We start from the raw sequence: 57,108 nt of genomic DNA on the forward strand, positions 1-57,108 counted from the left end.
GACGGCGCCTAGTTGGGCGCCTGCGTCGGTGGGGGCGGCCATGCCCATCTTGGCGACGACGGCCATGCGGCCGGGGCGGCCCAGGTCGGCGTCGAGGGCGGCGATGTGTTCGGCGTGGCCGGCGGGCTTGGCGCCCGGGTAGGCGTGGTCGAGGTAGCGCTTCCACAGCGTGGTGCTGCGCAGGAGGCCGGTGCCCAGGAGGAGGAGCATGCCCTTGCGGTAGCGGGAGTCGGTGCGGAGCGCCTTCGCGTCGAGCTTCTGGGCGCGGGTGAAGGGGCCGATCTCGACGATACGGCTGACGAGCGTGGGCTCCAGGGCGGCGGCGATCGTGGCGGAGCCGCCGGCGAAGGAGTGGCCGACGACGACGGCCGGGCCGCCCAGGTGGCGGACCAGGGCGAGGAGGTCGGCGGCCGTGTCGGTGCGGGTGTACGACGGCCAGCCGGTGTTCGAGTCGCCGTGGCCGCGCAGGTCGACCGAGACGGCGCGGTAGCCGGAGTCGGCGAGCAGCGCGGCCATCCCGCGGAACACGCGCCGGTTGTCGCCCATGCCGTGGGCCAGGACGACCAGGGGGCCGTCGCCGACGGCGTCGTAGCCAAGGCGGCCGTCCGGGGTGTCCAGGAACTCGGTCATCGCGATCCTCGGGGTCTGCGGGCGGAGGCGGCCCCGAGACTACGGGGCGGCGGGCGCACGCAGGCTGCGACGCGCTAAGGGGCCACGAGTTCGCGTTCCAGGGGGGTGCGGAAGCGGGGGGTCACGCGTACGTCTCCGATCCACGCGGCCGTACGCTCCGCCTCGGCGGCGACCGCCGACTCCGCCTCGCGCCCGGCGTCCTCGAGGAGCCGCCACACCACCGAGCCGTCCGCGCGCTGCGCCCACCCGCCGATGACGCGGCCCTGCCACCACACCGTCGGGCCGACGTTGCCGGAGCGGTCGAACAGCGACGTGCGGAAGGACGGTTCGAGGTACCAGTCGCGCTGTTGCCAGCCCATGGGAGTGGGGTCGAGCGCGGGGAGCAGCGCGGCGCGCGGGGGCGTGGGCGCGCCCGCGGACTCGGCGGACAAGGGAGAGACGTCGTCGGGGAGGACATAGCCGGTGTCGCCGCCGTCCAGGGAAACCGCCGCGGCGCCTACGGTTTTCAGCGCTGACCGGACGTTGCCGAGCGTCCAGCCCGTCCACCACTTGATGTCGGCCTCGGTGCCCGGACCGAATGCGGCGAGCCACGCGCGTACGAGGTCGGCCCGGGCCTGGGGGACCGGCAGGTCCGGCTGCGGGGCGGCGGCCGCCCAGCGGTACTGGCTCGATGTCCACGTCCCGCGCGGGCGACCCCGGACGATCGATCCGTCCATCGACAACTTGCGCAGCACCCGCATGCTCGCGGTCTGTTCGGTCTCCCACTTGGTGCCGACCCCGTAGACGACGGCGGCGCGCAGGCGTGGTTCGAGCTCGGCCAGTTCGGCCCCGGTGGCGTCGGTCAGCGAGGCCAGGTGGGCGACGACGGAGGCCTCCACCTCGTCGAGCCACGCGGCGGCCACGGTCGCGCCCGGTTCCGTGCCGAAGCCCAGCTTGAGCATCTCGGTGCGTTCCTTCGCGGCGATCGCGGCCGTCGTGGAGGAGTGCACGATCGGGACCAGCGCGGCCGGGAGCACGAAGACGGTACGGCGCATCCCGAACATCCGGACGAGGGAGCGCTCGTCGTACAGCGCCTTCTCGATGTCGGACGCCGCCGCCGTGGAACGCGCGGCCACCGACAGGAACACCGTGGCGGGATCGGTCGAATGCAGCGCGACCAGCGCTCCCGCGACGGCGGTCGGGTCGACCGCGCGCGGCGGGTCGGCGAGCAGGTGGCGCCGGGCGAGCCGGGCGCGGCGCTCGGCGGTGTCGATGTGCCGCACGGGGGCGGGCGCGGCGGGGACGGAGGCCATGACGGCAGCTTCGCATGCCGCACTGACAGGCGGCGGGCAGAGCACCGGGCTCGGGCCTGAGTGCTCAGGAGCGGTCGGCGGTCCCAGGGCAGTCGGCGGTCCAGCAGCGGTCGGCGGTCAGGAGCGGCCGCCCGCGGTCTCGCCGTACGCCTGGAGCAGGTCGGGCAGCCGCAACGTGGTCAGCTCCTCGCGGTCCGGCTCCCCGGGGAGCACGACGAGGCGCAGGTCGCGGTACGCGCACGCCTTCTCGTACAGCGTGCGCACGAACCGCGCGTTGCCCAACTCGTCGATCCAGCCTTCCTCGCACACATGCGCCGTGATGCTGCGCAGTTCGGCCACGCAGTCCTCGTCCCACACGTCGCCGCACGAGGCCGCGAGGTGGTCGGCGATGCGCGCGAGGTCGGCCGCGCCGTAGCTGGGGAACTCGACGCGGGCCGTGAACCGCGAGGTGAGACCCGGGTTCGAGGTGAGCAGGCGGTCCATGCCCTCCGGGTAGCCGGCCAGCACGATGACCAGCCGGTCGCGGTCGTCCTCGGCGCGCTTGAGCAGCACCTGCACGGCCTCGTCGCCGTACGCGTCGCCCTTCGCGTAGCCGTTGCCGGCCAGCGCGTACGCCTCGTCGATGAACAGCACGCCGCCGAGTGCCGAATCGACCAGCTCGCCGGTCTTCACGGCGGTCTGCCCGAGGTACTCGCCGACCAGGTCGGCCCGCTGCGCCTCGACGAGGCGGTCGGTCTCCAGGAGGCCGAGCGCGTGGAAGACCCGGCCGAGCAGCCGCGCGACCGTCGTCTTGCCGGTGCCCGACGGCCCGGAGAAGACGAAGTGCCGCTTCGGGGCGACCGAGGGGAGGCCGCGCGCCTCGCGCAGCCGAGCCATCCGCATCTGCGCCGACAGCGCCCGGACCTGCTGCTTCACCGGTTCGAGGCCGACCATGCGCTCCAGTTCGTCGAGGGCCGCCGACAGGTCCTCGGCCGCGGCGGCCGCGGACGACGCCGAACGGCCTTGCCGACCGGGGCCGTCCGGTCCGTCGCCGGGTCCACCTGGTCCACCGGGACCGTCCGGTCCACCCGGTCCGCCGAGGCCGCGCCCGTCTGTCTGGACGGTCGCCACCTCCTCGGTGTCGGCGCCGTCTGCCCTGTCCACCCCTTCCGCACCCTCGATGCCACCCGCACCTTCCGTGCTGCCGACGCCGTCACGCGGAACATGAAGGTGGCCGGTGCCCGGCGGGCCGCTGCCCGCCGGCCCGTCGCCCCCCGCACCGCCGTTGCCGCCCGGGCCGCTGCCGCTGCCGTTGCCCATCGGTGCGGGGGAGTGCGGCACCGCCGGGGTCCCGCCGCTCGGTGTGGCGTCCGCGACGGCGGCGTCGACGAGCGCGGGCCCGTTGAGGCGCGCGGTGGCGTCGAAAAGGTACTGCGTGGGGGCGGCGTCGGCGCTTTCCGCGGCCAGTTCGGTCAGGCGTACAGCGGTGTCCATGAACGCGGGGTCGGCATGGTGCACGGCACGGTAGAGGGGGAGCGCGGCGGGGGCGCGGCCGGTTTCCTCGTACGCCCTCGCGAGCCAGTAGCGCAGTTCCTTGCGCTGCGGGTGCTCCGAACGGCAGCGTGCCAGGGCGGTGGCCAGGACGTGTTCGGCCTTGTCGTACAGCCCGAGCCGCACGCGGGCCATGCCGCCGAACAACCCGGCCTCGACACCGAGCAGCGGATCGTCCTCCAGCCCGGTGGTACGACGCAGCAGTTGCTGCCAGTCCTTGCCGAGGTACGCGCGGCAGGCCAGCAGAAAGCGAGTCGCCGGGTCGGTGTCCGGCGGCGGGCAGTGCGACAGCGCCTTGTCGAGTTCGGGCAGGTGCCGGCCGTCCAACCAGTGCGACGCGTGCGCCAGCGACAGGTCGCGCGGCGTCTCCAGCACCAGTTGCACCCACCACCCGAGCCAGTACCAGGAGTTGAGGGGACGGCCGAACTTGGCGCGCTGCTGCCCGAAGCGGTCCCGGTGCGTGTGCATCGCGACGACCGCTCCGGCGACGTCGACCTTGAGCGCGTGCAGCCCGAGCCACGCGTCGGCCATGCCCGGGTCCAGCTCGACGGCCGTGCGGAACTCCAGCTCGGCATGGCCGTATTCGCCCGAGACGTACGCGTCCATGCCGCGCAGCCAGGCCTGTTCCGCCGTGCTGCCGCAGCGCGGCGCCCGTTCGGTGTGCGCCATGTCGGCTCCCCTCCCGACCCCGACCGTGCCGAGCGCCCGGGCGGCGCCCGGGGCCGGTACGGATCGCCCCTGACCCGGACGTGTGACGTCCGCGTCGTCCCTGGTTCTCCCCGTGCTCGTTGCTCCCCTTGGGGTCTTGCCCCGCACCGCGTGCGAACAGTCCCCCAACTGCGGTGTCTCCGCCAGCCCGTGCCCGCCCGCGGGACCTTCCGGGCGGTCGGCCGGTCGGCGTGCCATCGATGTCCGGTGTTGCGGTGGTTCGATGGTATTGGCAGCGTACGGCGGGACGTGGGGCGCGACCGGGCGGCGGCCCTGACGGTCACCCAAGGTGCCCGGATCGCCACGCAACCGCTATCGCATGGTACCCACGAGGATGCCCGGGGACCTGCCTGTCGCGGGGGCACGGGTCGCAGGTTGACCGCCATCGGGTGAGCGTGCGCGCCGGGCGTACCCCGGTGGCGCGCTGCCTGCGCGCCCCCGAGAGAGCTGACGCGGGCGTGTTCGCGCCGATACGGTCGGTACATGGGCATCGGTGGCGACCCGGGATCCGCCTGGGCCGGGGGACAGCCCCCGGCCCGTTCCGGTGACGGCGAGAGTGCGGGCGCACCCGTACCGGCGCCGGGCACCGCGGGCCGGGAAAGCGCAAGCACGGGCAGACACATTCGGACCGGCGGCATGGCGGCCGGGAAGGCGGTCGGCAAGGCGGGCAACGCGACGGGCCTCGCGGCCGGTTCGGGAGCAGCGGCGGGGAAGGCGGGCACGGTGGCCAAGGTGGCCAAATCGGGAACGGTCGGGGCCTCGGGCGTGGTCAGCTCCACCCAGGCCGCGGGCACCGGCACGCGAGAGACGGTGCGGCCGCTCCCGGTGAAGCGCCGGGTACGCGGCGGCGCGGTGGCGGCGAGCGAGGGACGTACCGAACCGGCGGTGACCGTACCGGCACCTGACGAGTACTCAGAATGCCTGCCCGGTATGGACGATCAGGCCGGTCCCCCGGCGGACACCGACCGGGCCGCGGTGTCGGGTGCGGCAGCCGGATTGCCGACGCACACCGAAACCGAAGTCGGTGCGGGGACGGGCCCCGAGCGGGCCGCCGCCGCCCGCTCACCCGCCTCGTCCGAACGCAGCGCGCTCGACGATCACGACCGCGCCACAGGCCGGATCGCGGCCCAGCGCGGTTCGGGCAACGGACGATCCGCCACCCAGGCGGCCGGCGCGGAGCTCGGCCTCGCCCGCGTCTGGCTGCCCGCCGTCACCCAGGCCCTCGCGCTGGCGACGCGGCTTGCGGAGGCTGTCGCGGAGGCGGGCGACTCGGCCGGCGAACTCAAGTACCGGGCCGACCTGTTGCGCGACCTGCTCACCGGGCGGCTCGACGACCCGGACCGGCTGCCGCCGCACGGGCTCGCGACCCTGCTGAACCGCCACGTGACCGTCCTGGTCGCCGAGCCCGACCCGCTGCCCGACGACAACGCCGCGACCCTGCGGCGGCACCAGGACGCCCTCGCGGCGGCGTGGACCGCGGCCGTACGGGCCGCCGACCCCGACGCCGTCGTGTCCGGGTATCCCGGTGAGACCGTCGCGCTGATCTCCGTGCCGCAGGGCTCCGCAGCCCGCGACGGGACGGTGGCGATCGGCCGCGAGGCCGCCGCGCGGGTGCGGGCCGCGTGCGCGCGGATCCGGCGTACGTTCACCACCGGCATCAGCCGCCCGGTGCGCGGCATCGAGGCACTGCCTGCCGCGTACGAGCAGGCCCGCCGCGCGGTGGCGGCCGGACGCCGCCTGCAAGGCCCGGGTGCGGTCACCGACTTCGACCGCCTCGGGGTGTTCCGCCTGCTCTCGCTGCTGCCCGCCGACGGCGAACTGGAGCGCTTCGCCGCCGAGGTCCTCGGCGCGCTCGCCGAGCCGCAGGACGCCGAGACGGCCGAACTGCGCCGGACCCTCCAGGTGTTGCTGGAGACCAACCTGAACGTCGCCGAGACCTCGCGCAGGCTGTACGTGCACTACAACACGCTGCGCTACCGCATCGGGAAGTTGGAGCGCCTGGTCGGCCCGTTCACCCAGGACTCGCGCCTGCGTCTGGACCTGCTGATCGCCCTGGAGATCGTGCACCTGACGGACACCGCCCCGCCGCCGACCTGACCGGCCGGTCCGTGCCGGCCGTTCCGTACCCACCGGGGCTGCCGTACGCGCCACCAACGCACACCCGGTCGGCGGGTGGGCCCGACGCGGGCCGTGTGCTTGACTGTGTCAGGCATGATCGCGTCGGGTCGAGGCCGCTCCGGGCCGACCCAGTTCGGGAGGGGACACCGCAATGGCTGCGCTGTCGGGGATCAAGGTCGTCGAACTCGCGGGCATCGGCCCGGGGCCCTTCACGGGCATGATGCTCGCGGACGCCGGCGCGGAGATCATCCGCGTCGACCGGATCGGCACCGGAGCCATGCCGCACCTCGTGGTCGGACGTGGGCGCCTCGGCGGAATCGAGGTCGACCTCAAGCACCCCGAGGGCACCGAGACCGTGCTGCGCCTGATCGAGTCCGCCGACGTCCTGATCGAGGGCTTCCGCCCCGGCGTGACCGAGCGCCTCGGTCTGGGCCCCGACGTGTGCCTGGCCCGCAACCCGCGGCTCGTGTACGCCCGGATGACCGGCTGGGGCCAGAACGGCCCCCTCGCGCCGCGCGCCGGACACGACATCAACTACATCTCCATCTCGGGTGTCCTGCACTCGTTCGCGCGTGCGGGCGAGCGCCCCGTGCCCCCGCTCAACCTGGTCGGCGACTACGGCGGCGGCGCGATGTTCTGCGCGTTCGGCATCCTGGCCGGCGTCATCGAGGCGCAGCGGTCCGGGAAGGGCCAGGTCGTGGACGCCGCGATGACCGACGGCTCCGCGGTCCTGTCGGCGTTCATCCACGGCATGCGCGGGATCGGCGGCTGGGCCGACGAGCCGGGCACCAACCTGCTCGACACGGGCGCGCCCTTCTATGACGTGTACGTCACCGCCGACGACAAGTTCCTCGCGGTCGGCTGCATCGAACCGCAGTTCTACGCCCAGTTCCTGGCGGGGCTCGGCCTCGACGGCGAAGACCTCCCCGGGCAGATGGACCGTCCCGGCTGGCCCGCCCTCAAGGCCCGGTTCACCGAGGTGCTGCGCAGCCGCACGCGCGACGAGTGGACGGCCGTTTTCCAGGACACCGACGCGTGCGTCACGCCGGTGCTGAACTGGGACGAGGCGGCGGCGCACCCGCACAACAAGGCGCGCGGGACCTACGCCGCGACGGACGGCGGCGTGCAGCCCGAGGCCGCACCGCGCTTCTCGCGCACGCCCTCGAAGGCGGAGGGCGCCCCGGGTACCCTCACCCCGGGCCTGCTCGCCGGATGGGGGCTGGACCCGGCGCACGTCGCCAAGTTGCGCGAGGCCGGCGTCCTGAGCGGAATCGCCGACGACTGACCGTTTTCCCGGTCGAGGCTGCCGCGCGCTTCGCAGGCGGCGGCGTTTCGTACGCCCGTACATGAACTGCGCCACACGTGCCGTACGCGCGGCCGGAGACTTCCCAGTCCCGGCCGCGCCGCGCTTCCGGGACGGCGCCGGGCGTGCCCTCTCCCGCAGCCCAGCACCGGAAAATGTCTCGCCAGGTGTACCGTCCGGACGGTACAGTTCCACCCATGAAGCGGGACCTCCTCCTCGACGCCGCCGAGCAACTGCTCGCCGAGCAAGGCACCACGGCGCTGACACTCGCGGCCGTCGCCACGCGCGCGGGCGTCAGCAAGGGCGGGCTGCTTTACCACTTCCCGACTAAGGACGCACTGGTCAAGGCACTCGTCCAGCGGTTGATCGACGAGTTCGACGCCGCGGTGGACGAGCGGGCCGACGGCTCCCCGGGCGGCTACACCCGGGCGTACGTCGACGCGACGTTCGACATCGTGACCGACCGGGACCCGCACCGGGCCCGGCGCCGCTGGGCGGTCGTCGCGGCCGCGGCCACCGCGTCCGCGCTCGCCGACCCACTGCGCGAGGCCACCCGGCGCTGGCACCGCCGCGACGACGACACCGATGTGGTGACCGCGCGCATCGTGCGCCTCGCCGTGGACGGGTTGTGGGAAGCGACGGACTACGCCCCCTTGCTGTTCGACGCCGAGGAGTGCGAGCAGTTGCGCCGCCGCCTTGTGCGGCTGCTCGAAGACCCCGGCGACACGTCTGAGGTGGCCGTCACCGCAGCCACCTGAGGCGGTGCCTGCCCGGCAGTGGCCGTTCGGCGCGATGTCGGCCCCCGGCTCTGAGCTGGGACGGTCAGGACGTCAGGCCGACCGTTCGCCGCCGTGAACCCGCCCGCCGGCCGAATCGGTCCGCCTGATCCGCGTTCCGACGCTGCCGCCGCCGCCATCGCCACCGCCGCCACCCCTGCCGCGCTGCCGCGCATGGTGGTTCCGACCGCTTCGCGCACCTGCCCGTACGGTCGGCGCCTCGCGCGCACCCGCGTACTCCTGTTCTCCGCGCGTCCCACGCGCCCGCGACATCCCCCGGAAGGGGCCTCCCCATGGCAGCCGACCCGGCGTCCGACGCCGCTCTGCCCACGGACATATCCGAAATCAACCAGGGAATCGACCAGAACGTCGACCAAAGGACGCACCCCAAGGCCGACCGAGGAGGCAACCCGCCGACGGCGCCGGGTACCGGACCCGGCGCCGGGACCGAGCACCCCGACGACCCCGAAGGCGCCCGCGCGGTGCGCCGCGCCCGCCTCGGCATCGCCGGGACCTTCGCCCTGGCCGGCGGCCTGTGCGCCGTCTGGACCGTGCGGGTGCCCGCGCTGAAGGACAAGCTCGCCGTCTCGGACGGCCAACTCGGCCTGATCGTTCTGGCGTTCGGCATCGGCGGCGTCCTGACGATGGGGCTGATGGGCCGCCTGGTCGCGCGGTACGGCAGCCGCCGCCTGCTGCGCACCGCCGTCCCGCTGTGCACGCTTGCGGTCGCGGCCATCGGCCTGTCCCCGAACCTCCCGACGGTCATCGCCGCGGGGTTCGCCTTCGGCGTCGTGTTCGGCGTCACCGACGTCGCCATGAACACCCAGGCGTCACTGCTCGAACAGCGGTACGGCAGGTCCCTCATGGCCGGCATGCACGCGGGCTGGAGCCTGGGCGCGGTCACCGGCGGACTGCTCGGCGCCCTCGCCGCAAAGGCCGATCTCGGCTTCACCGCGTCTGTGGTGACCGCGGCCGCCGTGGGTGTGCCGGTGTCGCTGTGGCTGCGCGTCACGTACCTGCCCGATGCGCCGCCCGCCCGCGGACCGGCGGAGGAACACGCGCCCGGCGGGCTTACGGGCAGTTCACCCGACATGTCACCAGGCACGTCCTCCGGCACCTCGTACGACAAGCGCACCGGCCGGGTGCGCGTGACACTGCCGTTGGTCGTCTACATCGCGGGCGCGATCGCATTCTGCGGCTACATGATCGAAGGTGCCGTCGCCGACTGGAGCGGCCTCTACCTGCGTGACACCATCGGGTCCGCCGAGGCGGTCGCGGCTCTTGCGTACCCGCTGTTCGAGGCGGCGACGGCGCTCGGCCGGCTCACCGGCGACCGCATCACGAACCGCTTCGGCGCCAGGGCCGTGCTGACCGCGTCGGGTCTCGCGGCCGGCATCGGTCTCGGTCTGGCGGTGGCGGCGCACGGGACGGCGGCGGGACTTGCGGGTTTCTTCCTGGTCGGACTCGGCGCCTGCCTGATCGTGCCGCTCGCCTTCTCGGTCGGCGGCGCGCTCGGCGGCAGCGAACCGGCGACGGCGGGTGCGGCCATCGCCCGCATCGGCGCGATGGCGTACACCGGCCTGCTGCTCGGCCCTGTGGTGATCGGCTTCATCGCGGACGCGTCGACCCTGCGCATCGGACTCAGCACGACACTTGTGCTGGCCGTGGCGGTCGGCCTCGGCGCGCGGCTGCTGCCGGGCAAGCGCCACCTCGACGCGCACCCGCACCCGCACCCGCACCCGGCGGAGCCTGCGCATCCGGTCGGTCCCGCCCACCCGGCGGACGCGGGGAACTTGCCGGGATGATCCCAGAACTGCGTGCGTAATCGGCGGCTTTCGCCGATTACGAACGCCCCCGGTGACGACCCGCCTACCGTGTGGAGCCGCCGTGGGCCGGGACTACTCCGGGCCTTCCTGTCCCGGCCCACGGTCCGGCACCGAATTTCCCCGGTGCCGGCCGTGCCGCCGACCCAGCAAGGGACCGTCGTGGACGTCATACCGAGCACCGACACGTCAGGCATACCCGCCCAACCGACCGCGGCCGTCGCACCGGACGGCGAGTTCCCGGACGCCGGGCACCCGTACGCCGGGCATCCGGACGCCGCCGACCCGACCAACGGCTTCCCGCGCCCTCCCGCCGACAGCACGCCCGCACCGTCCCGTGCGATGCGCCTGCTCGGCGAGACCGCGCCGGCTCGCCGCCGGGTGCTCGCGCACCCGATGTACCGGATGCTCGCCGACCCCGACGACGTCCGCGTCTTCATGGAGCACCACGTCTTCGCCGTATGGGACTTCATGTCCCTGCTCACTGTGCTGCAGCGGCACCTCACCTGCGTGACCGTGCCGTGGACGCCGCGCGGCCACCCCGAGCTGCGGCGCCTGGTCAACGAGATCGTGCTGACCGAGGAGAGCGACCTGACCGGGGTCGGCCCGCGCAGTCACTTCGAGCTCTACATCGAGGCGATGGGCGCGGCCGGCGCCGACACCGCGCCCGTGCTCTGCTTCCTCGACCTTCTCGGCGACGGGCTGCCGGTGACCGAGGCCGTGCAGTTGTGCGGAGCCCCTCCGGACGCCGCGGCGTTCGTACGCCAGACGTGGCGCATCGTCGAGCACGCGCCCGTGCACTGCGTCGCGGCCGCGTTCGCGCTCGGCCGCGAGGAGCTTGTGCCCCGGATGTTCGAACACGTCCTCGCGGCACCCGAGCCGACACCCGGACGGGACTGCGGGACAGCGCCCGATCCGGCGTCCGACCCGGCGCCCGGTCCTGGCCACGGGGCCGGGGGAGCGGACTTCACCCTCTTCGCCGAGTACCTGCGCCGGCACATCGAGGTGGACGGCGACGAGCACGGCCCCATGGCACTGCGCCTATTGGAGGAGCTGTGCGGACTCCAGCCCCGCCGTTGGCGCGAGTGCGCGGGGACGGTGAGCGTCGCGCTCCGCTCGCGCGCGGCGCTGTGGGACGCCGTCGCCGAGGCGATCCGGGAACGCCGGGAGGCGGCCGCACACGGCCGGCACGCGGGCCTGATGCCGGCCTGATCCAGGCGCGACACCCGGCTTGACCCAGGCGCGACACCGGCGTGGCACCCGGCCTGGCCCCGGTGTGACATCCGGGCGACTCCCGGGCCGCGGCGGTCCGCCGCCGCCTTCGTGCCGTGCTCGCGGCGTACGCGATGCCCCTCGTCGTCGGACGGACTCGCGTACGCCGCGCGGCCGTCACCCAAGGCGTGCGGGCCCGCCTCGGGCTAACTTGGGCGTTGTGAGCCACAACACCGATCTGTATCCCACCGACCGCCTCGCCGCCGCCGCGAAGGCCGCCGCCGAGGCCGGACTCGACGCGCTCCTCATCTCCCCGGGCGCCGACCTGCGGTATCTCACCGGCTACGAGGCGCTGCCGCTGGAGCGGCTGACCTGCCTCGTCGTCCCCGCCGCGGCCGACCCGTTCCTCGTCGTGCCGGGGCTGGAGAAGCCCGCCGCGGAGGCCTCTCCGGCCGCGCGCCTCGGCATCGACATCGCCGGGTGGGCCGAGACCGAGGACCCGTACGCCCTCATCGCCGGCCGCCTCCCCGGCGGTCTCGCCAAGGTCGGCGTCGACAACCACATGTGGGCCGAGAAGCTGCTCAACTTCCGCCGTGCGATGCCCGGTACGGAGCAGTCCCTCGCCGGTGACGTGCTGCGCGAGATGCGCATGCGCAAGTCCCCGGCCGAGGTCGGGGCGCTGCGCGAGGCCGGGGCCGCGATCGACCGCGTGCACGCCCAGGTGGGCGAGTGGCTGCGCGCCGGGCGTACCGAGCGCGAGGTCGGCCGCGACATCGCGGACGCGATCATCGCCGAGGGCCACGTACGCGTCGACTTCGTGATCGTCGCCTCGGGCCCGAACGGCGCGAGCCCGCATCACGAGGTCTCGGACCGCGTCATCCAGCCGGGCGACCCCGTCGTGGTCGACATCGGCGGCACCACCGAGGACGGCTACTGCTCCGACGAGACGCGCACCTACAGCGTGGGGGAGCCGCCCGCGGACTTCACCGCTTACTACGAGGTGCTGCAACGGGCCCAGCAGGCCCAGCGCGAGGCGGTGCGTCCGGGCATCACGGCCGAGCAACTGGACGCCGTGGGCCGCGACATCATCGCGGACGCGGGCTACGGCGAGTACTTCGTGCACCGGACGGGCCACGGGATCGGCCTGGAGACGCACGAGGAGCCGTACATCGTCGCCGGGTCGCCGCTGGTCCTCGAACCGGGCATGGCCTTCTCCATCGAGCCGGGCATCTACCTGCCCGGCCGCCACGGAGCGCGCATCGAGGACATCGTCGTCTGCGGCGAAACCGCCGGCGAACCGGTCAACCACCGTCCGCACGACCTGGCCGTCGTGGGCGCCTGACGACGCGGACGGCTCGACCGCGAGCGGCCGGCGACGCGGCCGTCTCGATCGCGCGGCCCGGGTTCCGGAGGCCGGGCCCGGGCCGCACTGCCGCAGAACAGTTGCCCTGCGTACGATCGGAGCACCCCGAGCGGCGATCCCGCCCGGCCCACCTGTCTCATCTGTCACCGCCGGACTCCCATAAGGGGCCCCACGGAAGGACGCACCGATGGCCGTCGTGCGCAGCATGCCCACCGAGGAAGCCGAAGCTCTCCTAGACCTGACCCGCGACCTGGTCGCCAAGCAGGTGGCCCCGCGCGCCGCCGCCGACGAGGACGCGGCCCGCTTCCCCCGCGACATCTTCCGCACCCTCGGCGCCGCCGGGCTTCTTTCGCTGCCCTACCCCGAGGAGTACGAGGGCGGCGGCCAGCCGTACGAGGTGTACCTCCAGGTCCTCGAGGAACTCGCCGCCGGATGGCTCGCGGTCGGGCTCGGAGTCAGCGTGCACACACTGTCCTGCTATCCGCTGGCCGCCTTCGGCAGCGACGATCAGCGCGCGGCCCGGCTGCCCGAGATGCTCTCCGGCGAACTGCTCGGCGCGTACTGCCTGTCCGAACCGCAGTCCGGATCCGACGCGGCCGCGCTGACGACGCGCGCGGTGGCGGACGCGGACGGCGCGGCGTACACGGTCACCGGGACCAAGGCGTGGACCACGCACGGCGGCGTCGCCGACTTCTACACCGTCATGGTCCGCACCGGCGAGCCCGGACCGCGCGGCATCAGCACGGTGTTCGTGCCGGCCGGCGCGGAAGGGCTGGGCTTCGCGGCCCCCGAGCGCAAGATGGGCATGCGGTCGTCGCCGACCGCCCAGGTGCACCTGGACGGGGTACGCGTCCCCGCAGCCGACCGCATCGGGATCGAGGGCAGCGGCTTCAAGATCGCCCTGGCCGCGCTGGACTCCGGACGGCTCGGCATCGCGGCCTGCGCGATCGGCGTCGCGCAGGCCGCGCTCGACGCCGCGACCGACTATGCCCGGGAACGCCGCCAGTTCGGCGGCCCGATCGCCGACCTCCAAGGTGTGCAGTTCATGCTCGCCGACATGGCGACCGCCGTGGAGGCCGGGCGGGCCCTCTACCTCGCGGCCGCCCGACTGCGGGACGCGGGACGGCCGTTCGGCAAGGAGGCCGCGATGGCCAAGCTGTTCTGCACCGACGCGGCGATGCGCGTGACCACCGATGCGGTCCAGGTCTTCGGAGGCTACGGCTACACCACGGACTTCCCCGTCGAGCGCTACATGCGCGAGGCGAAGGTGCTGCAGATCGTCGAGGGCACCAACCAGATCCAGCGCATGGTGATCGCCCGTCAACTGCTGCGCGGCGGAGCCTGATCGCTGTCGTCGCCGTGCCCGCCGACCAGGGCGGGTACGGCGACGGCCGTGGTCCCACGCTGCGCCGCTCCGGGCCACGCACGGTCCTCTCGGTCTGGGGACGGGACGACCCTCTGACCGAGTATCAGGACGTCCCCCGAGCGGCGACTCCCTCGTACGGGGGATATCCGCAGGGTCGGTCCGCGCGGCGGCAGCGCGCGCCGGTCGGGCGGCGGCTTCTCGCATGCGCCGCGCCCGCCGACTCCCGTACTACACCGACGCGTGCGAGAACGGCTGCGTGCGCCAGTCCAATCCCCGGGGCAGCGTGAGCGCGGGGGGAGTCGGGAGGTCGGGTTCCGGTTCCGGGACGGCGTCGGCCTCGGGATCGGCACAGCGGTCCGAACCGGGGCACAGGCGTGCCTCGAACGGCTCGGTCGCGGCCGGGCCCACGGCGTGCACCGGGACGCGCCACGCGAGCGGCGCGCCCGCCCGCGGGGGCGAGCCGACATACCCGTCCATGTACCCGTCGACATCTCCGTGGGCGCGATCGTCGTCACCCGGCCGGTCGGTGGGCTCGTCGGCCGCCAGGACCGTGCCGCAGTCGGCGCAACGCAGCCGGGTCGGCCCGGAAACGAGTCTTGAGGTCGGCTCGGCGGCGACCGGGCCCGAGGCCGTGTCACCGGCTCTCTCCGGTCGATCCGGACCCGCGTGCTCCCCGGGCGACTCGAGGTCGTCGGTGAGGTCGGGGATGTCGCGGATGTCCAGGGCGATGCTGCTCATGGTGTCCCCCTGTCGCGTGCGCGGACACACCCGTGGGTGTTGGTGGGCCCGCTGCGCCGACCATAGCCGCGAGGGGTGACGAAGCGCAGTACCCAGGTTGAGCGGAGCAGGTAGTTGGCCGGAATCATCCCGATTCGCACTCGGGGAGGCGGGGCGGACCGGCACTTCGGAGACCGCGACCGCCGGCTCGGCGTGCGGCGGCTCCGGGGCGCGGCGCGGTCAGGGGCTGTGCGACTCCGCGGGGTGCGGCTCCACCGCGCGCCGCAGTTGCTCCAGGCGGTACGGCAGCGGCTCCCAACCCGGGTGCCCGACCATGTCGGCGTTCACCTGCACGACGGTGCGGGTGTACGCGCGGGCCAGCCCGCGCGGCATGAGCGGCATGCCGGCCGGGCGCAGCCGCGCGTGCCCGTCCGCGTCCAGCACCCCGGCGTGGTTGCCGCGGACCGAGACCCACAGGGACTTCGCGGTGCCCTGCACCTCCCGGATCAGCTCCTCCCGTACGTCGAGCCAGTGCTGCAGCGCCGCCCGCGTGGGGCCGGACAGTTCGTGGACCTCGGTCGTGGGCGGCGCGACCGAGCGGGCCTGCGGCTTGCGTACGACCGTCACCGTGTCGAGGTCGGGTCCGAGGTCGGCGAGCTTGAGCGCGCACAGTTCCCCGGCGCGGGCACCGGTGTCGAGGACCACGCCGACGAGCGCGAACAGGCGGACACGCCCCGGGTCCGCCCCGGGGCGGTCGGCGGTGGCTTCCAGCCATCCCTGCAGCAGCGAGCGCTGCCGGGCGCCGACCGGCTTCTTGAGCTCCTGCATCGCCGGGCGCTCGGGCAGGAAGACGGGGACCTTTCCGGCGCGCGCGAGGATTTCCAGGCAGTCCATGCGGACGCGGATGCTCGCCACCGTCGACGTCGCGTTGCCGGAGGTCGCGCGCGTGCGCAGATCGCCGCGCTTGGCGAGGTCGAGGTAGATGCTCACCGGCTCCGCGGCGAAGAAGTCGGCGAGAGATGCGCGGGCTTCGGTGGGAAACCCCTCGCGTACGATCGCCCGGCGCAACTCACCGGCGACCCAGCGGAGTTGGCGGGCGCGCGCGGCGGAGGTCTCGTCGCGGGAGGTGACGCTCAGCAGCGCGCGGTCGAGTTGCTCGAGCGCGGTGATGCGGCTTGACGAGGTCATGCGGGTCAGCGTAGCCGCCGAATAACGGGCCGGTCCCGGACACGCGCGGGATCACTCGGCCGGGCCCGCCGCGCGCGCATGCCCTAGGTTTTACGCGTGGAGGACCTCGACCGACAGATCGTCCGGCTTCTTGTCCGGGACGGTCGCATGAGTTACACCGACCTGGGCAAGGCCACCGGCCTGTCCACCTCGGCGGCGCACCAGCGTGTGCGCCGCCTCGAACAGCGGGGCGTGATCCGCGGCTACGGCGCGGTCGTCGACCCGGATGCGCTGGGGCTGCCGCTCACCGCGTTCATCTCGGTCAAACCGATCGACCCGGCGGCCCCCGACGACGCACCGGAGCGGCTCGCCGACCTCGACGAGGTCGAGGCCTGCCACAGCGTGGCCGGAGACGAGAGCTACATCCTCAAGGTGCGCGTGGGTGCCCCCGGCGACCTGGAGGCACTGCTCGCGAAGATCCGCGCGGCGGCCAATGTGTCGACGCGTACGACGGTGGTGCTGAGCACGCCGTACGAGGGTCGCCCGCCGAACCTGTGAGCGCGCGGTCCGCGGCCGAAGGCCGGTCGCGGCCCGCCAACACGGGGGCGGGATGCGGGCCGCGACCGGCCGGGGCGGGGGCCTTGGCGCCACAGTACGCCGCATCGCGCATGCCGGATGGCCGCTTCTCCGGATTCGCCCGGGCAATTCCGCGCGCCCGAACGCGACCCGAACAGGCAGGCGTACCAAGGGAGATCAAACGCGCGACGCGGCATTCGTATGACGTGCAGTCGACAGGCGAACCGCCCGAAAACCCGGCCGACACAGTGGCCCCACAGGCGTGCGCGAGGCTCATGCGCGACTTCGGTGGTGCGGTGCCTGGCCGCATGTGTGCGCGGCTTTCCTGCCCGCGCATATCCGCACGAGTGGACGGCCAGGTAGCGGTGCGGCCCACGCCGTGGGCTTCAGCCTGGGGTGTCCGACCCCGGGGTCACCGGCTGCGGTCGCGGAAGGCTTGGGCTTTTGCTCGGTTTCCGCACAGGGCCATTGAGCACCAGGCGCGGGAGCGGTTGCGGGAGTGGTCGTAGTACGCCCACTCGCACATGCGGCAGCCCTTCATGCGCGACCAGGTGCCGTCGGCCACGGACTTGGCCACGTCGGCGAGGAGTTGGGCCAGGGCGGCATCCGGTGTGTCGGGGGTGTGGGGGACCAGGGTCGGCGGGGTGGTCAAGGGGTCCAGGACCAGGGGGAGTTCGCGGGCGAGAGCGGCCAGGTCCGCCAGGGCCGCGGGGGTGCGGGTGGCGTCGTCCGTCATCCGGGCGGCGGACGCGGGGGTGTTGTTGGCCACGACTATCACCCGGAGTCCCTCGCGGACCACGCGTGCCCGGTCGAGGTCCGCCGCACTCAGGGCCACTGTCTCCGGCAGGAGGTCCCGCTCCGCGAGCCAGGCCGCCAGCGCCGCCGGGTCGGTGAGCGCATCCGTCCCGGTGTCGACGCTGAACGTGTTGATCAACTCCTCGACGCGGCGCAGCGCGCCCGGCGCGGCGTCGGAGTCGGGCTCGTTTGCGGACATGCCATCCCGTTCCAACCTGCTATTGACGATAGCTGGTTACGCTAACTAGTGTTCACGAATAGAAGGTTACGCCAGTCGCTCGTCAGTCGACCTCCGAGAGGGATTGCAGCCATGGGCCTCCGCATTGCCAACGTCAGTATCGACACCAACGATCTCGCGGGCTCCACCGCCTTCTGGGCGGCCGTCACCGGGTACAAGGTGGATGCGCAGGACGATGCTTACACGTACCTCGTCGACCCCGAGGGGGCCGGCCCCGGGCTGTGCATCAACGTCGTGCCCGAGAGGCGCGAGGGCAAGAACCGCCTGCACCTCGACCTGGTCACCGACGACCTGCACGCCGAGGCCGCCCGCGTCGAGGCGCTCGGCGCCAAGCGCCTTTCCCGGCACGGCGAAGGAACGTCCGGGTGGGTCGTGTTCGGCGACAACGAGGGGAACCAGTTCTGCGTCTGCGCCACGTGAGGACCAACTGCGGGCCACACGAGGGCGAGGAAGGCAGACTGGGATCATGACCAACCGCGGCTTCACGCTCTTCGACACCGCAATCGGCCGCTGCGGCATCGCCTGGGGCCCGCAGGGTGTGACCAGAGTGCAGTTGCCGGAGCGGGACGACGCCACTACGCGGGCGAGGCTGGCAGCCGCCGGACCCGCGGGGGAGGCCGGCGACGCGGGTGCGTGGGTGCCAGGAGCGGCGGCCGGGGCGCCCGAGGCGTCCGGCGGCAAGCCGCCGCCGGAAGTGCGCGACGCCATCAAGGCGATATGCGCTTTGCTCCGCGGCGAACCGCGCGACCTGCACGACATCGTGCTCGACCTCGACGGCGTACCGGAGTTCAATCGCCGGGTGTACGCGGTCGCCCGGGCGATCCCGCCCGGGCGGACCATGACGTACGGCGAAGTCGCCCGCAGCCTGGGCATGCCCGGTGCCGCCCGCGCGGTCGGGCACGCCCTCGGGCGCAACCCGTGCGCGATCGTGGTGCCGTGCCATCGGGTGCTCGCCGCCGGCGGTGCGTCCGGCGGGTTCTCGGCGCACGGCGGCGTCGACACCAAGTGGCGGATGCTGACGATCGAGGGCGCTCCGGAGGCCCCGCCGCCCACCCTCTTCTGAGCGCCCCTGGCGGTGGTCCGAGTGTCAGCGGTCCAGGCGGTTGAAGCGGCGTACCGCCAGGGGCAGGAAGACGGCGGTGATCAACACCGGCCAGGCGACGGCCAGTTCCACCGCGTGCCGGGCCGCGAAGGAGTCGCCGCCCCAGCCCGGGTTGCCGAACAGTTCGCGGGCCGCCGCCACCGTCGCCGACAGGGGGTTCCACTCGGCGATCGCGCCGAGCCAGTCCGGCATCGACGCGGGCGAGGCGTACGCGTTGGACAGGAACCCGATCGGCCACACCAGGACCTGGATGGCCACCAGCGATTCCGGCCCGCGGGCGACCAGACCCAGGTAGATGCCGACCCAGAGCAGGGCGAACCGCAACAGCAGGAGCAGGGCGAACGCGGCCGCCGCGCGGACGAGCCCGTCGTGCCAGCTCCATCCGACCAGGCGCCCGCACACGACCATCACCGCGAGCGCCACGACCGAGTGGGCCATGTCCGCCACGCTGCGCCCCACGACGACCGCGGAGGCGGCGATCGGCATCGAACGGAACCGGTCGGTGACCCCGCGGGCGGCGTCGGTGGAGACCGCGGCGAACGTCGTCTCGATGCCGAACACCATCGACATCGCGAACATCCCCGGGAGCAGGAACTCCCGGTAGTTGCCGCCTCCCGGCACCTGCATCTGGCCGCCGAACAGGTAGCCGAACATCAGTACCAGCAGCACCGGGAACAGCAGCGCCAGGATCAGGGCCGCAGGCTGCCGGGCCCAGTGCCTGAACGTGCGCAGCGTCAGCGTCCACGAGTCCGCGGCGGCCCAACGCAGCCGGGACGCGGGGCTCTTGGGGAGGGCGGGGCTCGGGAGCAGGCCGGCGCCGTCGTCGCCGTTCGCTGCCGGTGCGGTCGCGCTCGTGCTTGTGCTTGTGCTTGTGCTTGTGTCCAAGTGGGTGGTCATGCGCCCGCCTCCTTCTCGGTCTCCTGCGCCGGGGCGGCCGCGGTCGCCGCCTTCGCCTCGGGGGTACGGCCGGTCAGGTCCACGAAGACCTCGTCCAGCGTCGGCCGCCGCAGAGCGATGTCCTCCGCCTCGATCCCGGCGTCCCGCAACGCACCGACGACGGCCGTCAGGGCCGCCACCCGGTCGCGCACCGGTACGCCGACCCGCCGGGCCGCCGCGTCCACCTCCGCCGGCACCCCGCCCGTCACCTGTTCCAACAGGCGTGCCGCGGCGGCTACATCGGCGTCCTCGGCGAGTACGACGTCGATGCGGTCTCCGCCCAGTCGGGCCTTGAGGTCGTCAGGAGTGCCGCGCGCGACAACCCGGCCGCGATCGACGACGGTGATGGCGTCGGCCAGCCGGTCGGCCTCCTCCAGGTACTGCGTGGTGAGCAGGACGGAGGTGCCGCCTGCGACCAACTCCCGGACCGAAGCCCAGACTTCGGTCCGGGCACGCGGGTCGAGGCCGGTTGTCGGCTCGTCCAGGAACATGACCTCGGGTGCCAGGATCATGGCCGCCGCGAGGTCGAGCCGACGGCGCATTCCGCCCGAGTACGCGCCGACCGGCTTGCGGCCGGTGTCCGCGAGGCCGAAGCGCTCGAGCAGTTCGGCGGCCCGGGCACGGGCCGCACGCGGCGCGAGGTGGTACAGGCGCGCGAACATCTCCAGGTTCTGCCGACCGTCGAGGATCTCGTCGACGGCGGCGTGCTGGCCGAGCAGCCCGACGCGCAGCCGCACCTCGGACGGGTCGCGGGCCACGTCGAAGCCCGCGACCTCGGCACGCCCGCCGTCCGGGCGCAGCAGCGTCGCCAGGATGCGCACCGCCGTGGTCTTGCCCGCGCCGTTCGGGCCGAGCAGCCCGTGGACCGTGCCGCGCGGCACCTCCAAGTCGATGCCGTCGAGGGCGGGCGTGCCCCGATAGTCCTTGCGCAGCCCCAGGGTGCGGATCGCCGCCGTGTCGGCAGCCGCCTGCCGCGGCACTCCGGCCGGGGCCCTGGTCAAGGCAGTCACGAGGGTGGCCTCCTAAACTGTGTACACCGTACGGACCTACTCCGTACACCGTACGGTACGGCGTACGGAGTGCCAACCGTACGCCGTACGGACTTGAGTGAGGACGGTCATATGGCTGAGAAGACCGGCAGGTCGGACCCCACGCGCACGCTCGCGCTGCTGTGGCGCGCGAAGGAGCCCCCGGCGCGCGGCCCGAAGCCCGGCCTCAGCGTCGACCGCATCGTGGCGGCGGCAATCGCGCTGGCCGACGAGACCGGTGTCGCGGCGCTGTCGATGCGCAAGGTCGCCGAGCGGCTCGGTGTCGGGACGATGTCGCTCTACACCTATGTGCCGGGCAAGGACGAGCTGCTCAACCTGATGGTCGACACCGTGCTGGCCGAAGCCGACCGACCCGAGGCCTTCAGCGGCACGTGGCGCGAGGGACTCGAACTGCACGCGCGCGCCGACCGCGCGGTGGCGCTTCGGCACCCGTGGCTGGTGTCCCTGTCGACGCCCGGACTGATGCTCCTCGGGCCGGCCGAGACCGCGCGCTCGGAGTTCGCCATGCGGGCGGTGTCCGGGATCGGCCTGACCCAGCGCGAGATGGTCGACATCGTCAATCTGGTCGACGGATATGTACGCGGGGTCGCGCAGATCACCGCCGACATCGGTGCCGCCGACCGCGAGTCGGACGTCGACTACGAGGAATGGTGGGACAAGGCCACGCCCATGCTGGAGCGGTTCATCCAGCAGAGCCGCTATCCCACGCTGTACGCCGCCTGGTACTCGGGCGCCTTCGAGACCTCGCCGGGCGAAGGATTCGAGTTCGGACTCCAGCGGCTGCTGGACGGCGTCGAACGCTTTGTCGACGAGCGCGCCCGCGGCTGAAGCGGGGCCGGCGCGGGGCCGCCGTGGGCCCGAGAACGGGCCGGGTGAGGATGAACGTGTCCCGGATCGGAGCCCGGCCGGTTCCGATCCCGACCCGGGAACAAACCGCGGGGGCGTCCCGTTGGATCTCCGTACATCGTACCGTACGCTGTACGGAGTCCCTGATCCGGAGGAACCCAGCGCATGGCGACAGGCACCACCCGTACCGCCTCCACATCCGCTTCCGCCCACAACTCCGGCCGTTCGACCTCCGGACCCGCGGCGGTCGGCCCCGCCGAGGCGGCTGCCCTTGCCCGCTGCGCGCCCGTCTTCGAACCGGCCGACCCGCCGCGGCAGTCGCACCTGGTCTTCTGGAGTCCGGACGGCGTCGACCTTCCGTTCGGGGCCGGAGAGCCGGTCGACCTGGCCGTCGCGGCGCCCGACCCCGCGACGGGCGTGGTGGCGGTGCGACAGATGCCTGCGGTGCGCGTCCCCGTCGCCGCGGCCGTGCCCGTCCTGTCCCGCGCCCGCACCGCCCCCGGCGCGCACCGCGCAGCCGCGTTCTGGGGCTCGGTCTGCGTCGTCGCCCTGCAACTGGTCGCGCGCGGACGCATCCTGCCCGGTGTCACCCCCGGCGACTTCGACGCGTGGCGCGTCGGGCCGCTCGATGCCGCCGACGTCGCGCGCGTACGCGACCTCGCGCACGCCATGCCGCCCGAGGCCCGTGCGGTGCCCACGTCCGCCGATGCGCCCGACCCCGCGCCGGGGGCCGCGTCCGGCACGCTGCTCGAACTGGCCGACGCCGAGGAACTGGTGCGCGGCCTCCTGGACGCCGTCGCCGACACGATGCCCCGCACGCCGGCCGCCGCCCGGGCCGCCGGGACACCGCTGTTCGCCGCCCGCACGGCCACCCGGGCGCCGCAACTGCGCCCGTGGGCCGACGAGGTCGCCTCGGGCCTCGACGCCGGGCTGCGCGCCTCGCTGCGCATCGAACTCCCGGGCGGGGACCCGGACGACGAGGACGGCCTCGGCGACCTCGCCGCCAGCGGCTTCCGCGCCGTCGTCCAACTGCACAGCCTCGCCGACCCGACCCTCGTCGTCGACGCGGCGGACCTGTGGGGGACCGGACCGGCAACGTCGTCCGCAGGCGCGGCATCCGCATCAGCCACGGCGTCCGACGCCGTGGCCCGACTCGGCCCCCGCGCCCGCCTCGACGCGACGATCGCCGTACGCCGCGCAGCCGACGCCTGGCCCGCCCTCGAACGCCTCCTCGACCAGGCCGTCCCCGACGTCCTCGACCTCGCCGACGACGAAGTGGGCGACCTCCTCGGCCGCGCGGGCGCGCGCCTGGCCGCCGCGGGCATCGACGTGCACTGGCCCAAGTCGCTGGTACGCCGCCTGACCGCCACGGCCGTCGTCGGCGCCGAATCGGGGCCGCGCGACGAGCCGTCCGCACGCCCGTCGTTCTTCGGCGGCGACGCCGCGTTCGCGTTCCACTGGCGGCTCGCGCTCGGCGACAGCGACCTCACCGATGCCGAGATGGACGCCCTCGCGGAATCCCACCGGCCGATCGTCCGGCTCCGCGACCGCTGGATGCTCGTCGACCCCGAACTGCTGCGCAAGGCACGCGAACGCCACTTGAAGCCGCTCACCGCGGTCGACGCCCTCGGGGCCGCTCTGACCGGCGGCACCGAGATCGACGGCGTACGCGTGCCGGTACGCGCCGAAGGGTGGCTGAGCGCCCTCCGCGACCGCATCGCCGACCCGGACGCGGCCGCCGCGGTCGAGGCCGTCGCACCGCCCGCCGCCCTGGACGCCACACTCCGCGACTACCAACTGCGCGGCCTGCGCTGGCTCGCCCGCATGACCGAACTGGGCCTCGGCGGCTGCCTCGCCGACGACATGGGGCTCGGCAAGACGGTCACCCTGATCGCGCTCCACCTGCACCGCCAACAGGACGACACGACCGCCGGCCCGACGCTCGTCGTGTGCCCCGCCTCGCTGCTCGGCAACTGGGAGCGCGAGATCCGCCGCTTCGCCCCCGGCACCCCGGTCCGCCGCTTCCACGGCACGCGGCGCGATCTCGCGGACCTCGCCGACGGGTTTGTGCTCACGACATACGGCACCATGCGTCGCGACGCCGACAAACTCTCGGCCGCGCCCTGGGGCCTGCTCGTCGCCGACGAGGCGCAGCACGTCAAGAACCCGCGTTCGGGAACGGCCAAGGAGCTGCGCCGGATTCCCGCTCTCGCCCGCGTCGCCCTCACCGGCACGCCGGTCGAGAACAACCTGACCGAGCTGTGGGCCGTCCTCGACTGGACGACCCCCGGTCTGCTGGGCCCGCTCGCGGCGTTCCGCACCCGGTGGGCGGTGCCCGTCGAGTCGCGCAAGGACCCGGCCGCGGCCGAGCGATTCGCGCGTCTGGTACGCCCGTTCCTGCTGCGCCGCCGCAAGTCCGACCCCGGCATCGCCCCGGAACTGCCGCCCAAGACCGAGACCGACCAGCCCGTGGCCCTGAGCCGCGAACAGGCCGCGCTCTACGAGGCGACGGTCCGCGAGCTCCTCGCCGAGGTCGCCGGGACCACCGGCATCGCGCGCCGAGGCCGGGTCGTCAAACTGCTCACCGGGCTCAAACAGATCTGCAACCACCCTGCCCAGTATCTGAAGGAGGAGCAGCCCCGCCTCGCGGGCCGCTCCGGCAAGCTCGAACTGCTCGACGAACTCGTCGACACCATCACCGCCGAGGACGGCGCCGTACTCGTCTTCACGCAGTACGTCGCGATGGCCCGGCTCATCGAACGCCATCTCGCCGACCGCGGCGTGCCGACCCAACTCCTGCACGGTGGAACGCCGGTGGCCCGGCGCGAGGAGCTGGTGCGGCGCTTCCAGGACGGCGAGGTCCCGGTGTTCCTGCTGTCCCTGAAGGCCGCCGGCACCGGGCTCAACCTCACCCGCGCCGACCACGTCGTGCACTTCGACCGCTGGTGGAACCCGGCGGTCGAGGACCAGGCGACGGACCGCGCGTACCGCATCGGGCAGACCCGTCCCGTGCAGGTGCACCGCTTCATCGCGGAGGGCACCGTCGAGGACCGCATCGCCGACATGCTCGCCGCCAAGCGCTCCCTCGCCGACGCCGTGCTGGCCTCGGGCGAGGCCGCGCTCACCGAACTGTCCGACGCCGAACTGGCGGACCTGGTCGAACTGAGGAGCGCCCGGTGAACGAATCCGCTCGTGGTTTCCCCGCGTTCCCGGCCGGCCGCCGCGGCGGCCGGGGCTTCGCCCGCTCGTGGTGGGGCAAGGCCTGGATCCAGGCGCTCGAAGACGCGGCACTGGACTCCGAGGCGCTGCGCAACGGCCGCAAGTACGCCTTTACCGGTCGCGTCGGCAGCATCACGGTCAGCCCGGGCCACCTCTTCGCGCCCGTGCACGGCGAGGGCGAGATCCACCGTACGACCCTCACCCTGCAACCGCTGACCGCCCGCCAGTGGGACCGCTTCCTCGACCAAGTGGCGGCCCGCGCGGGCCACATCGCGGCCCTGCTGCGCAGGGACATGCCGCACGACCTGGTGGCCGCGGCGGAGGACGTGGGCGTGCCGCTGCTGCCCGGCATGGGCGACCTGGACCCGTCGTGCGACTGCGAGGACTGGGGGCACCCCTGCCGCCACGCCGCGGCACTCGCCTACCAGGCGGCATGGCTGGTCGACGAGGACCCGTTCCTGCTCCTGCTGATGCGTGGTCTGGGCGAGCAGGACTTCCTGGCGGCCCTGCAACAGCGCGGTGCCGAGGGCGCCCGTGAGGGCGGGGGCGCGGGCGAACCGATACGGGCGGCGGTCGCCGCGCGGGACGCCTACGCGGCCCGACCCGGCCCGCTGCCCGCGGATCCCGAACTCCCGGACGCGCCGGGGGAGATGCCGACCGTTGCGGACGGGCCCGAGCTGGAGTTCGCGGCGCTGCGGCTGCTGGCCCGCGACGCCGCCGAGCGGGCGTTCGAACTGCTGTGCGCGGCGCTGGTCCCGGCGGGCGGGCAGGGCATGACCGGGGAGGCGGCATCCGGTGACGAAGCCTCCGGTGACCCGGCACCGCTGCTGGACCTCGCGGACCTCGGCGAACGGGCGGACGCCCTACGGCTGGCGGCCCGCCACGACGACCCCGACGCACACCGCCGCCTGCGCGCCGCACACGACCGCCCCGCCGATTTCGAGCGCGGGGTGGCCGCCTGGCGGTACGGAGGCCCCCGCGGCTTCGAGGTGTTCGACAGCCCGTGGCGCCCGAACCGCACCGAACTCGCGCGCGCCAATACCGAGTTCCAGGAAGTGTGGGCTGACGACCCGGAGGCGGGCCGGGCGTTCGCCGTGTCGCGCAACCGATGGACGGACGCGGGCGGCGGCCGACAGCTCCGCTACGGGCGGGACGGCCGGTGGTACCCGTACGAGGAGCGCGGCGGCGTGTGGTGGCCCTCCGGCCGCCCGGACCGCGACCCCGCCTCGGCCCTCGACCACCTCTGACCCGTCCGGTGGCCGGGACATGCGACCCGCACGGCGGCCGACTCCGGCGACCAGGCTCCTGCCGCCTATCCGGCGGCCGCACCAGCGGCCGGTCCCCTGGCCGGCCCGGTGCTCGTCGCGACCCGCGGATCAGCTCCCGCCCGGGCTGATCCGCGGGGTCCGACCGGCCGCGGCGGCCCGTCGCGCCGGAGCCGGGAAGGCATGCCGGACGGCGAGCAGCACGACCGTCAGCGCACCCAGGACGAGCGGGAGCGCGGTCCACGGCAGCGCCCCCGCCCCGGCGTTGTCGAGCACGACGCCACCGGCCAGGGAGCCCGCCGCGATCCCCGCGTTGTAGACGGTGGCCTGCAACGCGGTCGCCACGTCCGCGTCGGCCGGGCCGGACACGTCCACCAGCGCCGTCTGGATCAGCGTCGGGGCGCCGCCGAACGCCGCCCCCCACAGGGCCACCGCCACGATCAGCACGACACCGTTCCGCCCGGCGGCGCCGAGTGCCAGCAGCGCCGTGGCGGTGACCGCGAGGGCACCCAGCAGGCTCGCGCGCAGATGCCGGTCGGTCAGCGTCCCGGCCGCCCAGATGCCCGCGACCGTGGCGACGCCGAAGACCGCGAGCACGGGACCGGTCCGGCCGAAGCCCGAGCGCTCGGTGAGCGGCGCGAGGTACGTGTAGACCGCCTGGTGCCCGAGGAGCAGGAACAGCGTCACCGCGAGCACCGGCGCGATGCCGGGCTTGGCGGCGATGCGGCGCAGCGGTGCGCGGCCGGCCGCCGGCTCCCCGGGGAAGTCCGGCACCTTCCAGCGCACCCACGCCGCGACCGCGAGACCGAGGACCGCGACGGTCCCGAACGCGGCGCGCCAGCCGGCCGCCGCGGCCAGGGCGGTCCCGGCGGGGATGCCGGCGGCGAGCGCGACGGTGATCCCCGCGAGCACGATCGCGATCGCGCTGCCGCGGCGCTCGGGCGGGGCCATGCGGGAGGCGTACCCCGCGAGCATCGCCCACAGCGTGCCGCCCATCGCGCCCGCGACCAGCCGGGCTCCGAACGTCAGCGAATAGGAGGACGAGAGCGCGGTCACCGCGTTGCACACCGCGAAGCCGAGCAGCGCGCCGATTAGGATCGGTCGCCGGGGCAGCCCGCGCAGGGCGGCGGTCAGCGGGATCGCGGCCAGGAACGAGGCGGCGGCGTAGCCCGTGACCAGGAATCCGACGCGGCTCTCCGGGACGCCCAGCCCGTTGCCCATGCGCGGCAGCAGGCCCGCCGGGAGGAGCTCCGTCATCACGGCCGTGAAGGCGGCGGTGAACAGTGCGAGCAGCCCGGCCAGGGGCAGTCGCGTGCCGGACGGCCCGTCCGGGGCCGGGGCACACCGGTTGACGTGCTCGTTTGCTGATGCGGTCGGCATATGGCCATGCTGAAACCTTCACATCAGTGAGAAGGCAAGCGCGGGCGTGCGGCAGATCGACGCCGAAGGGACCCGTGCGGATCCGGCGCCGAAGTCCAGGCGCACAACGCCCGGGCGCACAGGCCCGAGCACACAAGCACAAGCCCGACGAGGAGGTGCCGGATGCGGATCGGCGAGTTGTCGCGGCGGACCGGGGTCCCCACCCGCATGCTGCGCTACTACGAGGAGCAGGACCTCCTGCACCCCGACCGGGCGGACAACGGCTACCGCAGCTATCCGGAAGCTGCCGTGTACCGCGTCCAGCAGATCCGCGGGCTGCTCGACTCCGGCCTGACCACCGAGATCATCCGGAACATCCTGCCGTTCCTCGACCGGCCCGACCAGCTCCACCCGCACCCCGACTGCCTGACCGCCGAGACGACGGCGCTGCTGCGCGGCGAGGCCGAACGCATCCAGGCGCGCATCGACTGCCTCGGGCGCAATCTGCGCGCGATCCGCGAGTACCTTGCCGCCGTCGCACCCGATCATGGAGGCGAACGGGCCTGACAACCAACGGAGTTCTTCCGGACCGGGACTGGTGATTCTGGCCGGGAAAACCGTCGCCTTCCGGCCACGGCGACCGTACCGTCGCTCCCATGAATCTGCTTTCCGTCAACATCGGCAAGCCCCGCGACAATCCGTGGAAGACGGTCGGCACGACCGGGATCGACAAGCGCCCCGTCGCCGGCCCGGTGGCCGTCACCGAGCCCGGTCCGCGCGGCACCGGCGCGGTCGGGCTGGCCGGCGACCGGGTGTACGACGTGAAGCACCACGGCGGCAGCGCCCAGGCGGTCTACGCCTACGCCCGCGAGGACCTGGACCACTGGGAAACCGAACTCGGCAGGACGCTGCCGAACGGCGCTTTCGGCGAGAACCTCACGACCGCCGGCTACGACGTCAACGCCGCTCTGATGGGCGAGCGCTGGCGCGTCGGCGCGGACGTGGTCCTGGAAATCGCGACGGTGCGGATCCCGTGCCGTACCTTCCAGGGCTGGCTGGAACAGGAGGGCTGGGTCAAGCGGTTCATGCGGGCGGGACGCCCGGGTCCGTACTTCCGCGTGGTCGAACCCGGTGACGTGCAGGCCGGGGACACGGTCGAGGTGGTGCACCGTCCGGCCCACGGCGTGACGGTGGCCCACTTCTTCCGCGCCATGACGATCGAACCCGATCTGCTCCCGGGTCTGTTGGCGATCGACGACCTGCCGGAACCGGCGCTGGACTGGCTGCGCAAGCGAACGGCCTACCTGGCCGGCTGAGTTCGAGGTCGCCGTGTCCGAGGTCGCCGTGTTCGAGCACGACGACGAGGGCGGTGTGCCGTGGACCGGTCGGCATCGACCGGTCCACGGCACACCGCCCGCGGGCCACGCCTCAGGCAGCCAGGTGCCGCGCCAGCAGGTTCCAGCTGGAGTCGAACCCCGCGTGCGCCATCTCGCCGCGGAACTGCTCCGGGACGTCGGTCTGGTGCAGGGTGAGCCGGGTCCGCCCGTTGCCCAGGTCGGTGAGCGTGATCTCCTGCTTCATCGCCTCGCCCGGCACATGGAACGCCAGCAGCTCGGGCTCGACCACGTCGAGGTACACGCCGGCGAACGGGATCTCCATGTCGCCCATGACCATGGTCAGTTCGCATCGCCCGCCCTTCCACGGCTCCAGGGTGACGCTCTCGCGCGGCACGGTGAGGCCCTCGGGCGCGAAGAACTTCACGATCTGGTCCGGATCGGTGTACGCCGCGAACACCGCCTCGCGCGGCGCGTCGAACTCGCGCACGAAGGTCACGTCGCCGTCGCCGTTGTCGGTCATCGTGGTGGCCATCGGGGTCTCGGACATTGCGGGCTCCTCGGTGTGATGCGGTCCGTCTTCTGACGGCCCGTGCCGCTGCCTGGTGTCGTTCGGTGTTGCGTGTGCCGCGGCGAGCGTCGCCGCGCTTTCGGAGGGGTAGACCGCCCTCCGCACCGAAACTCATCGCCGGGCGCGAAAACAATCCTGCGCGAGGTCACCCGCCGACCGCCGCCAGCCACTCGTCGCGTTCCGGCCCGTCCGGACCGGGCACCAGGCCGTCCCTGGCCTCCAGCCACATGTCGATGTGGCGCCGGACCTCCTCGTCCGCGTACGCCACGGCCGGGACCTCCGCCAAGTGCTGCACCTTGGCCCGGGCGCGCATGACGACCGGATCCTCGTACGCACACGCCGACCGCGCCATGCGGGCCGCCTCGCGCCCCGACAACGCAGGGGGCGCGGACGTCCCGTCATGGCCCACGACCGCCGCCAGACCCCGGTCCGCCTCCACCTGCACGTCGAACCACGGGCGCAGCGCGCTACGGCACCACGCCGCGTACGCCATCGCGAACCCGGCCGGTTCCCGGTTCGCGTCACCGGAGTTCGCCGCCACCCACTGGGCCTCCCGCAGCGCCAGCGAACACCCTTGCCCCAGCGTGGGATTGGTGTGCACGACCGAGTCGCCGACGCCCACCAGACCGGTCACCACGGGCCCCTCGTCGTCGACGAGCGCGGTCCACCGGTTGTCGAGGCCGGCCATCGCCCGCACGCCGGTGAGCGGCTCGGGGTCGAGGTCCAGCCACGCCGCGGCGGCCGGGAACAGCCGGGCGGCCGCGTCGAACACCGCCGGGTCGCGCAGCGCGCCCCGGCTGCGGTCGGCGGTCGCGACCAGCAGCGCGACCGCGAAGACGCCGTTGTCGGACGGGAAGACGGCCGCGCTCGCGAAGGACGCCATGGAGACGGGACGCACCCGCTTGGGCGCGTCCCCGCGCAGGCGGTACCAGCGGCAGACGTACGCGAGCCCGGTGCGGTGGCTTTCCACGACCGGGGCCCGACACCCCGCCTCGGCCAGCAGCCGGGGCAGCGGCGACCTGCGGCCCGCGCAGTCGAGGACGAGGTCGACGCGGTGCCTGCCGTGGTCGGTGCGTACCGCCGTCACGTGCGGGACGGGTCCCGAGGTGTCGAGGTCGAGCCCGCGTACCGGGGCGCCGAGCCGGAGGTTGGCGCCGTGCTGCCGCGCCACGGCGCCGGCGAGCGCGGTCTCCAGGACGATGCGCCGGGCGCGTACGGTCACCAGTTCCTCGTCGCCGGGGCGGTAGGGCGGCGGGGTGTCGAACCAGTCGAACTCGTGGTACTCCTCGGCGCCGAGCTCGCGCATCGCCGCGTACACGTCCGGGGCGTCGGCGCGCAGGACGCGGCGCACCGGGGCGAGCAGCAGGTGCGGTTGCGCGGCCTGCGGGACGCTCGGCCGCACCCAGGTGAAGGTGTCCTCGTCGAGCCCGACCCCGGCCCGGCGTCCGTCGCGCTCGAAGACGGTGACGTCGTGCGCTCTCCGGGCCAGGAACAGCGCGACGGCAAGACCACCGATTCCGCCACCCACCACCGCAACGCGCACGGCACGCTCCTCATGTCGCACAGCCGGTGAGCCGACCCCTGACCCCGCCAGCCTGCCCACCCGGGCGGGGAGCAACAAGGGCAAAGTCCATCGCAGTTGGTGTCCACGGCAGGCAAATGCCCCTGTTGCCGCGCGGCGGCGGCCACAGGGGCACCCGGTCGGCCGGGACGGGCGGGCCCGGTCAGGCCACCGCGAGCAGGGCGATCGCGGGACCGAAAGCGCCACCGAGCTGGTACGTCAGGTTGAGCAAACCGATCGCCGCCGGGCGCAGCGGGGCGGGCGCGGCCTCCGAGGCGCGCACGCTCAGCGTCGACAGGCCGCCGGACGCGGCCAGCACCGCGAGTGCCGGGACGACGACCAGCACCGGCGCCCAGGGGGCGAATACCGCGGCGACCGGGCCCGCGACGCCCAGGAGGACGAGCACGGCGGTCACCCGGCCGCGCCCCAGGCGGCCCGAGACCGCGGCGAGCACCCACGAGGCCGCGCCGCCGATCAGCAGGGCGGCCATCTGCGCGACGCCGATCGTGCCCTTGGCCCAGGTGGTGGCGTCGTCCATCAGGCGCGGCACCGCGAAGAGCAGGCCGAAGTACGCCGTCGACAGCGCACCGGCCAGGCCGGCCGACGCCAGGAACACCGGGCTGCGCAGCAGCGCGACGGGAACGAATCCGACCCGGCGCGTCCGCACGTGCAGCGCCAGCAGGACCGCGGCGACCAGGGCCACCGCGAGCGCCGGCAGGGTGAAGTGGGGGAGCAGGACAAGCGCGGTCACCAGCGTCACCAGCGCGACCGCGCCGCGGGCGTCGAACGCCTGGTCGGCGCCGGGCTGCGCGGGGCGGTCGGGAGTACCGGCCGACGCGGCGCCGTGGCGTTCCGGCGTGCGCAGGTGGGCCGCGACGGCAGGCACCGCGAGCAGGCCCACGGCCGAGACGACGAGGGCGGCCCGCCAGGACAGCGCCGACGTGATCGCGGATCCGGCGAGCGGGCCGACCGCGCCCCACATGGCGAACCCGGCGGTGATTACGCCCATGCGCCGGACGTCGCCGGCGAGGTTCATGGCCACGGTGACCAGGGCGGCGCCGCCGAACGCCTGGGCTGCCCGGCCGACGAGCAGGAGCGGCAGCCACGGCGACAGCACGACCGCGAGCGTGCCGAGGACGACGGAGACGGTCCCGGTGCGCAGTGCGGCGGTGGCGCCTCGGCGGCGCAGCAGGCCCGCGGCCAGCGGAGTGCCGATGGCCATGGCCCACGCGAACGTGGTGACCAGCCACGTCGCGGTCGCCGTGGAGGTGCCGAGGGCACCGGAGATCTCCTGGAGGATCAGCACGGGTGCGTTGGCGGTGGCCGCGACCGGGGTGGCGAGGAGTGCCAGCCAGAGCGCCGGAATGCGGCGCGGCGCCGCGGTCGCGGCGATCGTGCCGTCCGCGTCGACGGGGTGGCTGCTGCGCGGGAGGGCACGGAGTGCGGCCGTGGTCATCGCGGCACCTCTTTCGGTTCTGTCTCGTTCCGTGTTCCAGACAATTGATGTCCAGAATTAGTCGGCGGGTGGGGCGGGCGTGGAGCGGTGCCGGCTTGCGGGGTGAGTCTTGTGATGCGGACGGGCGAGGTCAGACCCGGGCGTGCTCGAACCAGTTGCGGACCTGGTCCGGCCGGCCCGGCGCCCGCGCCTCGACCTGGTCGCGGATGTCGGCGATGGTCCGGGCGGCCAGCTCGCGGCGCCAGGCGAGGTCCGCGTGCCGCATGGCCTCGTCGATCAGGCAGGGGGTGGGGTTGTCGGTCCGGGCGTCGGCGTTCGGGCCCTGCCGGCGGATCTCGGTGCAGCGGAAGGCCTCGTCGGGGCCCTCGATCGCGGTGACCACATCCATCAGCGTGATCCGCTCGGCCGGTCGGGCGAGGCGGAACCCGCCGCGCGGGCCGGGCGTCGACGTCAGGATGTCGGTCCGGGCCAGCGCCTGAAGCTGCTTGTTGAGGTACGCCGTGGGCAGCTCGTAGAACGCGGCCAGCTTCGCCGCGGTCACCGCCCGCTCGGGGGCGACCCAGGAAAGGTTGACGCAGGAGTGCATCGCCCACTCGACGCCTTCGTTCATCCGCATAACCTGGACACTACATGTCCAGGTTATGCGAGGCAACCGCAAACGCGGTCGGCCACGCAGTCGCCGACACCACCGCGGTCACGGCTACCGGCGTGTCCGCGGCCGCGTGGTCTGCCGCCCCGCGGTCTGCCGCCGAGCCGACTGCGCGGCGCCTCACCCGGGCCCGTGGCCGACCACCCGGTCCGTCAGGAGCGCCAGCGCGTGCCGCAGTTCGCGCTCCGCGCCGGGCAGGAGCATCGCGCGGCCGGGGACGCGGACGCCGCCGGTCAGGGCGACACGCGTCCCGAAGCCGTCCCCGTCGCCTGCGCGGATTCCGACCTCGCCGGTCCCTTCCGCCGGCCTTCCGGTCCCCTGGTTCCCGATCGGTTCGGCGGCCATGCCCACCAGCAGAAAGCGACTCTGGAGCCAGCACCAGCCAGGGCGCAGCACACCGTGCAGGCGCGCCCGCGGGCCGTACCTGCTCCGGGCGAGCGCGGTGACCCGGTCCCCGTCGACACTCTCGACGCGCACCTTGCGCATGTCCGGCTGGAACTCGCCGAAGCCGCCCTCCAGATCGCCCATCACCAGCCACACGTCGCGGAACGACGCGGGGAGCACGCCTTCGACGACCCGTGCCCCGCGCACCCCGGCGGCCATGACGCGCATGCGTCCGACCGAGCCGAGCGGCGGCATCCCGTCGGCCATGCCTTCGAGCATGTCCGTCATGACGACCACATCCTTCGGAATCCGGCACGGGCACGGTGCAGCCGGGACTTCACCGTGCCCTCGGGTACGCCCAGCAACGCGGCGGCCTCCTTCTCGTCGAGCCCCTCCACGTCGCGCAGCACCAGGACCGCGCGGTGCTCGGGGGACAGCCGGGAGACGACGTCGCCGATGTCGGCGGCGAGCTGCGGGTCGCCCGGGGCGGGCAGGTCGATCGGCTCGACGGGCAGGTCGCGCGCGTCACGGCGGGCCACGCGGACGGCCTCGCGTACCGCGACCGCGCGGACCCACGCGTACAAGGCCTCGGGCTCGTCGAGCGACCGCAGCGCGCGGAACACCGCCACCAGCGTTTCCTGGACCGCGTCCTGACGACTGCTCAGGGCGATGGGCGCGCAGATGGACGAGACGTAGGGGATCAGCTGGTCGAGCAGGTCGTTCATCGCCAGCGTGTCGCCCTGCCGCGCGGCCCGGGCCAGCGCGATCCCGCGCGCCCGGCGGTCCGCCGCGGTGTCAGGCGGCCGCCCGGACGGCAGTCTCGGCGGCTGCCTCGGCGGCTGTCTCGGGGGCTGTTCGGTCACAGTGCCGATCATCCCCCGAGAGTTTCGCCCGTCCGGGCACGGCGGCCCCGCGCCACCGCGGCTTCCCGTGCCGTCACCTCGCGTGCGGGAGCTTCCCCGGTGGTCGTCTCCGGCGACGGTTCGACCGGAGTCGCCGCCAGGCGCATCGCCGCGTACCCGAAGCCCACGCACGCCGGGGTGTACAGCACCAGATTCAGCCAGTAGAACGGCACGTCCATGTCGCCCCCCACTCCCGTGATCCATACCGCCCCGGCCGACGCCCGCAGCGCGAGTCCGCCGGCAACCGCCGCCGTGCCGAGGCGGGCCGCCTGCCGCACCCGGCGTCCGCCGACGCGGTGCGAGTGCACGTACACGGATGCGGCCGCCGTGCCCAGCAACGCACAGAGCGGGAGCAACACCTTTGGGGTGAAAGGAACATCGGCATTGAGAACGGCGTAGGACAGGCCCCGCGCAGAATCGGCGGGCCATGTGAGGCCCGTCGCCCAGACGGCGTGCACGAGCGCGTCGCCCGCGAGCAGCGCCGCAACGGCACTGCCGAAGCGACGTGCCCTGGAGGCGCGCAACGGCACCAGTGGGTTGCTCATCGAGGGATCCCCTTCCGAACCTGACGGCGTGTCGGTGGGAGGAGGAGCCCGGACGCCGATTCGTTCCGTGCGAATTCGCGCAGATCGTGGTGATCGCCGTCACGTTCCGCAGGGAAGGCGCGAAATGGACTGCCGGACATGGACCATCCCGCTCTGGCCATCGAGCCGCGCGGCATCGCCGACCCGGCGCCGGCCGCCCTCACCGCGGACGCCGTCGCGCCGATCGCCTCAGGCCACGGCCAACGGCCGCCCGGCCTCGACCCGGCCGGCCTGCGCCGCGAGCGCGTCCAGCACGATGGCCAAGTGCGGGGCGGTTTCGGAGCCGTTGCGGACGTACGCCGCGATGTGCCGCTGCGGGGCCTGGCCGGTCAGCACCCGCAGGACCACGTTGCCCGTGTGCTGCGGTGTCATGGTCGACATCTTCGCGCTCACCAGCCGGGGCACGAGCGAGATCCCCAAACCCGCCTCGACCAGGCCGAAGATGGTGGTCCATTCGTCCGCGCGGTGCCGGACACGCGGCGCGAACCCGGCCGCGGCACACGCCGTCGCGGTCAACTGGCTGCACGCGCCGACGGATCCCGTCACCCATGTGTCCTCGACGAGGTCCGTGAGAGAGATCTCGCGGGCGTTCGCAAGAGGGTGGTCCGCGGGCATCATCACATCGAGCGGGTCGGACATCAGCGGCATCCGCGCGAACCGGGCGTCGTCGCCCGCCGGGCCGTCCGGCGCCGCGATGACGATTGCGATGTCCATCTCACCGGCCACGAGACCCGTGTAGCCCTCGGGCAGCTCGGACTCGCGGAGCACCAGCGACAGACCCGGCCGGCGCTCGCGCAGATCCCGCAGCGCGGGCAGGACGAGGCCGGTGATGGCCGAGCCGAACGCGGTGATGCGTACTTCGGCCGTGCCGCCTTCCTGATAGGCCGCCAGATCGGCTTGTACGCGCTCCAGTTGCGCGAAAAGGTGATCGGCGTGCCGGAGCAGGACACGGGCGGCGCCGGTCAACCGTACGCGGCGGCCGGCCGGTTCCAGCAGGCGTACGCCCGTCTCACGCGACAGCGCGGTCAACTGCTGCGACACCGCCGACGGCGTCAGGTGCAGCGCCTCGGCGACCGCCGAGACCGTCCCGCGCCGGTCGAGTTCGCGCAGCACGCGCACCTTGCGGAGGTCGAGGTCGGAGGGAGACGTCATACCGGCCACGCTAGGGCACCGCGATTGTTCAGTCCAGGCTTAACGCTCTGCTGCGGATTTTGTCGATGGACGTAAACAGTCGTGCGGCGGCAGCCTGGATACCGAGCGGCAGGCGCGCACCGCGCCGCCGGCGGACGAAGGGAACCGGGCCATGGGCGGCACGCTGCGGTGGGGGAGTCTGGCGCGTGTCGCGCTGCTGGCGGCGATCTGGGGCTCCAGCTTCCTGTGGATCAAGCTGGCACTCCGCGGCTTCTCGCCGGTGGAAGTCGCGCTCGTGCGCGTCGGCCTGGGGGCCGCGGTGCTGCTGGCGCTCAGCCGCGTGCGCGGCATCGGCCTCCCGAAAGGGCTCGGCACCTGGGGCCACCTGACGGTCGCGGCCTTCTTCAACAACGCGCTGCCGTACGCGCTGTTCGCCTTCGGCGAGGAGACGGTCGACAGCAGCGTCGCGGGCGTCATCAACGCCACGACGCCACTGTGGACCCTGCTGCTCGCGGTCGTGGTCGGCAGCGGAAAGCGTCTGTCGCCGGCGCAGGTCGCGGGGCTGTTCCTGGGCTTCGCGGGCGTCCTGCTGATCCTGGCGCCCTGGCAGGCCAAGGGCGCGTTCGGGCCGGGCGCGGCGATGATCATGATCGCGGCGTTCTCCTATGCGATCAGCTACCTGTACCTCGACCGCTTCCTCGCTGCCCGCGGCCTCGACCCGGTGGTTCTGTGCGGTGCGCAGCTCGCCGCCGCCACCGCGATGCTCGCCGCCGTGCTGCCGTTCACCGGAGACCTGGCGGTCGACGTCCGCTTCGACGCCTTCGCCGCGATCGCGGTGCTCGGCATCCTCGGCACCGGCGTCGCGATCTTCCTCAACTACCGGCTGCTGCTCGACGACGGCCCGGCCGTCGCCTCGTCCGTCATCTACCTGCTTCCGCCGGTCTCGGTGCTGCTCGGCGCCCTCGCGCTCGGCGAACCGTTCGGGATCCGGATGGCGCTCGGCATTGCGATCGTCCTCGGCGGCATCGCCCTGAGCCGTCGGAAGGCCGTCGATGCGGACGAGACGTCCGACCTCTCCGGCCCCTCCGATGCCTCCGATGCCTCCGACTTCTCCGGAGTCTCCACGGCCCCTGAAGACGTCGAGACCTCGGACGCCGCGCACGAGCCCGTCGGCTCCGCCTCGCCCACCCCGCTCGCCACAACCCGCGCCTGACGGACGCGCGCCCCTGAACACGGATGCCCCGGCCCCCAACCCCTGCCGGGGCATCCGTCATGCCCGCGCCCGGTCCCGCGCGGAATGATCGCGGACCCGGCCCTGTTGCCCTGACCAATCGCCCGCGCGCTTGTCAGGAGACGCCCATGAGCCGCCTTGCCGTCCGGTACGTCGGAGGTCCCACCGCCGTCCTGGAGATCGGCGGGCTGCGCCTGCTGACCGACCCCACCTTCGACCCGCCCGGCGAACACCCCGTCGGCGCCCGCGCGCTGGTCAAGACCGCCGGGCCCGCGGTGCAGGCCGCGGAGGTCGGCGCCGTGGACGCCGTACTGCTGTCGCACGACCAGCACCCCGACAACCTCGACGACTCCGGACGGCAGTTCCTGGCGGCGGCCCCGCTCGTGCTCAGCACGGCGTCGGCGCACGGCCGCCTGGGCGACGCCGTACGCGTCCTGCCGAACTGGGAGACCGTCGAACTCGCCCGCCCTGACGGCGGATTGCTGCGCATCACCGGGGTCCCCGCACAGCACGGCCCCGACGGCACCGAGCATCTGGTCGGCGAGGTGACCGGGTTCGTCCTCGACGGGGACGGCCTCCCGACGGTGTACGTGAGCGGCGACAACGCCTCGCTCGACGTCGTCCGCACGATCGCCGGCCGGATCGGTCCGGTCGACATCGCCCTGTTGTTCGCGGGAGCCGCACGTACACCGGTCGCCGACGGCCCGCTCACCCTCACCAGCGCGCACGCCGCCGAGGCGACCCGGATCCTGGACGCGTCCCACGTGATCCCGCTGCACTTCGAGCACTGGGGGCACTTCACCGAGGGGGCGGACACGCTCGCCGCCGCGTTCGAGACCGCCGGCCTGGCCGACCGCCTCCACCTCCCCAAGCCGGGGGACCGCATCGAGCTGTAGCCGAGCCTCGCCCGCAACTCCGCGACGGGGGTGACCGCCGGGCCCGCTCTCGAAGGGCGGCACGCCCCGGGGATCGGCGGCTGTCGGATGCGGCGCATAGGCTGCCGGGGTGGCACGGTCCGAGGTGCCGCATCGGGGGTCGCACGACGGAAAGGCACGCGGTGTTCGCTCTGCACGCGCTCTGGCGCGCGGACCGGACGCTCGCGATCTGGGGCGAGGACGGCCGCGCCCGGGCGGATTCCGCAAGTCACAGCGGGGCAGCGCACCCGTACGCGTGTTCCGCCGACCTGCTCGCCGAACTGCTCGGCGGCGTCGGCCCCGGCCTGGAATGGCTGGCCGGGCAGGCCCGGCACCGCTGGGCCGGGCTGCTCCTGCCCACCTTCGCCGACGCGCAGCCGCAGCCGTCCCCCGAGATCCCGGCCGAACCGGTGCGCGGCCCACGCCCGGACCTCGCGCTGCGGCCGTGGCGGGTGCCCGCGCTCGTCTTCGACGTCGACGAGGCCGCACAGCTCCTGGGCGCGCTGTTCGACCCCCGGCACGCCGCGCTGCGCACCGAGACCGCCGACGAGGGGGCGGTCGACGTCCCGTACGGCACGTCGCTGCGCTGGCTGACCGCCGTGCACGATGTGGCATGGCGGCTCGCCGGACGCGGCCGCGTGCTGCCGGACCTCGTGGTCGAGGACGACACGGCCCTCGCCCGGTGGCGGCCCGCGCCGACCGAGGACGACTGGACGCTGATCCGCGCCCTCGCCGACGCCTGCCCGCCCGTGTGCCGTGCCGAGGTCCGCGGCACGCCCGGTGCCGGCGCCCGCGATGCCAACGCCCCCGATGCCGACGTCCCCGGCGACGCGAGCCCGGCCGGGGCCGCGGTCGGCGCCATGGAACTTGTGGCCGACCTGCTCGACGTGCTCGTCGACCGCGAAGTACGCGCGGCCCTCGACGGGCTGCCCTCGCTGCTGCCGCCCGGCCGTCCGCCGCGGGACCCCGAGACGGCGGCCGAGCGGTGGCTCGCCGCGCTGACCGGCCCGAGCGGACGGATCGGGCCGCTCGCGCCGCTGGGACGCTCGACACGGGCGGTGGCCCCCGAGCCGGCCGGTGCGGTCTCCACCGAGGACGTGGTGCGGCTGCGCGACGCACTCGCCCGGTGGCAGAGCAGCGAGGCGTCGCCCGGCCGGCCGCTGCGTACCTGCTTCCGCCTCGTCGAACCGCTCGGACCGGACCCCGCCGATCTGTTCGGCGGCACCACCGACGACAACTGGCGCGTCGACATCCTGCTCCAGGCCCCCGACGAACCGTCGCTCCTGGTGGAGGCGTCGCGCGTGTGGACGGCCGGCCCGGTGCTCAACGTGTTCGAGCGCAAGCAGTACCAGCCGCAGGACGCGCTCCTCGCCGACCTCGAACGAGCCGCCCGGGCCTGGCCGGTGCTCGACTCGACGCTGCGTGAGGTCTGTCCGGGGACGGTACGCCTGGACCGCGACGGCGCCCTCGCCTTCCTGCGCGCCGCCGCCCCCGCCCTCGCCGCAGCCGGTTTCGGTGTTCTGCTGCCGAGTTGGTGGCGGAACCCGCCGAAGGTGGGCCTGACGCTGTCGGCGCGCACGTGTACGCCCGGCCTGGTCGCCGGCGGCAGCCTGCTGGACCAGGACGCCGTCGTCGCCTTCGAATGGCGCGCGGCGCTGGGCGACGCCGTGCTCACCGACGCAGAGCTTCGCGAACTGGCCTCGGCCACACGCCCGTTGGTGCGTTTCCGCGGCCAGTGGACGGAAGCCGACCTGGCGGACATCACCGCCGCCGCCGCGTTCATCGCACGGCAGGGCACCGGCGTCATGGCGGCTGGCGAGGTGGTACGCACCGCGATCGACCCCGGTGCCACAGTCGCGGGCCTGCCGGTCTTCGGCGTCGACGCGGACGCGTGGCTCGGCGAACTCCTCGCGGGCGCCGAGGCGGTGCGCGAACGCCCGGTGGTCCTGCCGGACACCTTCGCCACGACGCTGCGCCCGTACCAGCAACGCGGCCTGGACTGGCTGGCGTTCCTGGCACGCCTGGGCGTGGGTGCGGTGCTCGCGGACGACATGGGCCTCGGCAAGACCGTGCAGACGCTCGCGCTGCTCGCCGCCGAACAGCGCGAGGACGAGGAGGCAGGGGTTGCGGGCACGCCGGGCCCCACACTGGTCGTCTGCCCGATGTCCCTGGTGGGCAACTGGGCCCGCGAGGCCGAGCGCTTCACGCCCACACTGGGCGTCCACATCCACCACGGCGCCGACCGCCGCACGGACGAGCAGTTCCAGAAGGCCGCACGTGACGCGGACATCGTCATCACGACCTACGAAACCGCCCTCCGCGACACCGAGATGCTGCGCACCGTCCCGTGGCGCCGCGTGGTGGCCGACGAGGCGCAGAACATCAAGAACATCGCCACGCGCCAATCGCGTTCGATCCGCGCGCTGCCGGCCCGGCACCGCATCGCGCTCACCGGGACGCCCGTCGAGAACCGCCTCGCCGAACTGCACTCCGTGCTCGACTTCGCCAACCCCGGACTGTTCGGCAGCGCCGAGCAGTTCAAGGCGACGTACGCAATCGCCATCGAACGCAACGGCAGCGAGGCCGCGTTGGCGGCGCTGCGCCGCGTCACGGCGCCCTTCGTGCTGCGCCGTCACAAGACCGACCCGGCGATCGCCGCCGACCTGCCGGCCAAGCAGGAGATGACGGTGCTGTGCTCGCTGACCCCCGAACAGGCGGGCCTGTACCGGGCGGTCGTCGCCGACATGGACCACCGGGTCGCGCACACCGCGGGCATCGAGCGGCAGGGCCTGATCCTGGCGACGATCGCCAAGCTCAAGCAGATCTGCAACCACCCCGCGCAGTTTCTCAAGGAGACCGGCACGCCCGTCGCCGGGCGTTCGGGCAAGGTGGAACGCCTCGCCGCGATTCTGGAGGAGGCGGCGGCCGAGGGCGACAAGACGCTCTGCTTCACGCAGTACGCCCGGTTCGGCGGGCTGCTCCGCGAGCACCTGATCGACCGCCTCGGCACCGAAGTGCTGTTCCTGCACGGTGGGATCACCGGGCGGCGGCGCGACGAGCTGGTCGAGCGCTTTCAGGACCCGGACGGGCCTTCGATCTTCGTGCTGTCACTCAAGGCGGGCGGCACCGGTCTGAACCTGACCGCGGCGAACCAGGTGGTGCACGTGGACCGGTGGTGGAATCCGGCGGTCGAGGACCAGGCGACCGACCGGGCGTACCGTATCGGGCAGCGACAGCACGTGCAGGTACGCAAGTTCGTCTGCGTCGGCACGGTGGAGGAGCGCATCGACGCGCTGATCGCGGCCAAGCGCGGCCTCGCCGCGTCGGTCGTCGGGGCACGGGGCGCGGCCGGAGGGGCGCCGGGGGAGCACTGGCTGACCGACCTGTCGGCCGAGGCCCTGCGCGAACTGGTCGCACTGTCGGAGGAGGCGGAGGCATGAGGGGCACGACACCGGAGGACGCGGGCCGGGACGACACGGGCCACCGGGAAGCCGCCGACCCCGGCGTTGCCGACGTCGGCGTCGACACCCCGGGCGTCGTCGCTCCCCTGCCCGCCGACCCCCGTCGCGGCGACCTCGGCGCCGCCGACTTCTGGGGCGGCGCCGTGCCCATGGCCGCGGACGCGCCGTTGGTGCCCGACCCGGCCGTCGCCCGGCTCGGTGTGCCGGACCTGGCAATCCGGGGACGGAATCCGGCCGATCTCGTGCGTCCCGCGTACGACGCGCTGACCTCTCGGTGAGTCGGGCGCGCCGACACGGCAGGATCGTTGTCGGCCCGCGCACCTTGCGGGCCGGAAAGAGTAAGGAGTTCTTCCATGTCCGCCGAGTCCGTCCGTATCCGGCCGGCCCACCCCGACGACCTTGAAGCGGTCGCGGCGATCTACGCCCACTACGTCCACAACAGCGTCGCGACGTTCGACGAGGTGCCGCCGACGGCCGAGGACTGGCGGGCCAAGGCGTACGACCTGCACGCCCGCGGCCTGCCCTTCCTCGTCGCGGAGGAGGATTGGGAGGTGGTCGGCTTCGCCTACGCGGGCCCGTGGCGGCCCAAGCCCGCGTACCGCCACACCGCCGAGGACACCGTCTACATCTCGCCCGACCACACCGCCAAGGGGGTCGGGCGTGCCCTGCTGTCGACGCTGCTGCCGCTCTGCGCGGACGCCGGGGTCCGCCGCGTCCTGGCGGTGATCGCCGACGGCGGCGACGACAACACGTCGTCGCGGCTGCACAAGTCGTTCGGCTTCACCGAGGCGGGGCGCCTCACCGAGGTGGGCTTCAAGCACAACCGCTGGATCGACACCGTGCTCTACGAGTTGGAGCTGAAGCCCCGTCAGGCACCGCCTGCGGAGTAGGAGTTGCCGCGTCAGCCCTGGGTCCGGATGCGGAACACCGGGTAGCCCGGGGCGATGCGCAGCAGCTCCTCGTCGGTCGCCGTGGCGTCCACGCCCTCGAAGAACACGCCGACCTCCCACTTCCAGCGCTTGAGGTAGGCGCGCAGGATCTCCGGCTTCTCGTGGTCGGCCAGTTCGACGTACGTGAAGGCCTCGACGCGCTTTCCGAGGCGCAGTTCGCCGCCGTCCGTCGCGCGCAGATTGCGCACCCACTGCGTGTGGCCGCGCGGGGCGACCAGGTAGAGGTCGTCGCGGTGGGTGAGCGGGTTGACCGGCGTCGTACGCCACTGGCCCGACTTGCGCCCGCGCACCGCCAGGATGCGGCTGCCCGCGAGGCTGATGCCGTGCCGGGTGAGCCAGCCGACCATGCGGTTGACCGCGGTGGCGGCCCCGCCCGCGGAGACCACGCGGGGCCCGCCGGCCTTGCCCGCCTCGGTGCCCTGGGTCTGCGCGGTGGTCTGCTCGACGGTCTGCGCGGCGGTCGTGGCGATTCCGGTCATGATGGCGTCTCCCTTTGTGATCCCTGCTCGTTGTCGAGAGCACTGCTCTCGCTTGCCTGGGAAGAGCATGCCCGACCGACCGCCGCCAATGCAAGAGCAGTGCTCTCTTTTTTGTGCGCCGATCCGACACGTGGAACACTTCCGGCATGAACGCGAGCCGAACCGCCCGTGACCGCGCCCGGGCCGAGCTGACCCGCGAGATCACCGAGGAGGCCCGCCGCCAGGTGGCCTCCGAAGGCGCCCAGCGCCTCTCCCTGCGCGCGGTCGCGCGCGAACTCGGCATGGTCTCGTCGGCGCTCTACCGCTACTTCCCGAGCCGGGACGACCTGCTCACGCGGCTGATCATCGACGCGTACGACGGGCTCGGCGAGGCCGTCGAGCGCGGCGACGACGGCATCCCCGCCGCCGATCCGCGCGCCCGCTGGACCGCCAAGTGCGCCGCCGCCCGCACCTGGGCCATCGCCCACCGGCACGAGTACGCGCTCATCTACGGCACGCCCGTCCCCGGCTACCAGGCCCCGGAAGCGACCGTCGGACACGCGAGCCGCGTCCCGGTGGCCCTGCTCGGCGTCGTCAAGGACGCCCTCGACGCCGGCCTGCTCGCCGAGCCGCCCGCCCGGCGGCACGCGCTCGACCCGGAGCTCGCCGCACAGGGCGAACTGGCCGCCTCCCTCGTCGCAATCGACCTGCCGCCCGCCGCCGCGGTTCGGGCGGTGATCGCGTGGTCGCAGCTCTCCGGCATGATCGGCTTCGAGCTCTTCGGGACGTTCGCGGGAAGCTTCGATCCGGCCGACGCGTTCTTCTCCGAGGCCGTCGCCCGGATGGCCGACCTGGTCGGACTGCCGGACGGCGGGTGAGCCCGCGTACCACCCGGCCGACGAGACCACGGGAGCGCACCGCATGACCCTCAGCCCGATACCGCAGGAAGCCGGTCCGGCCGGCCCGGCCGCTCCGCGGGAGGCGGACGGCGGCTCCGGCGCGGCGGTGTTCGACGTACGCCACCTGCCGATCACCGACCCGGCCGCGGCCCCCATGCTCCGGGCGCTCGGCGAGCAGTACGACAGCCTCTACGGCGCGCTCGCCGCCGACGAGATGACGCGGTTCCCCGTGCACGAGTTCGACCCGCCGGACGGGGCGTTCGTGCTGCTCTTCGAGCGCGGCGAGGCGGTCGCGGGCGGGGCGTTCCGCCGCTATGACGCGACCACGGCGGAGTTCAAGCGCATCTGGACGCACGAGGACCACCGGCGCCGGGGGCTCGCGCGCAAGGTCCTGGAGGAACTGGAGCGCACCGCCGCCGAACGCGGCTACACCCGCGTCTACCTGACCACCGGGCCGCGCCAGCCGGAGGCGAAGGGGCTTTACCTCGCCACCGGCTACACGGCCCTGTTCGACACCGACGCGCCCCCGTTCGCGCCGTGGCCGTTCGAGAAAGCCCTCAGCCGAGCTGCGGCATGACCTCGGAGGCGATCAGCTCCAGGTGGTCCAGGTCCGACAGGTCCAGCACCTGGAGGTAGATCCGGGTCGAGCCGAGGGCCGCGTACCGGCCGATCTTCTCGACCACCTCGGCCGGGCTGCCCGCGAGGCCGTTCTCGCGCAGCTCGGCCGGCTCCCGGCCGATCGCCGCCGCCCGCCGCGCCACCTCGGCGTCGTCACGGCCGACGCACGCCACGAGCGCGTTGGAGAACACCATGCTGTCGGCGGGGCGTTCCTGCGCGGCCATGGCCTCGCGCACCCACCCGAAGATCCGCTCGCTGTCCGCGGTGCTCGCGAACGGGACGTTGAACTCGTCGGCGTAGCGCGCCGCGAGGGCCGGCGTGCGCTTGCGCCCGTGGCCGCCGATGAGGACGGGCGGACGCGGGCTCCGCACGGGCTTGGGCAGCGCGGGGGAGTCCTTGAGGGTGTAGTGCGTGCCCGCGAAGTCGTACGTTTTGCCGACCGGGGTCTCCCACAGCCCGGTCACGATCGCGAGCTGCTCCTCCAGACGGTCGAACTTCTCCTTCGGGAACGGGATGCCGTACGCGGTGTGCTCCTCCTCGAACCACCCGGCCCCCAGGCCGAGTTCCACGCGCCCGCCGGACATCGCGTCCACCTGGGCCACCTGGATCGCCAGCACGCCGGGCAGTCGGAACGTGGCCGCGGTCATCAGCGTGCCCAGGCGGATGCGCTTCGTCTCGCGCGCGAGGCCGGCCAGCGTGATCCACGCGTCCGTCGGGCCCGGCGACGGGTCGCCGTCACCCATCCGGAGGTAGTGGTCGGACCGGAAGAACGCGTCGTAGCCCAACTCCTCGGCCGCCCGCGCGACCGAGAGCAGCGTGTCGTAGCTCGCACCTTGCTGGGGTTCGGTGAACACTCGAAGATCCATAGGGCCATTCTCACCCCGGGGCCTGCGCCGACCCACTCGCCCCACCGGGCGCATGATCGGTCAGGAATCGAGAAGCGCCCGCTGCCGGGCCGCTCATAGCGTTGGTGGCATGGACACCGAGCACACCGATTCGAGGCCGGCCATGAACCAGGACCAGAACACCGGCACGCGCAAGCCCGGCACCCCGGGGGCGTTCTCGCGCTGGATGCAGCACAAGGCGAACGCCCGCATGGCCAAGAAGATCCGCCGCGGCAAGGGCACGTTCATGGGCATGGACGTCCTGCTCCTGCACACGACCGGACGCCGCAGCGGGGAACGCCGCGAGACGCCGGTGGCGTGGTTCCCGGACGGCGACGACGCATGGCTGGTCGTCGCCTCGGGCGGCGGCAGCCGACACCCGGACTGGCACGCCAACCTGCTGGCCCACCCCGACCAGGCCTCGGTCGAGATGCCCGGACGGTCCGCCGCTCCCGTGACCCCGCGGCGCCTCACCGGCGACGAGCGCGAGCAGGCCTGGCAGCGCATCGCCACCGCGCAGCCCCGCATCGCGAAGTACCAGGCCAAGTCGGAGCGCGTCTACCCGGTGGTGCGCCTCACCCCCAGGTGAGGCGCGGCCGCTCAGCCGCCGTCCCGCTCGGCGGCGGCGGCGATGTCGGCGAGATCCTGCTTCATCGCCTTCGCCACCGCCTTGTGCCCGAGGCGGTTGAACACCTTGGCGAAGAACCCTGCCGGACCGCCCGCCGACGTGCCGCTGAACGCCATCCGCAGGATCGCGGTGTCGTCGAGGTCCGGGGCCACCGAGAACTCCGAGACGTAGTGCATGCCGTGCGAGTTCGCCTCGGCGACGTACCGGTGCGGCGGCTCGCACGCCGTCACCGTCATCTCCTCGGTCGCCTGCTTGCCGAACATCGTGCGCGTCTCGCGCCACCGCGTGCCCACCCCGAACGGACCCGGCGTCAGCACCTCGGCCTTCGTCACGCCGCTCAACGTGTCGGCCGCGCCCGCCGGATCCGTCAGGATCCGCCACACCCGGTCCGGCGACGCCTTGACGCGCCGCTCGACCACTACCTGAGGCTCAGTCATACCCCTCATCGCAGCAGAATCCTGGGCATTCCGCGCGATGACTCGGCGGCGCGCCGCGGCAGGTGCGAGGTCCGATTTCCGCCGGACCGCGGCAGCCGCGTCGCGCACAGTGGGAGGTGACACAACCGCCGGCACCCAAGGACGCACTATGGCCATCCAGGCAACCGCCACCCCGCTCGCCCGGTCGGTCGCCGAGACGGACTGGAACGCGCTCACGGAAGAGCTCGACGCGTACGGAGGCGCGCTCACCGCACCGCTGCTGGACCCCGAGACGTGCCGGACCGTCGCGGACCTGTACGACCACCCCGAGGTGTTCCGCAGCACCGTGGACATGGCCCGGCACCGCTTCGGCTCCGGCCAGTACCGTTACTTCGCGTACGAACTCCCGGGCCTTGTCACCGAATTGCGTGCGGCATTGTATCCGCGCCTGCTGCCCGTCGCCCGTACCTGGGCCGCGCGCCTCGGCCGTCCCGCCCCCTGGCCCGACACGCTGGAGGAGTGGCTCGCCATGTGCCACGCGGCAGGCCAGGTACGCCCCACCCCGCTGCTCCTGCGCTACGGCCCCGGCGACTGGAACGCCCTGCACCGCGACCTGTACGGCGACCTCGTCTTTCCCCTCCAGGTCGTGATCGGCCTCGACGTCGCACACGAGGACTACACCGGCGGCGAGTTCCTGCTCGTCGAGCAGCGCCCCCGTGCCCAGTCGCGCGGCATGGCGACCACGCTGCCGCGGGGCCGCGGCTTTGTCTTCACCACCCGCGACCGCCCGGTCCGCTCCGTCCGCGGCTGGTCCGCCGCCCCGATGCGGCACGGCGTGAGCACCGTCCGCACCGGACGCCGCCACGCGCTCGGCATCGTCTTCCACGACGCCGAGTGATCGGTCGGCGGCCCGCCCGCGAGGGCCCTTGCGGGTCCTCCGCGTGCGCAGCCGTGCCTGCCGGGTGTCCGAAACGGCGGCCGGGTGGTCGGTTGCTGGCGGTTGCGTTCGTCTGCGGAGTCGGATTGTGCCCTGGTCCGACCGATGTGTGTGTTCGGCCCTGCCGGGTTCGTCCCCGATGCCATTCTGAGCCCTCCGAGGGAACCAACCTCGTTGTCTTTCAGGGATGTTCGCACCGTAGCGGGCGCCGGTTCCCCGGTGGCGTGACCGGGGGCGGGGCCGCACGGTCCGCAACCCCGCCACCTCAGTCGGCGCTGCCGTGCGCGGGCGGACGCCGAGTGGGGAGGGGCCCATGTCCTCGAGTTCAGCCTTACGTACCACACGAACGACCCGAACGACCCGTGAGAGGCGTGCCGCAGGGCGCCGACGGTTCACCGCGCTGGTGGCCTCCGGCGCCCTCGCCGTCTCCGGCCTGGTCGCGCTCACGGCCCAGGAAGCGCGGGCCCTCGCGCCGCCCGCGCCGGTGGCGTACGTAGCCAACCTCAGCTCGGACACCGTGTCCGTGGTGGACACCGCCACCAACGCGGTCACCGCCACGATCCCCGTCGGCTCGGCGCCCAGCGGGGTCGCGGTGTCCCCGGACGACAGCCGCGTCTACGTCCCCAACAGCGGCTCCGACACGGTCTCGGTGATCGACTCCGCCACCGACACCGTCACCGCGACCGTCCCGGTCGGGGCCGTCCCGGTCAACGCCGCGGTCTCTCCCGACGGCGGCACCGTCTACGTCACGGCGCTCGGCGCGGACGCGGTGTCGGTCCTCGACACGGCGACGAACACCGTCACCGCGAACATCCCGGTCGGCGACGGCCCGTTCGGCATAGCACTGTCCCCGAGCGGCCTGCGCGCGTACGTCACCGCCAACAGCGCCGGCACGGTGTCCGTCATCGACACCGCGACCGGCACCGTCGCCGCCACGGTCCCGGTCGGCGCGCGTCCGAGCAGCATCGCCGTCACCCCGGACGGCTCCCGCGCCTACGTCACCAACCAGGACTCGCACAACGTCTCGGTAATCGACATCCCCACGAACACCGTGACCGCCACGATCGCCGTCGGCGTCGGCCCGTTCGGCCTCGCGATCTCCCCGGACGGCTCGCGGGCGTACGTGACGAGCAGCGTCGACAACACGGTGGCGGTGATCGACACCGCGACCCACGTCGTCACCGCCTTCGTCCCGGTCGGGGCCGGCCCGTTCGGCGTCGCGGTGTCCCCGGACGGCAGCCGCGCGTACGTCACCAACGCCCACGCCAACACGGTCTCGGTGCTCGACACGGTGGCCAACGGCGTCACCGCGACCGTCGACGTCGGCCAACTGCCGTACGCCGTCGCCGTGTCGTCGGCGGGCACCCCACCGACCGCGGACCTGGCCGCGGCCGTCACCGACTCGGCCGACCCCGTGACCCAGGGCGCTCCGCTGACGTACACCGCCACGTTCGCGAATCAGGGGCCGGACGCCGCCACCGGCACGATCGCGACCCTCACGCTGTCCGGCGCCGCCCGGACGATCACCTCCGCCACGCCTTCCCAAGGCTCGTGCACCCTCGCGCCACCGACCGTGACCTGCGCGCTCGGGACGGTCGCGGACGGCACCGCGGCCACCGTCACCGTCGCCGTGACGCCGACCGCGACCGGCACGCTCACCGCCGCGGTCTCCGCCACGGCGACCGAGGCCGACCCGGAACCCGCGGACAACACCGCGAGCCAGGCCACCTCGGTCGACGCCCCGCCGAGCGCGGACATCGACGTAGACGTCACCACCCAGACGCAACTGGGCCTCCTGGTGCCCTACCTCACGTACACCCTGACCGCGCGCAACACCGGTCCCGCTCCGGCCGGTTCGACGACGGTCACGGCCACGCTGCCGCCGGGGGCCGGCGCCACCAACCTGTCCGCCGGATGCACCGCCGCACCCGGCACCGTGACCTGCATGTACGGGACGATCGTCGGCGGATCCAGCGCGAACAAGACGTTCCGCGTCCCGCTGCGCCTGCTCTCGCTCGGGCAGGTCCAGGTCAGTGCCGCCCGCACCGCCTCCGCACCGGCCGACCCGAACCCCGCCAACGACACCGCGGCGGCGAGCTGCACCGTGGTGTCGATCCTGCTGGCCACCTGCCCCTGACCAGGTGAGCCGCAGTCCGGCGGGCGGCCCCGAAGCCGCCCGCCGGACCGGGACGGAGACGGGCGAGCGCCCGCGAACCGTGCCGCAAGGCGCGGCGTCCCGCAAAATCCTTCGCGGTCCGGAAACGTGCTCACGTACACTCGGCCGCATGTCTACGCCCCGGCTGTCCTAGCTCCGACACACGCTTCCACGCCACCCGTGTGTCCATGAGCTATCCCGGAGCGTCATCCCATGATCACCGTCCGCGGCGCGGACGTGCGCGTCGGCGCGCGCCTGCTGCTTTCCGACATCTCCTTCACCATCGCCCCCGGCGACCGCATCGGCCTGGTCGGCCGCAACGGCGCGGGCAAGACCACCCTGCTCACCACGCTCGCGGGTGAGGCGGCCCCGGCCGCCGGCACCGTCACGCGCGGGGGCTCCGTCGGCTATCTGCCCCAGGACCCCCGGGCCGCCGACCCCCGGATGGCCGTGGTGGACCGCATCCTGTCCGCCCGCGACCTCGACCGCGCGGTACGCCGCCTGCGCGCGACCGAGTCCGCGATGGCGGCGGCCACGACCGCCGACGCGCTCGAACGTGCGATGGACGCCTACTCCCGCGCCCAGGCCGAGTTCGAGGCCCGCGGCGGCTACGCGGCCGAGGCCGAGGCCGCCCGCGTCGCCGCCGGTGTCGGGCTGCCCGACGACGCCCTGGCGCGGCCCGTCGGCACGCTGTCCGGCGGCCAGCGCCGCCGGGTCGAACTCGCGCGCATCCTGTTCGCCGACCACGACACGCTGCTGCTCGACGAGCCGACGAACCACCTGGACGCCGACTCGGTGGCGTGGCTGCGCGGCTTCCTCGCGTCGTACCGCGGCGGCCTGGTGCTCATCAGCCACGACACCGGGCTGATCGCCGACACCGTCAACCGCGTGTTCCACGTCGACCCGCAGCGCACGACCGTCGACGTGCACAACGTGGGATGGGAGGCGTACCTCGCGCAGCGCGACGCCGACGACCGGCGCCGGGCGCGCGAGCGGGCCAACGCCGAGCGCAAGGCGTCGTCGCTGCACGCGCAGGCCGACAGGATGCGCGCCCGCGCGTCCACCGCCGTCGCCGCCCGCAACATGGCCCGGCGTGCCGACCGCATGCTCGCCGACCTGGAGCCGACCCGGCGCGCCGACAAGGTCGCGCGGATCCGGCTGCCCGAACCCGCGCCGTGCGGACGGATGCCGCTGGGGGCGGTGTCGCTGGCCAAGGCGTACGGCGGACGCGCGGTCCTGTCCGGCGTCGACCTCGCGGTGGACCGGGGCGCGCGCATCGTCGTCCTCGGCCTGAACGGCGCGGGGAAGACCACGCTGCTGCGCATCCTCGCGGGTGCGGTCGCGCCGGACTCGGGCCGTGTGGTGCCCGGAGTGGGGCTGCGGCTGGGCTACTTCGCGCAGGAGCACGACACCCTCGACCCGGCGCGCACGGTACGCGAGAACCTGGCCGCCGCGGCGCCGCACCTCACCGACGACGAAGCGCGGCGCGTGCTGGGCGCGTTCCTCTTCCGCGGCGACGACGCGGACAAGCCGGCCGGGGTGCTGTCCGGCGGCGAGAAGACGCGGCTGGCGCTGGCCGGCCTCGTCCACTCCGGGGCGAACGTGCTGCTGCTCGACGAGCCGACCAACAACCTCGACGCGTTGTCGCGGGACGAAGTACTGGGCGCGGTCGGTGCGTACCCGGGTGCGATCGTCATGGTCACGCACGACGAAGCGGCGATCGAAGCCCTGCGTCCCGACCGTGTCCTGGTCCTGCCGGACGGGACGGAGGACCTCTGGAACCCGGAGTACGCCGACCTGGTGGCGTTGGCCTGAGAGGCTGGGCCGCCCCGGTGTCTCAGGCGCAGGTTTCGCGGACCGGCCGACCGGCCGGTCCGCGGACCTCGCTTGTCCGTGCCGGGCCGTTCCTTGTCCGCGCCGGGCCGCGGTGGTTCGCGCCGGTTCGTGTGCCCGGGCGGGCTACCCCGGCTTGCGCGCCTCGACGAGGAAGCGGGTGGTCCGCGCGACGAACGGCCCCTCCGCCTCGATGCGGTCGTGCAACTCCCGGAGCCGGTCCCGGTATTGCGCGACCGTGAAGCCCGGGACCAGCCAGATCACCTTGCGCAGGAAGTAGACCACCGCGCCGATGTCGTGGAACTCGGTGCGCAGCGACTCGGCGCGAAGGTCGACGACCTCCAGGCCGGCCGACTCCGCGTCGCGGCGGGCGTCGTCGGGGTGCCGGGCACGGCGCACCTCCTCGGGCTGCGGACCGAGGAAGAACTCGACGAGCTCGAACACGCTCGCCGGACCGACCTGTTGCGAGAAGTACGTGCCGCCCGGCCGGAGCACGCGGGCGATCTCGTCCCACCACACCGTGACCGGGTGCCGGCTCACCACCAGGTCGAACGCGTCGCCGCCGAACGGCAGCGGCGGCTCGTCCTCATCGGCCACCACGACCACCCCGAGCGGGTGCAGCAGCCGGGTCGCCTTCGCGACGTTGGGCGGCCACGACTCGGTGGCCACGGCCAGCGGCGGGAGCTTCGGAACACCGGCCAGCACCTCGCCGCCGCCGGTCTGGACGTCCAGCGCGGCGGTGGCGACCGCGAGGCGCTCGCCCATCGACCGCTGGTAGCCCCACGAGGGCCGCTCCTCGGTCGCGCGGCCGTCCAGCCAGGAGAAGTCCCACCCGGCGACCGAGACGGACTCCGCCTCCGCGACGAGATGGTCGAACGTACGTGACATGAGGCCATCCTCGCAGGCCGCGTCGTCGACCCCGGGGATTGCCCGGCCGTCCGGTTGGGCCGCCGTGCCCGCGGTTGCTCGGGCGCCGCGGCGTGGGGCACCCTCGAACGGGCCAACTTGCAGCCAGGTCAGGAGAGTTCCCTGCCCGCGGCGCCTGGGGCGGGGGTGGGGCGGGGCGACTTGGGCAGGGGAGCGGCGAGCCGGGCGCCCGCCGCGGCGGTGGCGCGTACCACCAACGCGTCGAGGTCCGACGTGTGCTCCTCGGGCACCGCCACCTCCACGGCCACCCGGCCCAACGCGGGCTCCTCGACGGTGAAGCGGAACGGCGCCCGGCACGCCTGGTCGCGCGTCACCAGGTCGCGTACTCGGGCCTCGGCCGCGGCCGCGAACACCAGGCGGGCGCGTGTCGCGCCCAGGCGCCCCGCGCCCACCAGGGCGTCGGCGAACAGCGCGTCGAAGGCCGCCGCCCGCAGCGGATGGTCCCCGGTCGGCAGTGTGTACGCGTCCGGTATCCACGTCATGATGCGGATCCTTGCGCACGAACGACGCCCCGCGCCCCCGCAATGACCGGATTCGTGCGCCGGAGGCGCCTTCCGACCGCCTGTCAGCCTGCCGGTCCGCTGCCCCGCACGTACCACGGTCCGCCGCGTCTGCCGGGCCGCCGAGGATTCCGCGGATTTCGAGGAGCACGCGGATTCCGCGCACGGGCCGATGTCACACATCGGACCGCTATCCCGTCAAGCGGGCGAACCAGGTCCACCGGATTCCACTCCACGGGAAGCACCCATGACGCTGAGTGAAGAGAAGGTCCAAATACCGGTGCGGGCGGGGATCTTCGCCCGCATCGCCGGATTCGCCCAACGCCGCAAATGGCTCGCCCTGGGACTGTGGGTGGCAGTCCTTGTCGGCGTCTGGGGCGGCGCCACCGTGGCCGGCAGCGACTACCGCGAGGACTACACGATCCCCGGGGCTCAGTCGCAGAAGGCCGTCGACCTGCTGGACGAGCACGGCTCGGCGCAGGCGGGCGACACCCTGGAGATCGTGTTGCGCTCCGACGGAGACCTGCGCGACCCGGCGACGCGGCAGCGCGTCGAGGCGATGCTCGGCCAGGTGGCCGGGGCTCCGAAGGTCACCCAGGTGCGCAGCGTGTACGCCGACCCCTCCGCTATCGCCCCCGACGGCCGCATCGGCTACGCCACCGTCCTTCTGCACGGCACCTCGGAGGACATGGCCGAGTCCGACACCGAGAAGATCCTCAAGGCCGCCAAGACGGCCGAACAGGACGGCCTGCAGGTCGAGTTGGGTGGCGAGGCCGCCCGGGTGCTCGCGGAGAGCGACAGCAGCGGTGCGGAAGCCGCCGGCATCGTGGCCGCGCTGGTCATCCTCGTGTTCATGTTCGGCACCCTGATCGCCGCCGGACTGCCCATCGTGACCGCGTTGTTCGCGGTCGGCTCGGCGCTCGCCGTCGTCGTCATCGCATCGCACGTGTTCACCCTCGCCGAATGGGTGCCCTACATCATGGCGTTGGTCGGCCTCGGCGTGGGCATCGACTACGCGCTCCTGATCTTCGCCCGGTACCGGGGCGAGCTCGTCAAGGGCGAGACCCCCGAACGGGCCGCGACCACCGCGCTGGACGCGGCCGGGCGCACGGTGTTCTTCGCGGGCTGCACGGTAATCCTCGCGCTGTTCGGCCTTGTCGCCCTCGGGCTGGGCTCGTTGCAGGGCATGGCGCTGGCCGTCGCGCTCACCGTCTTCATGACGATGCTCGGGGCCGTCACCCTCCTGCCCGCCCTGCTCGGCATCTTCGGACCGCGCTTCGCCCGGCAGTTCCCCGCCCGGGCGGCGAAGCGCAGCGCGAAGGGCAAGGCACCCGAGGGCACGACGTGGCGCCGGATCGGCGTGGCGGCGCAGCGGCGCCCGCTGCTCGCCCTCCTGATCGCGGTCGTGGCGCTCGGCGCACTGTGCGTGCCGGCGCTCAACCTGCGCCTCGGCTTCTCCGACGCCGGCAACGACTCGGCGGACAGCACCAGCCGCAAAGCCTACGACCTGCTCGCGGACGGCTTCGGCGCCGGGTTCAATGGACCACTTGTGGTGGTCGTCGACGGAACCGCCGGTGCCCCGGGGGCCGGTGGCGCCGATGGGAACGGACTCGCCGCCCGCGCCGGCGCCGCCGCCGCGCAGACCCTGCGCAACACCCCCGGCATCGCGGCGGTCGCCGACCCGATGCCCACCGACGACGGCCTGGTGGCCACGGTCATCGCCTTCCCGACCACCGCGCCGCAGGACAAGGACACCTCCGAACTCGTCGGGCACCTGCGCGACGACGTCCTGCCGCGCCTCGGCGACACGACCGGCGTGAGGTACCTGGTCGGCGGCGCGACGGCCGCGGCCGAGGACTACTCGGACAAGGTCGCCGAACGCATGCCGCTGTTCATCGTGATCGTCGTCGGCCTGTCGATCGTGCTGCTCATGGTGGTCTTCCGCTCGGTGCTCATCCCGCTGAAGGCCGCGGTCCTCAACCTGCTGAGCATCGGGGCGTCGCTCGGCGCCATGGCCCTGGTCTTCCAGCACGGCTGGTTCGGCGTCGAGCCCGGACCGATCGAACCGTGGGTGCCGGTCGTGCTCTTCGCGATCGCGTTCGGCCTCTCGATGGACTACGAGGTCTTCCTGGTGTCCCGCATGCACGAGGAGTGGGAACGCACCAAGGACCACAGCGTGGCGGTACGCGAGGGCCTCGCGCAGACCGGCTCCGTCATCACCGCGGCCGGGGCCATCATGGTGGTGGTCTTCAGCGCCTTCCTGTTCAGCCCGGAACGGGCGCTCCAGCAGAGCGGCTTCGGCATGGCCTTCGCCATCTTCGTCGACGCGGTGATCATCCGATGCCTCATCGTCCCCGCCGCGATGCAGCTGATGGGACCACGCGCGTGGTGGCTCCCGGCGCCGTTGGCCCGGATCCTGCCCAAGGTGGAGCTGGAGAAGCACGGCTGACCGCGGCCGACGCCTCCGGGACATGACAGCGGGGTACGGCCCTTCACATCACGAAGGGCCGTACCCCGTCAGGCGCTTCTCACCTGCGCTGGCCGACCATGGGACGCCGGCCGTAGACCACGGGCCACGCGGCCCGCAGGCCGTCGACGGCGGAGACCATCGCCGCGAACGGCCGCGCGCGGGGGTCGGAGCGGCGCACGTACCGGTTGAAGGCCACGATCGAGCCCGCGTAGACGGAGAGTTCGCGGAGCCGGTGCAAGTCGTCCGGGGAGATCGGGCGCACCTTCCGGTACCCGTCGACGAGCGCCGCGACGCGCTCGGTACGTATGACTCCGTCCTTGACGCCCAGCCCGACCACGGTCATGCCGAGGTCGAGCAGTGGATCGTCGACCGAGGCCGTCTCCCAGTCGAGCACGTGCAGCGAACCGGCGTACGTCTCCACGAGGTTGTCCGCGAACAGGTCTCCGTGCGTGATGCACCGCCGCAGGTCCGACAACGGCGGTTCGGCGACGTTGCGCAGCAGCCACGCCGCGAACTCCCGGTCCGGGAAGCCCTCGATCATCGCCGCGGCACCGTCCGGCAACCGTCTGCCGTTCTCCGGCAACCGCAACTCGCGCGGCGGCACCCCGAGCCCGTGCAGCCGGGCCAGCACCGCGCCCGCGGCGGGCAGCAGCCGCGCGGGCAGGGCGTCGTGGCAGACACCGGGCGTGTACGGCCGCACGATGACGGCCCTGCCGCGCGGCCCCTTACCGTCGCCGTCCAGCGGCGCGCTCGTCGGGTACCCCGACGATGCCAGCCACCGCATCACCCCCACGGGCCGGGAAACCGCGGCCACTTCGCGCGAGGCCAGCACGGTGAGCACGAACAGCCCCGCGCCCCCGGCGTCGACCAGCAGGTTGGCGTTCATGGTGCCGCCCGTGAGCGGCGTGACCTCCCGGACCGAAAGCCCGTACGCGGCGCACACGTGCGCGATCTCGTGCGGACGCAAAGCCGTGTGATCGGCCACGCCAAGCCCTCCCCGTCGTCGGCAGCCCCCTGATCGTGCCCGTGCCGCAGCGAGGCGACTATCCCACTAACGCGCCGATCTCGCCGTCGCCGCAGCCCGCCGACCGCGGGAGCAGCATCTCGCACACCTCCCACCCGGCCCGACGCCTGGCGCCAGAGGCCGGGTCGACACTGTGCGGAAGCCGAAGCGCTCGTACAGGCGAAGGGCAGGAGTGTTGTGCCGGTACACCCCAAGCCGCACCGCGCCAAGTCCGAGCCCCCCGAAGCCCGCCCGCAGGACCGCTCCGCAGCGCGGCGTCGGCGTAGTCCTGAAGGTGCAGTCGGGCGGGGGGCATTCGGCCGATCTTAGGCAGGGTCCCGATTCCGGGACGGTCAATTTTCGGTGACCCTCGTGGTTGTCGTACCCGTCGTGCTCGCCGGGTAGTCGGCGTAGCCCTCGGCGCCTCCGGCGTAGTACGTGGTCGGGTCGCCTGCGGCCAATTCGCGGCCGAGGGCGAACCGTTCGACCAGGTCCGGGTTCGCGACGAAAGCGGTGCCGTAGGCGACGGCGTCGGCCACGCCGTGCGCGACGGCGGCGTTGCCGGACTCGCGGTCGAAGCCGAGATTGGCGATGCACGGCCCGTCGAACAGCCGTCGGTAGCGGGCGATCGCTTCGGTGTCCGGCCGCGCGCCGGGCGCATCGAGGTCGCGGCCGCGAAGGTGCAGGTACGTCACCGGGTGGTCGTTGAGCGCCACGACCAGCGCCTCGTAGTCCGCGAGCGACTCCGGGTCGGGCGCGAAGCATGCGGCGGACCAGTACGGGGACAGGCGTATGCCCGGCCCCTGCCCGTCCCACGCCTCCGCCACCGCGTCCACGACCTCCAGGAGCAGGCGCCGGCGCC

At 73.5% G+C, this 57,108-nt stretch carries 51 protein-coding genes (2 of these 51 only partly in view); 27 read left to right on the forward strand and 24 right to left on the reverse strand.

What is annotated here, in order from left to right; translation table 11 throughout:
• The 3 genes from ACWD12_RS27115 to ACWD12_RS27125 all read right to left on the reverse strand — a co-directional run.
• Positions 1–630, reverse strand: the 5' portion of a protein-coding gene (locus ACWD12_RS27115; protein WP_450101722.1) for an alpha/beta fold hydrolase. Its footprint begins 207 nt before the window's first position; the window shows 630 of its 837 coding nt (coding positions 1–630); its start codon is at positions 628–630; the stop codon falls past the left edge of the window.
• A gap of 74 nt (positions 631–704) precedes the next feature.
• Positions 705–1,922, reverse strand: coding sequence for a winged helix DNA-binding domain-containing protein (locus ACWD12_RS27120; RefSeq protein ID WP_450101723.1), 1,218 nt, complete (start codon positions 1,920–1,922; stop codon positions 705–707).
• A 117-nt stretch (positions 1,923–2,039) separates the two neighbouring features.
• Positions 2,040–4,121: an AAA family ATPase gene (locus ACWD12_RS27125; protein ID WP_450101724.1), complete on the reverse strand. Its 2,082-nt coding sequence runs from the start codon at positions 4,119–4,121 to the stop codon at positions 2,040–2,042.
• 675 nt (positions 4,122–4,796) lie between these two features.
• Between ACWD12_RS27125 and ACWD12_RS27130 the strand changes: the two genes are divergently transcribed.
• The 7 genes from ACWD12_RS27130 (at position 4,797) to ACWD12_RS27160 (ending at position 14,100) form a co-directional block, all read left to right on the forward strand.
• Positions 4,797–6,257: a PucR family transcriptional regulator gene (locus ACWD12_RS27130; protein ID WP_450101725.1), complete on the forward strand. Its 1,461-nt coding sequence runs from the start codon at positions 4,797–4,799 to the stop codon at positions 6,255–6,257.
• 172 nt (positions 6,258–6,429) lie between these two features.
• The gene (locus ACWD12_RS27135) at positions 6,430–7,563 is read left to right on the forward strand and encodes a CaiB/BaiF CoA transferase family protein (RefSeq protein WP_450101726.1); all 1,134 of its coding nucleotides are present in this window, start codon (positions 6,430–6,432) and stop codon (positions 7,561–7,563) included.
• Positions 7,564–7,778: 215 nt separating this feature from the next.
• Positions 7,779–8,339 (forward strand): TetR/AcrR family transcriptional regulator, encoded by a 561-nt coding sequence (locus ACWD12_RS27140; RefSeq protein WP_450101727.1) that lies wholly within the window; start codon positions 7,779–7,781, stop codon positions 8,337–8,339.
• A 311-nt stretch (positions 8,340–8,650) separates the two neighbouring features.
• Positions 8,651–10,162: an MFS transporter gene (locus tag ACWD12_RS27145; protein WP_450101728.1), complete on the forward strand. Its 1,512-nt coding sequence runs from the start codon at positions 8,651–8,653 to the stop codon at positions 10,160–10,162.
• A 180-nt stretch (positions 10,163–10,342) separates the two neighbouring features.
• The gene (locus ACWD12_RS27150; protein ID WP_450101729.1) at positions 10,343–11,392 is read left to right on the forward strand and encodes a DUF3050 domain-containing protein; all 1,050 of its coding nucleotides are present in this window, start codon (positions 10,343–10,345) and stop codon (positions 11,390–11,392) included.
• A 220-nt stretch (positions 11,393–11,612) separates the two neighbouring features.
• Positions 11,613–12,734 (forward strand): M24 family metallopeptidase, encoded by a 1,122-nt coding sequence (locus ACWD12_RS27155; RefSeq protein ID WP_450101730.1) that lies wholly within the window; start codon positions 11,613–11,615, stop codon positions 12,732–12,734.
• Positions 12,735–12,942: 208 nt separating this feature from the next.
• Entirely contained in the window at positions 12,943–14,100 is a 1,158-nt protein-coding gene (locus tag ACWD12_RS27160) for an acyl-CoA dehydrogenase family protein (protein WP_450101731.1), read from the forward strand.
• Positions 14,101–14,349: 249 nt separating this feature from the next.
• Here the strand turns inward: ACWD12_RS27160 and ACWD12_RS27165 are convergent, their stop codons facing one another.
• Entirely contained in the window at positions 14,350–14,859 is a 510-nt protein-coding gene (locus ACWD12_RS27165; RefSeq protein ID WP_450101732.1) for a hypothetical protein, read from the reverse strand.
• Between the two features lie 219 nt (positions 14,860–15,078).
• A complete protein-coding gene (locus ACWD12_RS27170) occupies positions 15,079–16,026 on the reverse strand; it encodes a hypothetical protein (protein WP_450101733.1) in 948 nt (315 codons plus the stop codon).
• A gap of 96 nt (positions 16,027–16,122) precedes the next feature.
• Between ACWD12_RS27170 and ACWD12_RS27175 the strand changes: the two genes are divergently transcribed.
• Positions 16,123–16,563 carry an Lrp/AsnC family transcriptional regulator gene (locus ACWD12_RS27175; RefSeq protein WP_358357622.1) on the forward strand — a complete coding sequence of 147 codons (441 nt, stop codon included), beginning with the start codon at positions 16,123–16,125 and terminating at the stop codon, positions 16,561–16,563.
• Positions 16,564–16,993: 430 nt separating this feature from the next.
• Here ACWD12_RS27175 and ACWD12_RS27180 read toward each other — a convergent pair whose 3' ends face one another.
• Positions 16,994–17,575, reverse strand: coding sequence for a CGNR zinc finger domain-containing protein (locus ACWD12_RS27180; RefSeq protein WP_450101734.1), 582 nt, complete (start codon positions 17,573–17,575; stop codon positions 16,994–16,996).
• Between the two features lie 111 nt (positions 17,576–17,686).
• On the opposite strand from ACWD12_RS27180, the gene ACWD12_RS27185 reads away from it, so the two are divergent.
• Complete coding sequence (locus ACWD12_RS27185) at positions 17,687–18,034, forward strand: VOC family protein (RefSeq protein WP_450101735.1); 348 nt, start codon at positions 17,687–17,689, stop codon at positions 18,032–18,034.
• A gap of 46 nt (positions 18,035–18,080) precedes the next feature.
• Complete coding sequence (locus tag ACWD12_RS27190) at positions 18,081–18,677, forward strand: methylated-DNA--[protein]-cysteine S-methyltransferase (RefSeq protein WP_450101736.1); 597 nt, start codon at positions 18,081–18,083, stop codon at positions 18,675–18,677.
• 24 nt (positions 18,678–18,701) lie between these two features.
• On the opposite strand, the gene ACWD12_RS27195 is transcribed toward ACWD12_RS27190, so the two are convergent.
• Entirely contained in the window at positions 18,702–19,613 is a 912-nt protein-coding gene (locus tag ACWD12_RS27195) for an ABC transporter permease (RefSeq protein WP_450101737.1), read from the reverse strand.
• Entirely contained in the window at positions 19,610–20,662 is a 1,053-nt protein-coding gene (locus tag ACWD12_RS27200) for an ATP-binding cassette domain-containing protein (RefSeq protein ID WP_450101738.1), read from the reverse strand. The genes ACWD12_RS27195 and ACWD12_RS27200 overlap by 4 nt, the downstream gene beginning before the upstream one ends.
• 111 nt (positions 20,663–20,773) lie before the next feature.
• Between ACWD12_RS27200 and ACWD12_RS27205 the strand changes: the two genes are divergently transcribed.
• The 3 genes from ACWD12_RS27205 (at position 20,774) to ACWD12_RS27215 (ending at position 26,013) form a co-directional block, all read left to right on the forward strand.
• On the forward strand, positions 20,774–21,529 hold the full coding sequence (locus ACWD12_RS27205) for a TetR/AcrR family transcriptional regulator (protein ID WP_450101739.1): 756 nt from the start codon (positions 20,774–20,776) through the stop codon (positions 21,527–21,529).
• Positions 21,530–21,712: 183 nt separating this feature from the next.
• Positions 21,713–24,727 (forward strand): DEAD/DEAH box helicase, encoded by a 3,015-nt coding sequence (locus ACWD12_RS27210; RefSeq protein WP_450101740.1) that lies wholly within the window; start codon positions 21,713–21,715, stop codon positions 24,725–24,727.
• Positions 24,724–26,013 (forward strand): SWIM zinc finger family protein, encoded by a 1,290-nt coding sequence (locus tag ACWD12_RS27215; protein WP_450101741.1) that lies wholly within the window; start codon positions 24,724–24,726, stop codon positions 26,011–26,013. The genes ACWD12_RS27210 and ACWD12_RS27215 overlap by 4 nt, the downstream gene beginning before the upstream one ends.
• Before the next feature lie 129 nt (positions 26,014–26,142).
• Here ACWD12_RS27215 and ACWD12_RS27220 read toward each other — a convergent pair whose 3' ends face one another.
• Positions 26,143–27,411, reverse strand: a complete 1,269-nt coding sequence (locus ACWD12_RS27220) for an MFS transporter (RefSeq protein WP_450101742.1) — start codon at positions 27,409–27,411, stop codon at positions 26,143–26,145.
• Positions 27,412–27,573: 162 nt separating this feature from the next.
• Between ACWD12_RS27220 and ACWD12_RS27225 the strand changes: the two genes are divergently transcribed.
• The gene (locus ACWD12_RS27225; RefSeq protein ID WP_450101743.1) at positions 27,574–27,957 is read left to right on the forward strand and encodes a MerR family transcriptional regulator; all 384 of its coding nucleotides are present in this window, start codon (positions 27,574–27,576) and stop codon (positions 27,955–27,957) included.
• Between the two features lie 89 nt (positions 27,958–28,046).
• Entirely contained in the window at positions 28,047–28,706 is a 660-nt protein-coding gene (locus ACWD12_RS27230; protein ID WP_358357645.1) for an MOSC domain-containing protein, read from the forward strand.
• 112 nt (positions 28,707–28,818) lie between these two features.
• On the opposite strand, the gene ACWD12_RS27235 is transcribed toward ACWD12_RS27230, so the two are convergent.
• The 8 genes from ACWD12_RS27235 to ACWD12_RS27270 form a co-directional block, all read right to left on the reverse strand.
• Positions 28,819–29,274 (reverse strand): SRPBCC family protein, encoded by a 456-nt coding sequence (locus tag ACWD12_RS27235; RefSeq protein WP_358362570.1) that lies wholly within the window; start codon positions 29,272–29,274, stop codon positions 28,819–28,821.
• A gap of 166 nt (positions 29,275–29,440) precedes the next feature.
• Complete coding sequence (locus ACWD12_RS27240) at positions 29,441–30,838, reverse strand: FAD-dependent oxidoreductase (protein WP_450101744.1); 1,398 nt, start codon at positions 30,836–30,838, stop codon at positions 29,441–29,443.
• A gap of 181 nt (positions 30,839–31,019) precedes the next feature.
• Positions 31,020–32,312, reverse strand: coding sequence for an MFS transporter (locus tag ACWD12_RS27245; RefSeq protein WP_450101745.1), 1,293 nt, complete (start codon positions 32,310–32,312; stop codon positions 31,020–31,022).
• Positions 32,313–32,442: 130 nt separating this feature from the next.
• Positions 32,443–32,922 carry an RrF2 family transcriptional regulator gene (locus ACWD12_RS27250; protein ID WP_450101815.1) on the reverse strand — a complete coding sequence of 160 codons (480 nt, stop codon included), beginning with the start codon at positions 32,920–32,922 and terminating at the stop codon, positions 32,443–32,445.
• Positions 32,923–33,081: 159 nt separating this feature from the next.
• Positions 33,082–33,633: a hypothetical protein gene (locus tag ACWD12_RS27255; protein ID WP_450101746.1), complete on the reverse strand. Its 552-nt coding sequence runs from the start codon at positions 33,631–33,633 to the stop codon at positions 33,082–33,084.
• Positions 33,630–34,220, reverse strand: coding sequence for an RNA polymerase sigma factor (locus tag ACWD12_RS27260; protein WP_450101747.1), 591 nt, complete (start codon positions 34,218–34,220; stop codon positions 33,630–33,632). The genes ACWD12_RS27255 and ACWD12_RS27260 overlap by 4 nt, the downstream gene beginning before the upstream one ends.
• On the reverse strand, positions 34,217–34,792 hold the full coding sequence (locus ACWD12_RS27265; RefSeq protein WP_450101748.1) for a DUF3995 domain-containing protein: 576 nt from the start codon (positions 34,790–34,792) through the stop codon (positions 34,217–34,219). Before ACWD12_RS27265 ends, ACWD12_RS27260 begins: the two co-directional genes overlap by 4 nt.
• Before the next feature lie 228 nt (positions 34,793–35,020).
• The gene (locus tag ACWD12_RS27270; RefSeq protein WP_358362581.1) at positions 35,021–35,983 is read right to left on the reverse strand and encodes a LysR family transcriptional regulator; all 963 of its coding nucleotides are present in this window, start codon (positions 35,981–35,983) and stop codon (positions 35,021–35,023) included.
• Positions 35,984–36,134: 151 nt separating this feature from the next.
• Between ACWD12_RS27270 and ACWD12_RS27275 the strand changes: the two genes are divergently transcribed.
• The 5 genes from ACWD12_RS27275 (at position 36,135) to ACWD12_RS27295 (ending at position 42,458) form a co-directional block, all read left to right on the forward strand.
• Positions 36,135–37,175, forward strand: a complete 1,041-nt coding sequence (locus ACWD12_RS27275) for a DMT family transporter (RefSeq protein WP_450101749.1) — start codon at positions 36,135–36,137, stop codon at positions 37,173–37,175.
• Positions 37,176–37,321: 146 nt separating this feature from the next.
• Complete coding sequence (locus tag ACWD12_RS27280; RefSeq protein WP_450101750.1) at positions 37,322–38,089, forward strand: MBL fold metallo-hydrolase; 768 nt, start codon at positions 37,322–37,324, stop codon at positions 38,087–38,089.
• A gap of 161 nt (positions 38,090–38,250) precedes the next feature.
• Complete coding sequence (locus ACWD12_RS27285) at positions 38,251–41,547, forward strand: SNF2-related protein (protein WP_450101751.1); 3,297 nt, start codon at positions 38,251–38,253, stop codon at positions 41,545–41,547.
• Positions 41,544–41,846 carry a hypothetical protein gene (locus ACWD12_RS27290; RefSeq protein WP_450101752.1) on the forward strand — a complete coding sequence of 101 codons (303 nt, stop codon included), beginning with the start codon at positions 41,544–41,546 and terminating at the stop codon, positions 41,844–41,846. The genes ACWD12_RS27285 and ACWD12_RS27290 overlap by 4 nt, the downstream gene beginning before the upstream one ends.
• 75 nt (positions 41,847–41,921) lie before the next feature.
• Positions 41,922–42,458, forward strand: coding sequence for a GNAT family N-acetyltransferase (locus ACWD12_RS27295; RefSeq protein WP_358362589.1), 537 nt, complete (start codon positions 41,922–41,924; stop codon positions 42,456–42,458).
• 11 nt (positions 42,459–42,469) lie between these two features.
• Here the strand turns inward: ACWD12_RS27295 and ACWD12_RS27300 are convergent, their stop codons facing one another.
• Positions 42,470–42,865, reverse strand: coding sequence for a nitroreductase family deazaflavin-dependent oxidoreductase (locus ACWD12_RS27300; protein ID WP_450101816.1), 396 nt, complete (start codon positions 42,863–42,865; stop codon positions 42,470–42,472).
• 278 nt (positions 42,866–43,143) lie between these two features.
• On the opposite strand from ACWD12_RS27300, the gene ACWD12_RS27305 reads away from it, so the two are divergent.
• Entirely contained in the window at positions 43,144–43,854 is a 711-nt protein-coding gene (locus ACWD12_RS27305) for a TetR/AcrR family transcriptional regulator (RefSeq protein WP_450101753.1), read from the forward strand.
• A 43-nt stretch (positions 43,855–43,897) separates the two neighbouring features.
• On the forward strand, positions 43,898–44,452 hold the full coding sequence (locus ACWD12_RS27310; RefSeq protein ID WP_450101754.1) for a GNAT family N-acetyltransferase: 555 nt from the start codon (positions 43,898–43,900) through the stop codon (positions 44,450–44,452).
• Here the strand turns inward: ACWD12_RS27310 and ACWD12_RS27315 are convergent.
• The gene (locus tag ACWD12_RS27315) at positions 44,433–45,359 is read right to left on the reverse strand and encodes an LLM class F420-dependent oxidoreductase (RefSeq protein WP_450101755.1); all 927 of its coding nucleotides are present in this window, start codon (positions 45,357–45,359) and stop codon (positions 44,433–44,435) included. The two genes, ACWD12_RS27310 and ACWD12_RS27315, sit on opposite strands and share 20 nt — an antisense overlap.
• Positions 45,360–45,468: 109 nt before the next feature.
• On the opposite strand from ACWD12_RS27315, the gene ACWD12_RS27320 reads away from it, so the two are divergent.
• Positions 45,469–45,966 (forward strand): nitroreductase family deazaflavin-dependent oxidoreductase, encoded by a 498-nt coding sequence (locus tag ACWD12_RS27320; protein ID WP_450101756.1) that lies wholly within the window; start codon positions 45,469–45,471, stop codon positions 45,964–45,966.
• Positions 45,967–45,977: 11 nt separating this feature from the next.
• Here ACWD12_RS27320 and ACWD12_RS27325 read toward each other — a convergent pair whose 3' ends face one another.
• Positions 45,978–46,442, reverse strand: coding sequence for an SRPBCC family protein (locus ACWD12_RS27325; protein WP_450101757.1), 465 nt, complete (start codon positions 46,440–46,442; stop codon positions 45,978–45,980).
• Positions 46,443–46,590: 148 nt separating this feature from the next.
• On the opposite strand from ACWD12_RS27325, the gene ACWD12_RS27330 reads away from it, so the two are divergent.
• The 3 genes from ACWD12_RS27330 to ACWD12_RS27340 all read left to right on the forward strand — a co-directional run bounded on the left by ACWD12_RS27330 (position 46,591) and on the right by ACWD12_RS27340 (position 51,328).
• The gene (locus ACWD12_RS27330; RefSeq protein ID WP_450101758.1) at positions 46,591–47,319 is read left to right on the forward strand and encodes a 2OG-Fe(II) oxygenase; all 729 of its coding nucleotides are present in this window, start codon (positions 46,591–46,593) and stop codon (positions 47,317–47,319) included.
• 442 nt (positions 47,320–47,761) lie between these two features.
• Positions 47,762–49,495 (forward strand): YVTN family beta-propeller repeat protein, encoded by a 1,734-nt coding sequence (locus tag ACWD12_RS27335; protein WP_450101759.1) that lies wholly within the window; start codon positions 47,762–47,764, stop codon positions 49,493–49,495.
• Positions 49,496–49,726: 231 nt separating this feature from the next.
• Positions 49,727–51,328 (forward strand): ABC-F family ATP-binding cassette domain-containing protein, encoded by a 1,602-nt coding sequence (locus ACWD12_RS27340; RefSeq protein ID WP_450101760.1) that lies wholly within the window; start codon positions 49,727–49,729, stop codon positions 51,326–51,328.
• A gap of 144 nt (positions 51,329–51,472) precedes the next feature.
• Here ACWD12_RS27340 and ACWD12_RS27345 read toward each other — a convergent pair whose 3' ends face one another.
• Entirely contained in the window at positions 51,473–52,234 is a 762-nt protein-coding gene (locus ACWD12_RS27345; RefSeq protein ID WP_450101761.1) for a methyltransferase domain-containing protein, read from the reverse strand.
• Between the two features lie 128 nt (positions 52,235–52,362).
• Entirely contained in the window at positions 52,363–52,755 is a 393-nt protein-coding gene (locus ACWD12_RS27350) for a hypothetical protein (protein WP_450101762.1), read from the reverse strand.
• Positions 52,756–53,020: 265 nt separating this feature from the next.
• Between ACWD12_RS27350 and ACWD12_RS27355 the strand changes: the two genes are divergently transcribed.
• Positions 53,021–55,222, forward strand: coding sequence for an MMPL family transporter (locus tag ACWD12_RS27355; protein WP_450101763.1), 2,202 nt, complete (start codon positions 53,021–53,023; stop codon positions 55,220–55,222).
• 79 nt (positions 55,223–55,301) lie between these two features.
• Here the strand turns inward: ACWD12_RS27355 and ACWD12_RS27360 are convergent, their stop codons facing one another.
• Entirely contained in the window at positions 55,302–56,228 is a 927-nt protein-coding gene (locus tag ACWD12_RS27360; protein WP_450101764.1) for a phosphotransferase, read from the reverse strand.
• 371 nt (positions 56,229–56,599) lie between these two features.
• Positions 56,600–57,108, reverse strand: the end of a protein-coding gene (locus tag ACWD12_RS27365) for an alkene reductase (protein ID WP_450101765.1). The gene runs 631 nt beyond the window's last position; the window shows 509 of its 1,140 coding nt (coding positions 632–1,140); its start codon lies beyond the right edge, outside the window; its stop codon occupies positions 56,600–56,602.

It is taken from the genome of Streptodolium elevatio, from assembly GCF_053592165.1.

Bases quoted from the DNA above. Each gene is read 5' to 3' on its own strand.
- ACWD12_RS27120 (WP_450101723.1), bottom strand. From the start codon at position 1,922: ATGGCCTCCGTCCCCGCCGCGCCCGCCCCCGTGCGGCACATCGACACC.
- ACWD12_RS27125 (WP_450101724.1), bottom strand. From the start codon at position 4,121: ATGGCGCACACCGAACGGGCGCCGCGCTGCGGCAGCACGGCGGAACAG.
- ACWD12_RS27130 (WP_450101725.1), top strand. From the start codon at position 4,797: ATGGCGGCCGGGAAGGCGGTCGGCAAGGCGGGCAACGCGACGGGCCTC.
- ACWD12_RS27135 (WP_450101726.1), top strand. From the start codon at position 6,430: ATGGCTGCGCTGTCGGGGATCAAGGTCGTCGAACTCGCGGGCATCGGC.
- ACWD12_RS27140 (WP_450101727.1), top strand. From the start codon at position 7,779: ATGAAGCGGGACCTCCTCCTCGACGCCGCCGAGCAACTGCTCGCCGAG.
- ACWD12_RS27145 (WP_450101728.1), top strand. From the start codon at position 8,651: ATGGCAGCCGACCCGGCGTCCGACGCCGCTCTGCCCACGGACATATCC.
- ACWD12_RS27160 (WP_450101731.1), top strand. From the start codon at position 12,943: ATGGCCGTCGTGCGCAGCATGCCCACCGAGGAAGCCGAAGCTCTCCTA.
- ACWD12_RS27165 (WP_450101732.1), bottom strand. From the start codon at position 14,859: ATGAGCAGCATCGCCCTGGACATCCGCGACATCCCCGACCTCACCGAC.
- ACWD12_RS27170 (WP_450101733.1), bottom strand. From the start codon at position 16,026: ATGACCTCGTCAAGCCGCATCACCGCGCTCGAGCAACTCGACCGCGCG.
- ACWD12_RS27180 (WP_450101734.1), bottom strand. From the start codon at position 17,575: ATGTCCGCAAACGAGCCCGACTCCGACGCCGCGCCGGGCGCGCTGCGC.
- ACWD12_RS27185 (WP_450101735.1), top strand. From the start codon at position 17,687: ATGGGCCTCCGCATTGCCAACGTCAGTATCGACACCAACGATCTCGCG.
- ACWD12_RS27190 (WP_450101736.1), top strand. From the start codon at position 18,081: ATGACCAACCGCGGCTTCACGCTCTTCGACACCGCAATCGGCCGCTGC.
- ACWD12_RS27195 (WP_450101737.1), bottom strand. From the start codon at position 19,613: ATGACCACCCACTTGGACACAAGCACAAGCACAAGCACAAGCACGAGC.
- ACWD12_RS27205 (WP_450101739.1), top strand. From the start codon at position 20,774: ATGGCTGAGAAGACCGGCAGGTCGGACCCCACGCGCACGCTCGCGCTG.
- ACWD12_RS27210 (WP_450101740.1), top strand. From the start codon at position 21,713: ATGGCGACAGGCACCACCCGTACCGCCTCCACATCCGCTTCCGCCCAC.
- ACWD12_RS27220 (WP_450101742.1), bottom strand. From the start codon at position 27,411: ATGCCGACCGCATCAGCAAACGAGCACGTCAACCGGTGTGCCCCGGCC.
- ACWD12_RS27225 (WP_450101743.1), top strand. From the start codon at position 27,574: ATGCGGATCGGCGAGTTGTCGCGGCGGACCGGGGTCCCCACCCGCATG.
- ACWD12_RS27230 (WP_358357645.1), top strand. From the start codon at position 28,047: ATGAATCTGCTTTCCGTCAACATCGGCAAGCCCCGCGACAATCCGTGG.
- ACWD12_RS27235 (WP_358362570.1), bottom strand. From the start codon at position 29,274: ATGTCCGAGACCCCGATGGCCACCACGATGACCGACAACGGCGACGGC.
- ACWD12_RS27245 (WP_450101745.1), bottom strand. From the start codon at position 32,312: ATGACCACGGCCGCACTCCGTGCCCTCCCGCGCAGCAGCCACCCCGTC.
- ACWD12_RS27250 (WP_450101815.1), bottom strand. From the start codon at position 32,922: ATGAACGAAGGCGTCGAGTGGGCGATGCACTCCTGCGTCAACCTTTCC.
- ACWD12_RS27255 (WP_450101746.1), bottom strand. From the start codon at position 33,633: ATGACGGACATGCTCGAAGGCATGGCCGACGGGATGCCGCCGCTCGGC.
- ACWD12_RS27260 (WP_450101747.1), bottom strand. From the start codon at position 34,220: ATGATCGGCACTGTGACCGAACAGCCCCCGAGACAGCCGCCGAGGCAG.
- ACWD12_RS27265 (WP_450101748.1), bottom strand. From the start codon at position 34,792: ATGAGCAACCCACTGGTGCCGTTGCGCGCCTCCAGGGCACGTCGCTTC.
- ACWD12_RS27270 (WP_358362581.1), bottom strand. From the start codon at position 35,983: ATGACGTCTCCCTCCGACCTCGACCTCCGCAAGGTGCGCGTGCTGCGC.
- ACWD12_RS27275 (WP_450101749.1), top strand. From the start codon at position 36,135: ATGGGCGGCACGCTGCGGTGGGGGAGTCTGGCGCGTGTCGCGCTGCTG.
- ACWD12_RS27280 (WP_450101750.1), top strand. From the start codon at position 37,322: ATGAGCCGCCTTGCCGTCCGGTACGTCGGAGGTCCCACCGCCGTCCTG.
- ACWD12_RS27290 (WP_450101752.1), top strand. From the start codon at position 41,544: ATGAGGGGCACGACACCGGAGGACGCGGGCCGGGACGACACGGGCCAC.
- ACWD12_RS27295 (WP_358362589.1), top strand. From the start codon at position 41,922: ATGTCCGCCGAGTCCGTCCGTATCCGGCCGGCCCACCCCGACGACCTT.
- ACWD12_RS27300 (WP_450101816.1), bottom strand. From the start codon at position 42,865: ATGGTCGGCTGGCTCACCCGGCACGGCATCAGCCTCGCGGGCAGCCGC.
- ACWD12_RS27305 (WP_450101753.1), top strand. From the start codon at position 43,144: ATGAACGCGAGCCGAACCGCCCGTGACCGCGCCCGGGCCGAGCTGACC.
- ACWD12_RS27310 (WP_450101754.1), top strand. From the start codon at position 43,898: ATGACCCTCAGCCCGATACCGCAGGAAGCCGGTCCGGCCGGCCCGGCC.
- ACWD12_RS27315 (WP_450101755.1), bottom strand. From the start codon at position 45,359: ATGGATCTTCGAGTGTTCACCGAACCCCAGCAAGGTGCGAGCTACGAC.
- ACWD12_RS27320 (WP_450101756.1), top strand. From the start codon at position 45,469: ATGGACACCGAGCACACCGATTCGAGGCCGGCCATGAACCAGGACCAG.
- ACWD12_RS27325 (WP_450101757.1), bottom strand. From the start codon at position 46,442: ATGACTGAGCCTCAGGTAGTGGTCGAGCGGCGCGTCAAGGCGTCGCCG.
- ACWD12_RS27330 (WP_450101758.1), top strand. From the start codon at position 46,591: ATGGCCATCCAGGCAACCGCCACCCCGCTCGCCCGGTCGGTCGCCGAG.
- ACWD12_RS27340 (WP_450101760.1), top strand. From the start codon at position 49,727: ATGATCACCGTCCGCGGCGCGGACGTGCGCGTCGGCGCGCGCCTGCTG.
- ACWD12_RS27345 (WP_450101761.1), bottom strand. From the start codon at position 52,234: ATGTCACGTACGTTCGACCATCTCGTCGCGGAGGCGGAGTCCGTCTCG.
- ACWD12_RS27350 (WP_450101762.1), bottom strand. From the start codon at position 52,755: ATGACGTGGATACCGGACGCGTACACACTGCCGACCGGGGACCATCCG.
- ACWD12_RS27355 (WP_450101763.1), top strand. From the start codon at position 53,021: ATGACGCTGAGTGAAGAGAAGGTCCAAATACCGGTGCGGGCGGGGATC.